Raw genomic sequence first — 56,284 nt, forward strand, 5'->3', positions numbered from 1 at the left:
GAAGCGACAGTCTGGTCGGCGCGCTCGACCCAGATCGCGACATAGGGCTTGTGGTACTCGGCCACGTTCAGCTGGGGCAGGTCGAACTTGACGGTCAGGTCGGCAGCCATGGCGCCGCCGGAGACGAGCGGCAGGGTCAGGGCGAGCGTGCGGGACAGTTTCATGGATCGCTTTCTCGGTAAGTGTATTTATATTAGTGAACGAACAGCAGGGCCAGCACGATCGGCAGCACGATGCCGAAGCCGATCACGGGCCAGGTCGACGGCCGGTTGGCCGCGTGGTATTTCATGATCAGGAAACCGGTGATGCAGAACACCAGGCAGGCGATCGCGAAGATGTCGATGAACCAGCTCCACACGGTGCCGGCGTTGCGGCCCTTGTGCATGTCGTTCAGCCAGGAAATCCAGCCGCGGTCGGTCTTTTCGTATTCGGCCTGGCCATCCGCGCCGATGCGTAGCCAGGCGTCGCCGCCGGGGCGGGGCAGGGCCACGTAGGCGTCTTCCTCGCTCCATTCGGCGCGCACGCCGCGCACCTCGACCGGGAAGGAGCGTTCGGCCCAGTCGGCCAGAGCGGCCGGCAGCGGCAGCTTGGCGTCCGCATGTTCGGTGGCGAAGGCTTCGAGTTCTTTCTGCAGCGCCGGCGGCAAGGCCGCCTTCAGGCGCGTCACGCTCGGCTTGGCTTCGATCTGTGCCGCATGGTTCAGCGTGAAGCCGGTCACGCTGAACAGCAGCATGGCCATCAGGCAGATGGCGGAACTGATCCAGTGCCACTGGTGCAGCTGGCGCAGGAAGACGGCACGGCGCGCGCCCGGCAAAGTCGGCGTATCCTGTTCGGGTGCGGCAGCGGATGCCTGCGTGGGCGTGGATGAGCTCATGGGTAAATGATAACGATTATCATTTAGATGGTCAACCGTCACATATGGCAACAAATTATGTGTCTGCGGTGTCTGCCTGACTTCACTGCTTGCGTTACAATACCGTGCGCAAAATGGGTAGCAGGCTGTTGATCCTTTCGCTGCTTTATTGCGTCGTAAAGTCCTTCCCCCACAACTTGAGTAGTAGTGCGATCCGCTAACCGGTCAGGCCGTGTCGCGGAAGGTTAGATAACCCGCCCTAAGTTCGCGAAACGCGAAGAAAGGTGAGCAAGAATGATGCAACAATATAACGCCAACTCCTACCTGTTCGGCGGTAACGCGCCGTATGTGGAAGAGTTGTACGAAGCGTACCTGAGCAATCCGGGTTCGGTTCCGGACAACTGGCGCGCTTACTTCGACGCCATGCAGCACATGCCTGCCGTCGACGGTTCCGCCAAGCCGGACGTGGATCACTCGTCCGTGATCGCCTCCTTCGCCGAGCGCGCCAAGCAGGGCCCGATCCGCACCGTGACCGCATCGCCCGACGCTGAACTCGGCCGCAAGCGCGTCGCCGTGACCCAGCTGATCGCCGCCTACCGCTACCTCGGTTCGCGCTGGGCCAACCTGGACCCGCTGCAGCGCCAGGAACGTCCGCCGATCCCGGAGCTGGACCCCGCCTTCTACGGCTTCACCGAAGCCGACCTCGACACCAAATTCAATATCAGCAACACTTATTTCGGCAAGGACGACGCATCGCTGCGCGACCTGCTGAACATGTTGCGCGATACCTACTGCCGTTCGATCGGCGCTGAATTCATGTACGTCAGCGACCCGACCGAAAAGCGCTGGCTGCAGGAAAAGCTGGAATCGATCCGCTCGACCCCGGCCTTCACCGCCGAAAAGAAAAAGCACATCCTCGAGCGCCTGACCGCGGCCGAAGGCCTGGAACGCTACCTCCACACCAAGTACGTCGGCGCCAAGCGCTTCTCGCTGGAAGGCGGCGAATCCTTCATCGCCTCGATGGACGAAGTGATCCAGCGCGCCGGTGAGCAGGGCGTGCAGGAAATCGTCATCGGCATGGCCCACCGCGGCCGCCTGAACGTGCTGGTCAACACCCTGGGCAAGGCCCCGGGCGACCTGTTCGAGGAATTCGAAGGCAAGCACGCCGACGACCTGCCGTCCGGCGACGTGAAATACCACCAAGGCTTCTCGAGCGACATCTCGACCCCGGGCGGCCCGGTCCACCTGTCGCTGGCGTTCAACCCGTCGCACCTGGAAATCGTCAACCCGGTCGTCGAAGGCTCGGTCAAGGCGCGCATGGAGCGTCGCGGCGACCGCCTGGGCAAGGAAGTGCTGCCGATCCTGGTGCACGGCGACGCCGCCTTCGCCGGCCAGGGCGTGGTCATGGAAACCCTGAACCTGGCCCAGACCCGCGGCTACGGCACCGGCGGTACCGTCCACCTGGTCATCAACAACCAGATCGGCTTCACCACCTCCGACCCGCGCGATGCGCGCTCGACCCTGTATTGCACCGACGTCGTCAAGATGATCGAGGCACCGGTGCTGCACGTGAACGCCGACGATCCGGAAGCCGTCGTGCTGGCCACCCAGATCGCGATGGACTACCGCACCGAGTTCCACAAGGACGTGGTGGTCGACATCATCTGCTACCGCAAGCTGGGCCACAACGAGCAGGATACCCCGGCCCTGACCCAGCCGCTGATGTACAAGAAGATCGCCAAGCACCCGGGCACCCGCAAGATGTACGCGGACAAGCTGGCTGCGCAGAACACCATCGCCGCCGACGGCGGTGACCAGCTGGTCGCCGAATACCGCGCCGCGATGGACGCCGGCAAGCACACCACCGACCCGGTGCTGACCGACTTCAAGAACAAGTACGCCGTCGACTGGGCGCCGTTCCTGAACAAGAAGTGGACCGACGCCGCCGACACCGCAGTGCCGCTGACCGAGCTGAAACGCCTGGCCCAGCGCATCACCACCGTGCCGGAAAACTTCAAGCTGCACTCGCTGGTCGAGAAGGTGCTGGGCGACCGCGCGAAGATGGGCCAGGGCGAGATGAACCTCGACTGGGGCATGGGCGAACACCTGGCCTACGCATCGCTGCTGGCCTCGGGCTACGCCGTGCGCCTGTCGGGCCAGGATGCCGGCCGCGGCACCTTCGTGCACCGCCACGCCGTACTGCACGACCAGAACCGCGAGCGCTGGGACCAGGGCATCTACCTGCCGCTGGCCAACGTCCAGGAAAACCAGGCCAACTTCACCGTGATCGACTCGGTGCTGTCGGAAGAAGCGGTGCTGGGCTTCGAATACGGCTACTCGACCGCCGAACCGAACACCCTGACCATCTGGGAAGGCCAGTTCGGCGACTTCGTCAACGGTGCCCAGGTCGTGATCGACCAGTTCATCGCCTCCGGCGAAGTGAAGTGGGGCCGCGCTTCGGGCCTGGTGCTGATGCTGCCGCACGGCTACGAAGGCCAGGGTCCGGAGCACTCGTCGGCACGTATCGAGCGCTTCCTGCAGCTGTGCGCCGACCACAACATGCAAGTCGTGCAGCCGACCACCGCCGCCCAGATCTTCCACCTGCTGCGCCGCCAGATGGTGCGCCAGTTCCGCAAGCCGCTGGTGATCTTCACGCCGAAGTCGCTGCTGCGTAACAAGGACGCCGGCTCGGCCCTGACCGACCTGGCCAAGGGTGGTTTCCAGACCGTGATTCCGGAACTGGACGACAAGATCGACGCCAACAAGGTCAAGCGCGTGATCGCCTGCTCGGGCAAGGTCTACTACGACCTGGTCAATGCACGCAAGACGCGCGGCGTCAGCGACACCGCCATCATCCGTATCGAGCAGCTGTACCCGTTCCCGCACAAGGCATTCGGCGCCGAACTGAAGCGCTACCCGAACGCCACCGAAGTGGTGTGGGCGCAGGACGAGCCGCAAAACCAGGGTCCGTGGTTCCAGATCCAGCACAACCTGTTCGAAAGCATGGAAGCAGGCCAGCGCCTGGCCTATGCCGGCCGTCCGGCTTCCGCAGCGCCTGCCGTCGGTTACGCCGACAAGCACATCGCGCAGCAGAAGGAACTGCTGGATACCGCGTTCTCGAAACTCAAGGGTTTCATCCTGACCAAGTAATTTACGGCTCGTCCGAATGACCCCGTGCTGCATGTGGAGCACATACGGCACGGGGTTTTTACCGCACAAATATTGGAGTTTTCTAAATGGCACAAATCGAAGTCAAGGTCCCCCAGCTGTCGGAATCGGTCGCAGAAGCGACCCTGCTGTCGTGGCACAAGAAGGTCGGCGAATCCGTTTCGCGCGACGAGAACATGATCGACATCGAGACCGACAAGGTGGTCCTGGAACTGCCGGCACCGTCCGCCGGCGTGATCGTGCAGCTGATCAAGGCCGACGGCGCCACCGTCGTTGCCGGTGAAACCATCGCGATCATCGATACCGAAGCCTCGGCCCAGACCAGCCCGATCTCGATCACCGCCGCGCCGGTCGCCAATGCCCCGGCTGCCGCTGCCGCACCGCATTCGACCCCGGCCGCTACCGGCGGTTCCAAGTCCGACGTCGCCATGCCGGCCGCCGCCAAGATCCTGGCCGACAACAACCTGAGCACTTCGGATGCCAGCGGCACCGGTCGTGACGGCCGCGTGACCAAGGGCGACGCCCTGGCCGCCGTCGCCAACAAGCCTGCCGGCGCCGCTGCGCCTGCACCGGCCGCACCGGCACCGCTGCAGCAGCAGGCACCGAAGGCAGCGTTGCCGCAAGTCGCTGCCCAGGCTGCAAGCCCGGCCAACCTGGGCGACCGTCCGGAAGAGCGCGTGCCGATGAGCCGCCTGCGCGCCCGTATCGCCGAGCGCCTGCTGCAGTCGCAATCGACCAACGCCATCCTGACCACCTTCAATGAAGTCAACATGAAGCCGGTCATGGACTTGCGCGCCAAGTACAAGGACAAGTTCGAGAAAGAGCACGGCGTCAAGCTGGGCTTCATGTCCTTCTTCGTCAAGGCCGCCGTTGCCGCACTGAAGAAGTACCCGATCGTCAACGCGTCGGTCGACGGTAACGACATCATCTACCACGGCTACTTCGACATCGGTATCGCCGTCGGCTCGCCGCGTGGCCTGGTGGTGCCGATCCTGCGCAACGCCGACCAGATGTCGATCGCCGACATCGAGAAGAAGATCGGCGAATTCGGCCAGAAAGCCAAGGACGGCAAGCTGACTCTGGAAGACCTGACCGGCGGCACCTTCTCGATCTCGAACGGCGGCACCTTCGGTTCGATGCTGTCGACCCCGATCATCAACCCGCCGCAGTCGGCGATCCTGGGCGTGCACGCGACCAAGGACCGTGCCGTGGTCGAGAACGGCGAGATCGTGATCCGTCCGATGAACTACCTGGCCATGTCCTATGACCACCGCATCATCGACGGCCGCGAAGCCGTGCTGGCCCTGGTGGCGATGAAGGACGCGCTGGAAGATCCGTCGCGCCTGCTGCTCGACCTGTAATCACCGGGAGATCGGGCCGAAGGCCCGGTCAATCCCCGTCGGCCAGGGCGTTGCAACCTGGTCGGTTCGTTCGCTGTTCGATGGAGGGAGTCACCATGATTGCCGATGAAATCAAGCGTTTGCACGAACTGCACCAGGCCGGCGCCCTGACCGATGCCGAATTCGAACAGGCCAAGGCGAAGATCCTGTCGTCGGCCAACGTCCGCCTGGACAAGGCCAGCAGCACGGCGGGCGCCGGCAGCTTCGGCGCCGAACTGAATGCCCTGCGCCGCTCGCGCACCGACCGCTGGCTGAGCGGCGTGTGCGGCGGCCTGGCGCGGGCCTCGGGTGTCGATGCGTGGGTGTGGCGGCTGGTATTCGTGCTGTTCACCCTCACATTCGGATTTGGCGCGGTGATTTATGTGTTGTTGTGGATTTTCGTTCCAGAAGAATAATTTCCCGCTAGATCGGGAACACAAGGAAACAATTGATGAGCACCGAAAAACAATTTGACGTCGTCGTGATCGGCGGCGGCCCCGGCGGATATGTGGCTGCCATCCGTGCAGCGCAGCTGGGCTTCAAGGTCGCCTGTATCGACGAGGCGCAGAATGCCAAGGGCGGTCCGGCCCTGGGCGGCACCTGCACCAACGTCGGCTGCATCCCGTCGAAGGCGCTGCTGCAGTCGTCCGAGCACTTCGAGCACGCCGGCCATGCGTTCAAGGAGCACGGCATCAACGTGCAGGGCCTGCAACTCGACCTGGGCCAGATGCTCAAGCGTAAGGACGGCGTGGTCAAGGCCAACAACGACGGCATCGTCTACCTGTTCAAGAAGAACAAGGTCACCTTCTTCCACGGCCGCGGCACCCTGGCCGGCAAGGCTGGCGAAGGCTTCACCGTCAACGTCACCGGTCCGGCCACCGACACCCTGACCGCGAAGAACGTGATCGTCGCCACCGGCTCGAACCCGCGCGAACTGCCGGGCGCACCGTTCGACGAGAAGATCATCCTGTCGAACACCGGCGCGCTGGCCATCGATGCCGTCCCGGGCAAGCTGGGCGTGATCGGCGCCGGCGTGATCGGCCTGGAAATGGGTTCGGTCTGGCGCCGCCTGGGCGCCGACGTCACCGTGCTGGAAGGCCTGCCGGCCTTCCTGGGCGCGGTCGACCAGCAGATCGCCAAGGAAGCGCAGAAGGCCTTCACCAAGCAGGGCCTGGCGATCCACCTGGGCGTCAAGATCGGCGCGATCACCAATCGCGGCAATGACGTCACCGTCGAGTACAGCGACGCTGCCGGCACCGCGCAGACCGCCACCTTCGACCGCCTGATCGTCTCGATCGGCCGCGTGCCGAATACCAACGGCCTGGGCTTCGAGTCGGTCGGCCTGCAGCTCGACGAGCGCGGCTTCATCGCCGTCGACGACGAGTGCCGTACCGGCGTGCCGGGCATCTGGGCAGTGGGCGACGTCGTGCGCGGCCCGATGCTGGCGCACAAGGCGGAAGAAGAGGGCGTCGCGGTTGCCGAGCGCATCGCCGGCCAGCATGGCCACGTCAACTTCAACACCATTCCGTGGGTGATCTACACCTCGCCGGAAATCGCCTGGGTTGGCCGCACCGAAGAGCAGCTCAAGAAGGATGGCGTGGCCTATAAAGCCGGCACCTTCCCGTTCATGGCCAACGGCCGTGCGCGCGCGCTGGGCGACACCACCGGCATGGTGAAAGTCATCGCCGATGCCGCGACCGACGAGATCCTGGGCGTGCACATCGTCGGCCCGGTCGCTTCCGAGCTGATCTCGGAAGCCGTGGTCGCGATGGAGTTCAAGGCTTCGGCCGAAGACATCGCCCGCATCTGCCACGCGCACCCGACCCTGTCGGAAGCCACCAAGGAAGCCGCGCTGGCCGTCGACAAGCGTTCGCTGAACTTCTAAGCAACAGGACGGCATCTGCCGTTGTAGGGTGGGCACCCGGTGCCCACGCGGAAGCTTGCGCCATGGCCGGCGTCCGCGTGGGCACGGGTGCCCACCCTACGTTTTGATAGAACATCCCATGAATGTCCAAGAGTATTACCAGCACGCGCTGACCGAACGCGGCTTCAAGTCCGATGCTGCCCAGCAGCGCGCAGTGGATCGCCTGCAGCAGGCGTACGACGACTGGGTAAATTACAAGGCCCAGCGGTCGTCCGCTTTCAAGCGCCTGATCAACCGTCCCGACGTCCCGCAGGGCGTCTACATGTGGGGCGGGGTGGGGCGCGGCAAGTCCTTCCTGATGGACAGCTTCTATTCGGTGGTGCCAGTGGTGCGCAAGACGCGCCTGCACTTCCACGAATTCATGCGCGCCGTGCACCGTCAACTGGACGAGCTGAAGGGCGTGGAGGATCCGCTGGTCGAAGTCGCCAAGCGCATCGCCAAGAAATACCGTCTGATCTGCTTCGACGAATTCCACGTCAACGACGTCGCCGACGCGATGATCATGTACAACCTGCTGTCCAAGCTGTTCGAGTACGGCGTCTCCTTCGTGATGACCTCGAACTACGACCCGGACAAGCTGTACCCGGATGGCTTGCACCGCGACCGCATGCTGCCGACCATCGCGCTGCTGAAGGACAAGCTGGACGTGATGAACGTCGATGCCGGCATCGACTACCGCCACCGCGCGCTGGAACAGGTCGAGGCCTATTACACGCCGCTCAACGCCGCCAGCGACCACGCCCTGCGCGACGCCTATGCCAAGGTGGCCGACACCGCCGACGAAGACCCGCGCATGCGCATCGAGCAGCGCGAGATCCGCGCGCTGCGCCGTGCCGGCGGCGTGATCTGGTTCGACTTCCAGACCCTGTGCGGCGGTCCGCGCTCGCAGAACGACTACCTGGAACTGGCCAGCCGCTTCCACACCGTGATCCTGTCCGGCATCCCGCGCATGTCGGCCTCGATGTCGTCGGAAGCGCGCCGCTTCACCTGGCTGATCGACGTGTTCTACGACCACAAGGTCAAGCTCCTGATGTCGGCAGAGGTGCCGCCGGACCAGCTGTACACCCAGGGTTCGATGGCGAACGAGTTCCACCGTACCGTGTCGCGTATCATTGAGATGCAGTCGCGCGAATACATGCTGGCCGAGCGCCGCGGCGCCGCCGACGCACTGGCGTGACCGATTAACCAGGGCCCAACAAGAGGAACCGATGAAACCCGAACCGATACTGCGCAGCGCCCTCCTGGCTGCCCAGACCCTGACCTTGAGCCTGGCCCTGGCGGCCTGCGCCGGTCCCGAGCCGGTCGCGCGCGAGACGCCGCCGCCGCCGGTGACCTCGGTCGCCCAGGCCGACCAGCAGCTGGCGTCCGTGGCGCGCGAACGCGCCGCGATCGAAGCCCGCTATGCCGAGCGCGAGCGCGTCTGCTACAGCAAATTCTTCACTAACAATTGTCTCGACGAAGCCAAGGACACGCGCCGCCGCGCGCTGGCGGACCAGCGGGCGATCGAAGTCCAGGCCGCGCACTACAAGCGCCAGGCCGTGGTCGAGGAACGCGACCGCAACATGGCCGAAGCCGAGAAGCGCTTCCAGGCAGAGGAAGCACGCCTGGCCACCCAGCCGGCCAAGCCGGCACCCGCGGTGGCACCGCTGCCGGCGCCGCGCAAGTCGACCGTGCCGGCCAGGGTCGCCGAGCGCGATGCGCGCCTGCGCGAAGCCCAGCAGAAGGAAGCCGCCGGCGCCGCCAAACGCGCCGGCAACGTGCGCGCCTACGAGAAGCGCAAGGCCGAGTCGGAAGAGCGCCAGCGCCGCGTGGCCGAGCGCAAGGCGGAGAAGGCTGCCAAGGCAGCCAAAGAGGCAGAACAAAAAGCCAAGGTTGCGCAGCCGAAGTAGCAGGTAGTACCACCGCGTGGACGGGGAACCCGACTCGCCGTCCGCGTCCACCTACCCACGTGCTTGCGCGTGTCCGCCGTCGTCCAGCACCGGTTTGACCAGCTTGACGATGGCCATGCTGCAATTGCCCCACTTGCCTTGCGAGCGTTCGGCCGCCTTGTCGATCAGCATCTCGGAGGCCTGGCGCGGCGTCGCCCGCGCGGTCGCCGCGCCCAGCTCGGCATCAGTGAAGAAGTGCCACAAGCCATCCGAGCACAGCAGGAATACGTCGCCTGGCGCCAGCCCGGCATGGTGGCCGACGGTGACGAAGGGATCCTTGCGTCCATTGCCCAGTACATTCAGCAGCAGCTTGGATTTGCGATGGTTCCTGGCCGATTCGAGCGGCAGGCGGTCGCTCCCCACTAGGTGCTCGACGTAGGCGCCGTCGCCAGTGCGCGCTATGCACCTGGCGTCATGGAAGTGATACAGGCGCGAGTCGCCGACGTGCGCCCAGACCGCGTCGCCATGCGGACTCAGCACCAGGCCGACGAAGCTGGCGTGGGCCTCGGCCTGCGCCGCCACCGCGTTCATCTTGATGACGGTATGGGTCTCCTGCACGATGTCGCGCAGCACCTGCGCGAGGCGTTCGATGGACGGACGGTCGCCCGGCTTGAATTCGTCGAACACCTGTTTGGCGGTATGCAGGACCTGTTCCGAGCCGGCCGCGCCCGCCAGGCCATCGGACAGGACCGCCAGTACATAGCCCGGCGCGCGGGCGCCGCCCATCAGCGCCACCCGGTCGTTCTGCTGCGGGCGGTTGCCGAGGTGCTGCGCGGTTCCCGCTTCTATCTTGTATGAAGTCATAACGTGGCTTTCCGATACCGGCTTGCCGAACTTTGTTGGCGGCAACGCCGGGGTAGATTAAACTATGCACTGGTTTGCCCCAGTGTTGCAAGCCATTACGATATCGATGCGCGCGCTCCCCCATGCCGCGGCCCGCTGTCTTCCCACCCCTGTCTTTACTCAAACTGTCCGGAATTGCATACCATGATCGACGTCCAGGAGATCCAGCGCCGTATTATCGAACTCGACGTGGAACACCGCGATCTCGACGCCGTCATCGACATGCTGACCCGCGACGGGCATGCCGACCAGTTGCAGTTGCGTCGCCTGAAGAAGCGCAAGCTGCAACTCAAGGACCACATTACGCTGCTGAAGATGCAGTTAGTTCCGGACGTCCCTGCATAGTTTTTCTTACGTCCCTGTTTTCGTTCTAAAAAATTTTGACCGATCATCTCCCCGTGCCCGGCATCGCCGCAGGCGAACCCGTTCCTCCCGCGCCAGCGGCGCCATCGCCCGACCAGCTGCCCGAACTGATGGGCACGCAGGCGCCCGGCAAATACGACGAGGAAGTCGACCGCATCTTCGGTGCGGGCGGCCCGCTCGCGCCTGCCGTCGGGACCTTCCGTCCGCGCCAGTCGCAGACCGAAATGGCCAAGGCGATCGCCGACGCCATCGGCAAGCAGGGCACCCTGATCGCCGAGGCCGGCACCGGCACCGGCAAGACCTTCGCCTACCTGGTGCCGGCACTGTTGTGGGGCGGCAAGACCATCGTCTCGACCGGTACCAAGAACCTGCAGGACCAGTTGTTCTCGCGCGATATCCCGACCGTGCGCAACGCGCTGCGGGCGCCGGTCTCGGTCGCGCTGCTGAAGGGCCGCTCGAACTACGTTTGCCATTACAACCTGGAACGCACGCTGTCGAACGGACGCCTGACCTCGCGCGACGACGTCGGCCACCTGCGCGAAATCTCGCGCTTCATGAAGATGACCAATTCCGGCGACAAGGCGGAATTGACCAAGGTGCCGGAAACCGCATCGGTATGGAACCTGGTGACGTCGACGCGCGAGAACTGCGTCGGCCAGGAATGCCAGTACTACCAGGATTGCTTCGTGATGAAGGCGCGCCGCGAAGCCCAGCAGGCCGACGTGGTCGTGGTCAACCACCACGTGTTCTTTGCCGACGTCGCCCTGAAAGAGGGTGGCATGGGCGAGCTGCTGCCAGCCGCCAACACCATCATCTTCGACGAGGCGCACCAGCTTCCGGAAGTGGCGACCATGTTCTTCGGCACCTCGGTCTCGACCTCGCAGGTGCTGGAACTGTGCCGCGACGTGCTGGCCGAGGGCCTGGCGCATGCGCGCGGCGGCCCCGACTGGGCCAAGACCGTGATGGTGGTCGAAAAGGCGGCGCGCGACCTGCGCCTGACCTTCCCGGAAGGCAGCACCCGTCTGTCGCTGCCGCAATTGCCGCCGAGCTCGGATTTCTTCCCAGCACTGGCCAAGCTGAAGGAAGAGCTGGAAGGCCTGGTCGACGTGCTCGAGGAAAATGCCGAGCGCGCCGAGACGCTGGAGCAGTGCCGCGTGCGCGCGGTCGAGCTGCTGGAACAATATAAATCCTGGAAGAGCGAACCGAAGAAGGGCAAAGAGGTCGAGGGCGATGACGCCGTGCTGTGGGTCGAAGCCTTTGCTTCCGCGCTGCAGCTGCACAAGACCCCGCTGTCGATCGCGCCGATCTTTGCCGGCCAGCGTGCCGGCACGCCACGCAGCTGGATCTTCACCTCGGCCACGCTGGCGGTGAAGAACGACTTCAAGCATTTCAGCGCCCAGCTCGGCATGACCGGCGAGCCCGCGGTCAGCTGGCCCAGCCCCTTCGATTACCAGCAGCAGGGCATCCTGTATGTGCCGACCGGCCTGCCTGAACCGAACACCATGGGTTATACCGACGCCGTGGTCGACATGGCGCTGCCGGTCATCGAGGCCGCCGGCGGGCGCTGTTTCTTCCTGTGCACCACGCTGCGCGCGGTGAACCGGGTGGCCGAACGCCTGCGCACCGAGTTCGCCGAGCGCGGCCTCGAGTTCCCCCTGTTCGTGCAGGGCGAGCGCGGCCGCACCGAGCTGCTGAATTCCTTCCGCACCGCCGGCAACGCGGTGCTGGTCGGCAGCCAGAGTTTCTGGGAAGGCATCGACGTGCGCGGCGAGGCGCTGTCGCTGGTGATCATCGACAAGCTGCCGTTCGCGCCGCCGGACGACCCGGTGCTGGCCGCGCGCATCGAAGTGATGGAAAAGAAGGGCATGAACGGCTTCGTCCATCACACCTTGCCGGAAGCCATCATCAACCTGAAGCAGGGCGCCGGCCGCCTCATCCGCGACGTCGAGGACCGCGGCGTCCTGATGCTGTGCGATCCGCGCGTGATCAGCAAGCCGTATGGCCGCCGTATCTGGCAGAGCCTGCCGCCGTTCAGGCGGACCCGGGTGCAGTCCGACGTCATCGATTTCTTCAAGCAACCGCAGGGGTCAGAGCCCGGTTCTGACTCTCAGGGGCTCTGACCCCGGAGTTGTCGGCAGTTGCATACCGTGCGGCTGAGAACCCGGGTCAGAGCCCTTTGAAAGCAAAACCGGGCTCCGACCCCTAGTAACCTTTCCACTTGTGCCCCCACAAGATGCACCATGAATGACTTGCTAAAGTCAGCAGGTCCTGGCCTGCGGCTGACACCGGCAGGCAAAATTAAGGGGGTGCAATGGCAATTCGTTACGGCTGTTTTTTCAGCTATGCCCATGGCCGGCATGAGCTGATGCAGCGTTTCAAGGCCACGCTGGCGGATGCGCTGCGCTGCTATCTGGAACCGTATTTCGACAACGAAGACGAGCTCTTCGTCGATGTCGAGCAGCTCGGCGGCGGGGACGACCTCGACCGCAAGATCGCACGCGCAATGTGCGAGAGCGTCTGCATGGTGCTGATCTACACGCCCAAGTACGAAGCGCATGCCTACACGCGCCGCGAGTATGCGGCCATGCGCCGGCTCGAGGCCGAGCGCAGCAAGTGGTACACGCTGCCCAGCCGCCTGATCATCCCGGTCATCATGACCCAGCACCCGGATGGCCTGCCGCCCCAGATCACCGATTCGTTCTACGTCGATTTCTCGCGTTACACGATGGCGACCGCCGACCTCAAGTCGAATCCGGACTTCCTCCCGGATATCGACCGTATGGTCAAGCGTATCGTCACGCACTACCACTACCAGAAAAAAAGCATGCCCCCGGGGTACGACTGCAACCAATTCGTGCTTCCCGATGTCCCACCTCCCTGGCGCGAGAGTCCGGATCCAACCTTCCCAAAAAAATGAGGAGCCTTATGGAAACCAACCGCATCACCGGTATGTCGGCCGCCGGAGGGCCGGCCGCCGGGTCGCAGGCCATGAAGACCGGCGAGGTGACGACGTTCTATTCCTATGATAGCGCCGCCGTGCGCAGCCAGGCGCTCGCGCATGCCGGCTGGCTCCTGGCCGGCCGCAAGCACGCCCGGACGCCGGTGCTGATGATCGACTGGGACCTCGAGGGCCCCGGCCTGCACCATTATTTTCCGCGCACCCAGGACGCCGCCGCCCCCGGGCGCAGCGGCGTGCTCGAACTGTTCGAGGCCTGCCGCGACCGCCTGCGTGCGCCGGGGCGCGGCTTCGGCGACGACACCGAGGCGCTGGCCGCGCACGTGCTCGACAGCATCGACTGGGATGCCCACATCGAACGGGTAGACGATGGCCGCCCGCTGTACCTGATGCGCGCCGGCCGCTTCGACGACAGCTATGGCGAGCGCGCCGACCGGCTCGACTGGGACGCGCTGTTCTGCGCCTGCCCGGCGCTGTTCCGCAGCTTTGCCATGCACCTGAAACAGCGGTTCGTTCACGTGCTGATCGACTGCCGCAGCGGGCGCTCGGCCGCGACCAGCGTCTGCACCGCGCTGCTGGCGGACAAGATGGTCGGCCTGTTCACGCCCGACCCGCGCAGCCTCGACGGCCTGCAGGGCGTGGTCGCGCGTGCCCTCGACTACCGCTGCAGCCACGAGGACGAGCAGCGGCCGCTGCTGGTGTATCCGCTGCCGAGCCCGATCGACGCGGCCGGCGAGGCGCGCCTGCGCTGGCGCTACGGCGACGCCCATTGCCGCGACAGGGACCGGGACCGGGATGTCGGGCCAGCCGGACCCACCGGACCGGCCTACCAGCCGGCGCTGGAAAAGCTGCTGAGCGCCTGCTACGGTGTCTCCAGCGTGTCGCTCGACAGCTACCTCGACGAAGTGCAGCTGCCCCAGTCCGGCCTGGTCGGCATGGCCCTGCCGGCCGGACGCTCCCAGGTGTCCGGCGGGCGGCTCGGCCCGGTGCGCAGCATCGAGGCCCTGCTCGAATGGCTGGAGCCGGGGCACTTTCCTTGGCGTCCGCTGGCCGAGGTGCGCCTGGTTCAGGCGGTCGACGCGCTGCACGAGCGCGCCGCCGACCCCCAGGCCCCGGCCCTGGTGCGCGAGCTGGCCCGCCTGGGCCAATCCTACCTCGGGCAGCAGGGCGAACTGGAAGCGGCGCGCCGGATCGAACAGCACGTGGTCGCGTTGGAAGTAGGCTTGCATGCGATGGAGGAGGGAAAACGCGGCCATCCAGGCGTCCGCCGCGGCGCTGACGGCGTGCCCGGCAGCCAGGCCGGCGCGGCCGCAGCAGGCGCCGATGCCCTCGACGACAAGCTGTCGCGCCTGCAGGAACTGATCGACAACCGCAGTCCGCACGAGGCGCGGGCGCTGGCCGATAGCTTGCGCACCAGCATCCTGCGTCCGAGTGTGGCGCATCCGCTACGGCGGCGCGGGGCGGCCATGATCAAGCAGGTCTATTTGCAGGAAGGCGACAAGGACGCCTTGCTGGCATTCACCCAGGACGAGGTGCATTCGCTGGAAGGGGCCTTGATCCGGGCCGCCGGCGGACGGCCGCTGGTGCCCGGTTGAGCAATAAATGTGCAGCGGGGTAGATCGCTCCGAGCGTTGCTTCAGGTAAAATCGCTGCATGCGTATCCTTATCAGTAACGACGACGGCTATCTCGCCCCCGGCATCAACGCCCTGGCCGAAGCGCTCGCGGCGGTTGCCGACATTGTGGTGGTCGCTCCCGACAGCAACCGCTCGGGCGCGTCCAACTCCTTGTCGCTCGACCGTCCACTGTCGGTGTCGAAGGCTGCAAATGATTTTTATTTTGTCAATGGCACCCCGACCGACTGCGTGCACATCGCGTTGACCGGAATGCTCGACATGCGTCCCGACCTGGTCGTGTCCGGCATCAACAACGGCCAGAACATGGGCGACGACACCCTGTATTCGGGCACGGTCGCGGCCGCGACCGAAGCTTTCCTGTTCGGCATCCCGGCGATCGCGTTTTCCCAGGTCCATTCCGGCTGGGCCGAGGTGGAATCGGCGGCCAGGGTGGCGCGCGACATCGTGCTGCGCCGCTTCGACCAGGTCGAGGCGCCGTTCCTGCTCAACGTCAACATTCCCAACCTGCCGTACGAGCAGATGGGACCGCTTACCGCGACCCGCCTGGGCCGCCGCCACCAGTCGGAACCGGTGATCCGCGGCCAGGATCCGCGCGGCCGCGAAATCTTCTGGATCGGCGCGCCCGGCGCCTGCCGCGACGCCGGCGAGGGCACCGATTTCCACGCGACCGCCCAGGGCCGGGTCTCGGTCACCCCCCTGCAAGTCGACCTGACCCACCGCGAGCAGCTGGCGCTGCTGCGGAGCAGCCTGGGATGAGCCAACCATGAGCGAAAAGCGCAGCAATTTTCCCTTGCCGCTGTCGTCCGTGACCGGACCCGTCACGCGCAAACCGGTCGAGCGGGCGCCGATCGCGACCCCGCAGACCGCCACGCAAAACGCGCGCAGCAACAGCCAGGGCGCCGCCACGCGTGCCCCGGTGCAGCCCGCGCCCGGCCCGGCCGGACCGGCCAAGAGCCAGGTGCAGCCGCAAACCCAGACCGCGCTGCCGCGCTCCGACCTGATGGCGACCGAGGCGCCGCGCCGTGCCATGGCCCAGCGCGTGGCGCGCCAGGGCGTCAAGGACCCGCAGGTCCTGAGCGCGCTCGAAATGGTGCCGCGCCACCTGTTCCTGGAGCCGGCCATGTCGGCCCAGGCGTATGCCGACATCTCGCTGCCGATCGGCCACAACCAGACGATTTCGCAGCCCTACATCGTGGCGCGCATGATCGAATTGCTGCGCGGCAGGGGCCATCCGCTGCGCCGTGTGCTCGAGATCGGTACCGGCTGCGGCTACCAGGCGGCGGTGCTGTCCTGCGTGGCCCAGGAGGTGTATTCGATCGAGCGCATCAAGCCGCTGCACGAGCTGGCCAAGGCCAACCTGAGACCCTTGCGCATCGCCAATCTGCGTTTGCAGTACGGAGATGGTATGCTAGGGCTGCCGCAGGTGGCGCCCTTCGATGCCATCATCCTTGCTGCGGCCGGACTCGAGGTGCCACGCGCACTGCTCGAGCAGATGGCCATCGGTGCCCGACTGGTGGCGCCCCTCGGCGCCCATGTCCAGCACCTGCAGCGCATCATCCGCACCGGCACATCGGAATGGACCAGCGAAACGCTGGAGGCCTGCCATTTCGTTCCGTTGCGGCCAGGCACCGCCTGAGCATGCCAGAACGTTGTAACAGAAACAGAGAGAATGAAACCAACACCCCGCTTAGCCCTGCTGACCCTCTGCCTTGGCGTCCTGTCCGCCTGCAGCACCCCGACCCGCCAGGCGCCCGTCGTTGACCGTCCGACGGCTTCCGCGTCGAATTATCGCCCTTATCGCCCGGCGCCATCTCCCGCGCCGGCGCCCGCCAGCGAAGATCATGTCGATGCCAAGGGCAGCTATACCGTGCGCCGCGGCGACACCCTGTTGCGCATCGCCTTCGACCACGGCCAGAACTACCGCGACCTCGTAACCTGGAACAACCTGCGCGACCCGGACGACATCAAGGTCGGCCAGGTGCTGCGCGTGGTGCCGCCGAACGGCAATGGCAATGGCAGCGGCAACGGCAATGGCAATGCGGGCAGCACCGCGATGGTGACCTCGCCGATCACCATGCCCGGCGCCGAGAAGCCGGCCGCCATCCCCAGGAAGGCCGCACCGCGCGGCGACAAGAAGCCGTATTCCGAATCCAGCCTGGCGGAGGCCGACAAGGATGAGGCACCGGCGCCGAAGGCGGTCGAGCGGCCGGCCAGCGGCGCACTGGCGGCCGGCAGCACCGTGACCGCCAGCGACGACGAAAAGCTGAGCTGGATGTGGCCGTCAGATGGCCGCATCATCGCCACGTTTGACGAAGGCAAGAACAAGGGCATCGACATCGCGGGCAGGCCGGGACAGCAAGTGATGGCCGCCGGCGCCGGAAAGGTGATGTACGCCGGCAGTGGCATCCGCGGATATGGTAATCTCGTAATCGTCAAACACAGCAACAGTCTGCTGTCGGCTTACGCGCATAACCGCTCGATCCTGGTCAAGGAAGGTCAGAACGTGGCCAAGGGCCAGGCCATTGCGGAAATGGGCAATTCGGATGCCGACACGGTCAAACTCCATTTCGAGATACGCCAGCAGGGCAAGCCGGTCGATCCGTCGAAGTTCCTGCCCAGTCGCTAGAGAGGCCCAATGACGCAGCCGCCCGATCCGCTGGACGAAGATACGCCGGATGATGTTCCGGATGGGGCGCTGGACGACGGCGAACCCGGGGCGGATGGCGCCGGCCGCGCCGAGCTCCTGAACGAGGGCAGCGCCGAAGGCGTCGACGAGCTGAAAAGCGTGCTCCAGGCCGAGCTCTCGACCGACACCACCCAGCATTACCTGAACCGCATCGGCGCCAAGCCGCTGCTCGGGGCCGAGCAGGAAGTGCAGGTCGCGACGCTGGCCAAGGCCGGCGACTTCGCCGCGCGCCAGAAGATGATCGAGCACAACCTGCGGCTCGTGGTCTCGATCGCCAAGCATTACATCAACCGCGGCGTGGTCCTGCTCGACCTGATCGAAGAAGGCAACATCGGCCTGATGCGCGCCATCGACAAGTTCGAGCCGGAGCGCGGTTTCCGTTTTTCCACCTATGCCACCTGGTGGATCCGCCAGAGCATCGAGCGCGCGATCATGAACCAGGCGCGCACGGTGCGCCTGCCGGTGCACATGGTGCGCGAGCTGAACCAGATCCTGCGCGCCAAATACCACCTCGAAGCCCAGCACCACGACGGCAAGGAAGCCAGCGCCGAAGACATCGCCAGCCTGGTCGGGCGGCCGGTGGAAGAGGTGCAGGACATCCTGGCGCTATCTGAACACGCCACCTCGCTCGACGCCCCGCTCGACAACGACCCGCAGAGCAGCCTGATGGACATGCTGCCGGACGACGGCGACGTCAGCCCGGATGCGCAGGCCGAGCAGCACGAAATGACGCTGCTGGTGCGCGACTGGCTGCAGAAGCTGCCCGACAAGCAGCGCGTGGTGGTCATGCGCCGCTTCGGCCTCGACAACGACGACCCGGCCACGCTCGAGACCCTGGCCGAAGAGATGGGCGTAACGCGCGAGCGGGTGCGCCAGATCCAGCAGGAAGCCCTGGTCAAGCTGAAACGGGCCATGGCTGCCCGTGGCGTCTTGCGCGATTCCTTGCTATGATGTTTGGCTGGCCGGAATGGCCAGTTTTCTTTTGAACACGCGTCAGAGTCGTCGCCCCTGCGAAGGCAGGGGCCCAAGTTTCGCAAAGCAGTGCTGACAATTGCCTCGGCTACGCACCGAACTTGGGTCCCTGCCTCCGCAGGGACGACGTTGCTTGATGGTGCGGTTCATCGGCTTTCGTCTTCCTGTTTTGCTTTCTTCTATCCCATGCAAGAAACCTTCATCAACATCAAATCCCTCGACATGGACGCGCGCGGCGTCGGCCACCTGGAGAACGAAGACGGCTCGCCGGGCAAGGTGATCTTCGTCGAAGGCGCGCTGCCGGGCGAGCGCGTCAGTTTCGAGACCACGCGCAAGAAGAAGAACTGGGAAGCGGGCCGCATGGTGACCCTGCAAAAGGCGTCGTCGATGCGCGTCGAGCCGAAGTGCGAGCATTTCTGGCATTGCGGCGGCTGCTCGATGCAGCACCTGGAGCCGTCGGCCCAGGTCGCGATGAAGCAGCGCGTGCTCGAAGATAACCTGTGGCATATCGGCAAGACCAAGGCCGAGAACGTGATGCGCCCGATGTACGGCCCGACCTGGGGCTACCGCTACCGCGCGCGCCTGTCGGTGCGCCACGTGGCCAAGAAGGGCGGCATGCTGGTCGGCTTCCACGAGCGCCATTCCAGCTACGTGGCCGACATGACCAACTGCTACATCGTGCCGCCGCACGTGGCGAAGATGCTGGTGCCGCTGCGCGAACTGGTGGCGTCGTTGTCGATCTACCAGCAGATGCCGCAGATCGAGCTGGCGGTGGGCGAGGAAAGCACGGTGCTGGTGCTGCGCATCATGGCGCCCTTGAGCTCGGCCGATGAAACGCTGGTCAAGGCCTTCGCCGACCAGTGGAACGTCGAATGGTGGCTGCAGCCGAAGGGGCCTGACACGGCCCATCCGTACTACCCGAACAAGAAGGAACTGTATTACACGCTGCCGGAATTCGGCATCCGCATGCCGTTCAAGCCGACCGACTTTACCCAGGTTAACCACCAGATCAACCGCCTGCTGGTGGCCAAGGCGCTGCGCCTGCTGGAAGTGCAGCCGGAAGACCGCGTGGCCGACCTGTTCTGCGGCCTCGGCAATTTCACGCTGCCGCTGGCGACCCAGGCGCGCGAAGTGGTCGGCATCGAAGGCAGCACCGCGCTGACCACGCGCGCGCTGGAAAACGCCCGTGCCAACGGCCTGTCGGATAAAACCAGCTTCTCGACGCGCAACCTGTTCGAGATCACCAAGGACGACCTGATCGCCCTCGGCAAGTTCGACCGCATGCTGGTCGACCCGCCGCGCGACGGCGCCGTGGCCCTCGCCGGGGCGCTGGCCGAACTGCGCCTGTCGAACCCGGAACTGCTGCCCAAGCGCATCGTGTACGTGTCGTGCAGCCCGGCGACGCTGGCACGCGACACCGGCATCCTGACGCACCGCGCGGGGTACAAGCTGAGCAAGGCGGGGATCGCGAACATGTTCCCGCATACCTCGCACGTGGAGTCGATCGGGGTGTTCGATCTGGTGGAGGATTTCCAGCCGCGGGAGTTCCTGGCGCCGGAGGTGAGGGAGCAGGGTGGGCAGGAGGCTTGACGCAGCTTCGTACGCAACCACAATACGCAGCATAAGCACGTCGCCCCCGCGCAGGCGGGGGCCCAAGTTGCGCGCGTTTCGACAGCGCATGCAAAACTTGGGCCCCCGCCTTCGCGGGGGCGACGTTCATGGGGTAATGGGAGAAGAGACGGTAGCTCGGCTCACGCCGTACGGCCCACCCGCGCCCGCGCCGCCAGCACCTCGAACAAGCCCGCCGGATCCACCGGCTTCACGAAGTAGTGATCGAACCCGGCTCCATCGGCGCCGCCCTGGTCCGATTGCCGTCCATACCCCGTGATCGCCACCAGCAGCGCCTCGTGCGCGCCCGCCTTGCGCAGGCGGCGTGCCAGTTCGTAGCCGCTCATGCCGGGCAGGCCGATGTCGAGCAGGAAGCCGTCGAAGGACTGGCGCGCGGCGCGGGCCAGGGCGTCGCGCGGGTCGTGCACCACGGTGACCGTGTGGCCGCCGGATTCCAGCAGCAGGCCCAGGGTCAGGGCGGCATCGACGTTGTCGTCCACCAGCATCAGGTTCAGGTGGCTGCCGGCGGCCGGCGCCGCAGTCGTCGGCGGCGCTTCCTCGACGCTGTCGCCGCCCTGCCGGCGCGGCAGGCGCAGCGTGAATTCGCTGCCCTGGTGGCGGCCGGCGCTGGCGACGGTCACCATGCCGCCATGCAGCTCGACCAGGCTCTTGACGAGGGCCAGGCCCAGCCCGAGTCCGCCCTGGGCACGGTCCGGCGTGCGCTCGGCCTGGGAGAACAGGTCGAACACGGTCGGCAGCAGGTCGGCCGAGATGCCGATGCCGCTGTCCGCGACGCTGAGCAGCACCTGGTCGCGGGTCAGGTCGAGGCCGATCGCCAGGCGGCCGTTTTCCGGCGTGTACTTGGCGGCGTTGTTGAGCATGTTGGCCAGCACCTGCACCAGGCGCTTGTAGTCGCCCTGGACGAAGGCGGCGTCGCCCTCCGGCGGCATGCGCAGCGTCAGCTGGTGGTGGCGTGCCTCGATCAGCGGACGCACCTGCTCGACCGCGTCGGCGATCACGCGGCGCAGGTCGATCTCGTCGCGCGCCAGCACCACCAGTCCGCGCGTGACGCGCGAGACGTCCAGCAGGTCGTCGATCAGGCCGGTCATGTGGGTCACCTGGCGCGCGATGATGGCGCTGGTGCGCTCGATGCGCGCGCTATCGGGCGTGCCCATGTTCAGCAGCTGGGCCGCGGCCGAGATCGGGGCCAGCGGGTTGCGCAATTCGTGGGCCAGCATGGCGAGGAACTCGTCCTTGCGGCGGTCGGCCAGGCGCAGCGCTTCCTCGGCGCGCACGCGTTCGACCGCGCTCCAGGAGCGTTCGGCCACGTCTTCGATCAGGCGCACGATGTCGGCGCTCCACACGCGCGGCAGATTGTCCTGGATGAGCAGGCAGGCGGTGAGGGCGCCGTTGCGGGTGATCGGCACGGTCACGCCGGAGCGCACCTGCAGCGCCGCATAGTTGGCCCAGATATCGGGACCGTTGGTACGGGTGTCGCGCTGCAGGTCGCTCGAGACCCAGGTGCCGTGCGCCAGCGCGGTGTAGTTGCCATTGCCGAACAGCGAGGTCGGGAAGGTGCCGGTGAGCTCGGCAACGATGCCGTCGGTGTAGTTCGAGTGGAAGGTGACCAGGCCCTTGTCGGCGTCGTAGTCGCCGTACAGCACCCGGCTGACCTGCAGGAAGCGGCCCAGCATGGCGCCGGTCTCGGCGAAGATGCGCGCGGGGTCGTCGAGGCGGCGCAGCACGTCGGACAGCTCGAGGCGGAACTCGTTCATGTCGAGCAGCGTGGTCTGGCGCGCCACGGCGTCGCGCAGCGCCTGCTCGGCACGCACGCGGTCCAGCGCTTCCCAGCTGCGCTCGGCGATGTCGGCGGCCACGCGCTGGGCTTCCTCGTCCCATTCGCGCGGCGTGTTCGAATAGCCGACCAGCGCGGCCTTGAGTTCGTTGCGGCGCACCCGCGGCAGCGCCAGCATCGCGCGCACGCCGGCGGCGGCATAGCGCGGCCCGCGTTCCGGCAGGCGGCCGTCGCCTTCGGTGTCGTGCACCGCGAGCGGTGCGCCGGTGCGCAGCAGTGCCAGCGTCGACACGCCGAAGTCGTCCAGGCGTGCCAGCCGGCCGGTCATCGAGGGCGCGACCTGCGCAGTGCGGTGCCAGTCGTGCACCACCTCGAAGCTGCCGCTCTCTTCGTCGGCCTCGACGTAGCAGGCATTGTCGAGCTGCAGGTATTTGCCGATCAGCGCGCAGGCGGTTTCGATGATGTCGGACGGATGGTGCAGGCGCCGCAGCGTGTCGACCACCTGCAGCTGCAGCGCGTTGCGGCGCTCGAGCTGCACGCGCTGGGTGGTTTCGCTGGTCACGCACAGCACGCCGCGTACGAAACCCTTTTCGTCGCGCAGCGGCGAGTAGGCCAGCGTGAACCAGCCGGTGGCCGGCCGGCCGTCGCGGTACACCGGGCAGGGGACGTCTTCGCCGTAGGTCGGATGGCCGCCCAGCGCGCGTTCGATCAGCGGCTTCACGCCCGGCCACAGGTCGGGCAGCACCTCGGCCAGCGGTTGCCCGAGCGCCTGGGGATGGCGGCTGTCGAGCAGGGCGGCGAAGGCGGCGTTGTACAGGAAAGTCAGTTGCGGACCCCACACCACGTACATCGGGAATTCCGATTCGAGGATCAGGCTGGCCGCGTTGGACAGCGTGGGACTCCAGCAGGCAGGCGGACCGATGGCGCAGCCAGCCCAGTCATGGGTGTGGTAGCCGGCACGGATCGCACCGGTGCTGCCGAGGAAGTGAAAAGCGCGGGTTGCAGCTTCCATGTCGGGTGCTCCATGGGCTGAAAACAGTCATTTTATTCTTAAAAGCACGATTCGGAACGCGCTCGGCAAAAATATACATTTGCCACGCAAGAATTGCCGATGCCGCCCGAGGAATACAACATGCCTCGGGCGAATAGGCGGTCATGACGATGTTCTGGTGTTTAAGACAGCACGATTAGCAATTCGACATGCCGATCATGCCACAGTTTTAGAACTTTGCGCGTACGCCGAACACGAAATTCCGGCCCGGCAGCGGCGAAATATCCTTGAGCAGCGAGGTCGACAGGCGGATGTCCTGGTTCAGCAGGTTTTTCGCCAGCAGGAACCAGGTCAGGTCGGTCTGCGCCAGGTGCTGGGTGTACGACAGGTTGGCGTCGACCAGGTTGTAGGCCGGCGTCGGCGTGCTCTCGAAGGCGGCCAGGCGCTCCTGGCCGCGCGCGTGGGTCCAGCTGAGGCCGGCGCGCCAGTCGGCCTGGCGGTAGCCGGCGGCGGCGCCGATGCGGTCGGCCGGCTGCAGCGGCAGGCTGCCGCCCTCGTCGAGCTGGCCGCGTGAGGTGTCGGCGAACAGGCGGCCGTTCCAGCCCATGCCCGTTTCGTTATACGTCAGCTCGGCTTCGCCGCCCTGCACGTGGGCCTTGGCCTGTTCGAAAATACGCTGGCGGAATTCGCCGCCGGCGTTGCCATCCTCGTCCAGCAAGGCGTCGGTGACATGGCCGTAGATGAAGTTGGTGACGTTGTTGCGGAACAGGTTGGCCTTCCAGCGCACCAGGCCGGTCGTCTTCTGCATCGACAGTTCGATGTTGCGCGAGACTTCCTTCTTGAGATCGGGGTCGCCGATGTCGAAGGTGAGGGTGGCGTCGTGCGGGCCGCCCGAGTACAGCTCGTCGGTGGCCGGGGCGCGCTGGGCGTAGGACAGGGTCGCGCCCACGCTGTAGCCCGGCATGAACGGCCACAGCGCGCCGACCGAACCGGAGCCCAGGTCGAAGCTGCGCTCGCGGTTGCCGACCGGTTCGCGCTTGACGTTTTCGTAGCGCGCGCCGGCATTCAGGCGCACCGGCCCGATGGCGCTTTCTTCGACCAGGAAGGCCGCCTGCGAGGTCGAGTGGGTGACCGGCACCGTGTCCGGTCCGCCTTCCGGGCTGAGGGCCGAGAAGTTGGTATTCTCGGTCTGCACGCCGAAGGTGCCGTGCAGGTTCATTGCGCCGAGGCTGAACGGCTTGTGGGTCAGTTCCAGGCGCGATTCGAACGAGCGGTTGGTGAAGATGACTGCCGGGGTGCCGTCGCTCTCCAGCTCTGCATGGCGGTAATCGGTGAAGCCGGCCTTGAAGCGCGCGCTTTCCAGGCCCTGCAGCGGAGTATGCACCAGGGTGTCGAAGTCGTAGCGATTCTGGCGCTGGTCGATGCGCGAGCCTTCCTCGGTCGGGATGCCGTACAGGTTCGACAGGTGCGAGGCCGAGAAGCCGGCATAGCCCCAGTCGTCGATCCAGGAGGCGCCGGCGCCGATGCTGCGGTTGCGGGTCGCGGAATTCGGCAGGCGGTCCACGCTGGTTGCCGGGTCGTCCAGCACGCGGTTGCCGGGGATTTGATAGTCGTTGGTCTCGCGCCAGTTGCCGTCGACGTGCAGGCCCAGCTTGCCGACCGCGCCGTCCATCGAGCCGGACAGGTTGCGGCCGTTGTCGACCGTGCTGTAGCGGCTTTCGACCTGGCCGATCGGCTTGGCTTCCAGCTCGGTCGGGATGCGCTCGTTGACGACGTTGACCAGGCCGCCGATGGCGCCCGAGCCGTACAGCAGGGCGGCCGGGCCGCGCAGGATCTCGATCTGGCGCGCCACCGCGCCTTCGGAGGCGACCGCGTGGTCGTTCGACAGGCCGGACACGTCCGAGGTCGCCATGCCGTTTTCCAGCATCTTGACGCGCGAGCCTTCCATGCCGCGGATGATCGGACGCGAGGCGCCGGCGCCGAAGGCCGAGGCCGAGACCCCGAGTTCGCCCTGCAGGGTTTCGCCGAGCGAGCTGCCGACCTTGTCGCGCAGCTCGTCGCCGGCCAGCACCTTGGCCGGGGTCAGGATCTGGTCGCCTTCACCGCTGCGCAGCGGATTGGCGGTGACGATGACCTGCTGGATCTTGCCTTCGCTAACGGTCTGCGTCTGCGGATCGGCGTCATCGGCCGGGTTGGCGGCGAAAGCCAGCGGTTGGAAGGCGAGCAGGATCGCGCTGGCGAGCAGCGTGCGTTGAATCTTCATGTTGATAAACCTCGAGCAAATGGATAACGTTCCGCGCCGCCCGCGTCTTGCGGGCAGCGTGGAGGAGCAAACTGTTAAAAGGGATGCAGGGTTATCAGGCTCGGGGCGGGCCGCGCGGCTGGAAGGCGCACTCGGTCTGCAGGCAGACGCCGGCGGTAGGCGGCAGCGAGGGCGCGGCATACGCCAGCTCGGCGGGAATGAAACGGCGCACCGTGGTCGGCAGCGCGAACGCGACCTGGGCACTGGCGGCGCACTGGCCGCACAGGTCGTGCAGGCCGGGTTTCTGCGGCTTGCCGTCGCGCTGGCCATCGTCGAGCGACTGGGCCAGCGTATCGCGGAATTCCGACCAGTGCGTATAGCCGTGACCGACCGACAACTGCTGCGAAACGAGCAGCAGCAGCGACAGCAACAGGTGGACAAGGCTACGCGGCATTCAGGTCGGGAGGATGGAGCAAGCGGCTATTCTACGCACGGCGGTTGGATTCTGACAATAAAATAAAAAAAGCCGGCTCGAAAGCCGGCTTCATCATCAGCATCGGAATGCCCCGTCGCGCTTAGCCGCGCTTAGTCACGGTTACCGAAACCGATACCCAGCAACTGCAGCAGGGCGGTGAAGATGTTGTAGATGTCGAGGTAGATCGACAGCGTGGCGGTGATGTAGTTGGTCTCGCCGCCATTCACCACGCGCTGCACGTCGAACAGCAGCCAGGCCGAGAAGATGCCCACCACCATCACCAGCAGGGCCAGGTGCAGGGCCGGGATCTGCAGGAACACGTTGGCGACAATGGCCAGCAGCACCACGATGGTGCCGGCGAACAGCCAGCTGCCCATGCCCGAAAAATCGCGCTTGGACACGGTGGCGATCGTTGCCATCACGGCGAACACCGCCGAGGTGCCGGCAAAGGCGCCCATGATCAGCGCCGGACCATTGGCGAAGCCGAGCGTATGGCGCAGCAACGGGGCCAGCATCAGGCCCATGAAGAAGGTGAAGCCGAGCAGTACCGGTATGCCGGCGGCCGAGTTCTTGGTCTTTTCGATCGCGAACATGAAGCCGAACGCGATGGCGAAGAACAGCAGCATGCCCATGATACCGCGCGGCATGAACAGCCCGGTGGTCACGCCGAGATAGGCGCCGAACACGGTCGGTATCATCGACAGTGCCAGCAGCCAATAGGTGTTGCGGACGACACGGTTGCGCGCGGCCTGGGTGGCTACGCCGCCGTACGGTTTTTGCAGGCTAGGAATCATTGATACCTCCGTTGGAAGATTCGCTTTGCACCCCATATGGGGACTGACCCCGCCGTCAACAGTGCATGGGCAAACGATTAAGTCTGGCCTAAGCATCGGCAGGCGGGGTATTTACCGATGCCACTCTAACATCTTGGATAGAAGCAGCGCAATATCGGTCAAGCAGTCGAACTATGCTAAAATAGAAGGTTGATTGAGTCCTCAATTCAAGATTTAAACCTTTCTTTTTATTGGAGTTTTTACATGGCAATCGAACGCACCCTGTCGATCATCAAACCTGACGCCGTCGCAAAGAACGTGATCGGTCAAATCTACAGCCGCTTCGAAGGCGCCGGCCTGAAGATCGTTGCTGCCCGCATGGCCCAGCTGTCGCAAGCCGAAGCCGAAGGCTTCTACGCTGTGCACTCGGCACGTCCGTTCTTCAAAGACCTGGTCAACTTCATGATCTCGGGTCCGGTCATGATCCAGGTGCTGGAAGGCGAAAACGCGATTGCCGCTCACCGCGACCTGATGGGCGCGACCGATCCGAAGAAAGCCGAGCCGGGCACCATCCGCGCCGATTTCGCCGACTCCATCGATGCCAACGCCGTGCACGGTTCGGACGCTGCTGAAACCGCAGCCGTCGAAATCGCCTACTACTTCCCGGCACTGAACGTCTACTCGCGTTAATCTGGTAACAAACTTTTTTTGTTTGGCTGGCCCCGGCTGGCTTAACATCGCACTATCCCGCTCGCCCATGCTCGCAGAGCCCGGCGGGCGGAACTTATTTTGAAGATACAGGATTCGAAAATGGCAACTCTCACCAACTTGCTGGACTTCGATCCCGCGCAGCTCGTCGCCTATTGCGCCGAGTTGGGGGAGAAGCCTTTCCGTGCCAAACAGCTGCAGCGCTGGATCCACCAGTTCGGCGTCGCGAATTTCGACGACATGACCGACCTGGCCAAGTCGCTGCGCGAAAAACTGAAAACCCGCGCCGAAGTGCGCGGGCCGAGCATCATCAGCGACAACACCTCGAGCGACGGCACCCGCAAGTGGCTGGTCGACGTCGGCAACGGCAACGCCGTCGAAACCGTGTTCATCCCGGAAGAGACGCGCGGCACGCTGTGCATCAGCACCCAGGCCGGCTGCGCCGTCAACTGCCGCTTCTGTTCGACCGGCAAGCAGGGCTTCAACCGCAACCTGACCGTGGCCGAGATCATCGGCCAGCTGTGGATGGCCGAGTTCGAACTGCGCCGTACCAAGGGCATCGAGCCGGGCCCGAAGGGCGAGCGCCAGATCACCAACGTGGTCATGATGGGCATGGGCGAGCCGCTGCTGAACTTCGATCCGACCGTCACCGCGCTCAAGCTGATGCTGGACGATAACGCCTATGGCCTGTCGCGCCGCCGCGTGACCGTCTCGACCTCGGGCGTGGTGCCGATGATGGACAAGCTGAGCCAGGAATGCCCGGTGGCGCTGGCGGTCTCGGTGCACGCATCGAACGATCCGCTGCGCGACGGCCTGGTGCCGCTGAACAAGAAGTACCCGCTGCGCGAGTTGATGGCGGCGTGCAAGCGCTACCTGGAATTCGCGCCGCGCGACTTCATCACCTTCGAGTACTGCATGCTGGACGGCGTCAACGACACCGACGAGCATGCGCGCGAACTGATCGCGCTGGTCAACGATCCGGTGGTCGGCTTGAACTGCAAGTTCAACCTGATTCCGTTCAACCCGTTCCCGGAATCGGGCCTGCTGCGCTCCAAGAACCCGCGCATCAAGGCCTTTGCCCAGATCCTGATGGATGCCGGCCTGGTCACCACCATCCGCAAGACGCGCGGCGACGACATCGACGCCGCCTGCGGCCAGCTGGCCGGCGAAGTGCAGGACCGCACCCGCGTCGCCGAGCGCATGAGCAAGATGGCCGAGTACCAGCAAAAGTTCGGTGCCAACTTCGGCAAGATCGTGGAGATCACTTCCTGATGGCGGCGTCGGCCGGACGTGTCGCTTCCGCAGCGCTGGCCGCGCTGGCCCTGACCCTGCTGTCGGCCTGCGCCGGCGGTCCGGCGGGCGAGTCGCCACGCGAGCTGAGGACGGCGTCCGACCAGACCGCCACCGAAAAGCGCGCCCAGATCCGGCTGCAGCTCGCGGTCGGCTACTACCAGGACCGCAAATACGAGATCGCGCTGGACGAGGTCAAGCAGGCGCTTGCCGCCGACCCGAACTATGCCGACGCCTACGGCTTCCGCGCACTGATCTATGCCGCCATGGGCGAGAACGCCCTGGCCGATGAAAACTACCGGCACGCGCTGCGCCTGGCGCCGCGCAATCCGGACCTGTCCAACAACTACGGGCTGTTCCTGTGCGAAGCCGGCGGCAAGCCGGCCCAGGCCATGACCTATTTCGAGACCGCGCTGAAGCATCCGGCGTACGGCTCGCCGGTCAAGGCCATGGTGAATGCCGGTAACTGCAGCCTGAAGATGAAGAATGTCGACGCCGCCGAGCGCTACCTGCTCGATGCGCTGCGTTACGAACCCGACCTGGCGGCCACCAACGCCGGCCTGGCCCGGGTCTATTTCGAGCGGCGCGACCGCAATCGCGCCGGGTTTTTCATCAACCGCCTGACGGAGACAGCCAAGCTCGACACGCTGTCGGCCGACGAACTGTGGCTGGCCATCCGAGTCAAGCGCATGGTGGGCGAGCGGGATTCGGAAGCGTCGCTGGCGGCCCAGCTGCGCAAGCGCTTCCCCGGTTCGCCTGAGTACGCGGCGTTCGAGCGCGGTGCATTTAATGAGTGAGACAACGACAATGAGTTCCGAGCGTGCAGAACAGCCAACGACGCCCGACAACCAGCATGGCATCCCGGGCAAGACCCTGGCCGCGCATCGCGAAGCGATGGGCTGGTCGGTGGAGCAGGTCGCCGATCAACTGAAACTGGCCGTGCGCCAGGTGGTGGCGCTGGAAGCCGGCGACTACGGGTCGCTGCCGAGTCCGGCCGTGACGCGCGGTTTCGTGCGTGCCTACGCCAAGCTGATGAAGCTGGATCCGGTGCCGCTGGTGGCCCAGATCGAGATGGACGTCCCGGCGGCGGCCGATCTCAGCGCCACTACAGCGGCGACACGCCGTCCGGCCCCGGCCTCGTTCTCCGAATCGCGCTTCCCGCTGCACGGCAAGCGTTCCTCGCTGCCGCTGGGCTGGATCGCTGGCGCGGTCGTGGTGGTGGCCGCCGCCGCCGCGGCCTGGCATTTCGGCGTGGTGCCGATGCGCAGCAGCGAGCAGGCGGCGCCGGCAGCCAATGGCACCAATGGCGCCAGCGCAACGGTCGCCACCAGCGTCGCCACTGACAGCGCCAACGGCAGCACTGTCGAAACCCTGCAGAACCCGTCGGTGCCGCTGATTTCGGTGCCGTCGCCGAACAGCGCTGCACCGGCTGCGGCGCCGGTCGCCGCGGCATCCGCCCCCGGTCCTGTCGTCAACGTGCCGAACACCAGCGCGACCGGCGCGCCGCCGACCACGGTGCCGGCCGCGCCTGCGACCCCGGCGGCCACCCAGGCACCGGCTGCAGCGGCCGTGGCCGCCCCGGCAGCCGCCGGCGCCAACGCGCTGGTATTGAACGTACGCGAGGATTCGTGGATCGAAGTACGGCCGGCGAAAGGCGGCGCGCCGCTGTTTTCGCGCCTGGTCAAGGGCGGCAGCACGGAAACCGTCAATGTAGCCGGTCCGGTGCGCTTGACCGTCGGCAATCCTAGCGGCGTGTCGGCAACCCTGCGCGGCACTGCGGTATCGCTGCCGGCGGTGCCGGGCAAGACCCTGGCCCGTGTGAACCTGCAATAACGAGCAAACAAGCGGAATACGTACTATGAATTCTTCCAACACGCCCATCCCCTCGGGTCCGCTGCTGCGCCGCGAAAGCCGCGGCGTGCTGGTCCAGCACGGCGCGCGCAAGGTCTGGGTCGGCGGCAATGCCCCGGTCGTCGTGCAATCGATGACGAATACCGACACCGCCGACGCGATCGGCACCGCGATCCAGGTCAAGGAGCTGGCGCGCGCCGGTTCCGAGATCGTGCGCATCACGGTCGATACCCCGGCCGCGGCCGCCGCCGTGCCCCACATCCGCGAACAGCTCGACCGCATGGAGGTCGATGTGCCGCTGGTCGGCGACTTCCATTACAACGGCCACCTGCTACTGCGCGACTATCCGGAGTGCGCCCAGGCGCTGTCGAAATACCGCATCAACCCGGGCAACGTGGGGCAGGGCGCCAAGCGCGACACCCAGTTCGCCCAGATGATCGAGACCGCGATCCGCTACGACAAGCCGGTGCGCATCGGCGTCAACTGGGGCAGCCTGGACCAGTCGCTGCTGGCGCGCATCATGGACGAGAACGCCGCGCGCGCCCAGCCGTGGACCGCCCAGGCCGTCATGTACGAAGCGCTGATCACCTCGGCCATCGAGAACGCCCAGCGCGCCGAGGAAATCGGCATGCGGCGCGACCAGATCGTCCTGTCGTGCAAGGTCTCCGGCGTGCAGGACCTGATCGCCGTCTACCGCGAACTGGCCAAGCGCTGCGACTACGCGCTGCACCTGGGCCTGACCGAGGCCGGCATGGGCAGCAAGGGCATCGTCGCCTCGACCGCGGCGCTGTCGGTGCTGCTGCAGGAAGGCATCGGCGACACCATCCGCATCTCGCTGACCCCGGAACCGGGCGGCGACCGTACCAAGGAAGTCGTGGTCGGCCAGGAAATCCTGCAGACCATGGGCCTGCGCAAGTTCACGCCGATGGTGATCGCCTGCCCGGGCTGCGGCCGCACCACCTCGACCGTGTTCCAGGAACTGGCCGACAACATCCAGACCTTCCTGCGCGAGCAGATGCCGGAATGGAAGAAGACCTATCCGGGCGTGGAAGCGATGAACGTGGCCGTGATGGGCTGTATCGTCAACGGTCCGGGCGAATCGAAGCACGCCAACATCGGCATTTCGCTGCCGGGTACCGGCGAGTCGCCGGCGGCTCCGGTCTTTGTGGATGGGCAAAAGGTCGCTACACTGCGGGGCGAGCGGATCGTGGATGAGTTCCAGGCGATCGTGCTGAACTACGTGCAGAAGAATTACGGGAAGCAGCCCGAGACCGTTTAAACGGCTACGTGCAGTGGATACGTCGTTCCCGCGAAGGCGGGAACCCAAGTTCGATGATCTGCCGAAATGCGTACAAACTTGGATTCCCGCCTTCGCGGGAATGACGGTTTTTAGGCTACGAGTGCGAAAAGCACCAGCGGCCAGAAGGAATAAATAGAATGTCCGACAAAAAAGAAAAAATCACCGCCATCAAAGGCATGAACGACATCCTGCCGGCCGATGCGCCGCTGTGGGAACTGTTCGAGAACACCGCGGAATCGGTCCTGAAGAGCTACGGCTACCAGAAGATCGTCACCCCGATCGTCGAGGAAACCGGCCTGTTCGCGCGCGCCATCGGTGCCGTCACCGACATCGTCGAGAAGGAAATGTATTCCTTCGAAGACTCGATGAACGGCGACCAGCTGACCCTGCGCCCGGAAGGCACGGCCGGTGTGGTGCGTGCCGTGATCGAGCATAACATGGCCTATGACGGTCCGAAGCGCCTGTGGTACAAGGGCCCGATGTTCCGCCACGAGCGCCCGCAGCGCGGCCGCTACCGCCAATTCTTCCAGTTCGGCGCCGAAGCGATCGGCTTCTCGGGTCCGGACATCGACGCCGAACTGATCATGCTGTGCCGCCGCCTGTGGGACGACCTCGGCCTGGACGGCATCCGCCTCGAACTGAACTCCATCGGCAACGCCGAAGAGCGCCAGCGCCACCGTGCCGACCTGATCGCCTATTTCGAAGCCAACGCCGGCGTTCTGGATGCCGAAGCCCAGCGCCGCCTGCACGCAAATCCGCTGCGCATCCTGGACACCAAGAATCCGGCGATGCAGGACCTGGTCAACGCCGCACCGAAGCTGCTGGACTACCTCGGCGAGGAGTCGCTGGCCCACTTCGAAGGCCTCAAGAAGATCCTGGACGCCAACAATGTCCAGTACACGGTCAACCCGCGCCTGGTGCGCGGCCTCGACTACTACAACCGCACCGTGTTCGAGTGGGTCACCGATTCGCTCGGCTCGCAGGGCACCGTGTGCGCCGGCGGCCGCTACGACCCGCTGATCGAAACCTTCGGCGGCAAGCCGACCCCGGGTATCGGCTTCGCGATGGGCATCGAACGCCTGGTCGAGCTGATGAAGGAGCAGGGCGAGCCGGCCGCGCCGAGCCAGTGCGACGTGTACATGGTGCACCAGGGCGAAGGCGCCCAGATGCAGGCTTTCGTGCTGGCCGAACGCATCCGCGACGCCGGCCTGGACGTGGTCCTGCACTGCGCCACCCCGGCCGGCGCCGGCAGCTTCAAGAGCCAGATGAAGAAGGCCGACGGCGCCGGCGCCGCCTTTGCCGTGATCATCGGCGAGAACGAAGTGAGCAACAACGTGGTGGCCATCAAGGCGATGCGCGATTCGGATGCTGCCCAGCAGCAGGCCAGCGTGCCCTTCGACGACGCGGTCGACTACCTGGTCGACCAGATCACCGGCGCCCACGATCATGATCACAACCACGATCACGTGCACTACCACCCGTAATCCCCATCAACACTCATAACTAGAACTGACGTCCATGGCATACGATCTCGAAGAACAGGAACAGATAGCCAATTTCAAAGCTTTCTGGGACCGCTTTGGCAACCCGATCATGTGGGTGCTGATCATCGCGCTGCTCGGCTACGCCGGCTACAACTACTGGAACTCGCAGCAGCGCGGCAAGGCAGTCGAAGCCTCCGGCCTGTACGACGAACTCGTGAATTCGGCCCAGGCCAAGGACCAGGCCAAGGTCAAGCGCATCGCCGCCGATCTCGAAAGCAAGTTCGACGCGACCCTGTACGCCCAGATGGCCGCCCTGACCGCCGCCAAGGCCGCCTTCGACGCCAACGACCTGGCCACTGCCAAGGCGCAGCTGCAGTGGGCGATCGACCACGGCAACGACGAGTACAAGTCGGTGGCGCGCCTGCGCCTGGCCGGCGTGCTGCTCGACGAAAAGGCCTACGACAAGGCGCTCGCCCTGCTGAACGGCGATTTCCCGGCCCAGTTTGCCGCCGAAGTCGCCGACCGCAAGGGCGACGTGCTGGTCGCGCAGAACAAGCTGCCGGACGCGCGCACCGCTTACCAGGCCGCGCTGGACAAGATGGACAAGAAGCATCCGGGCCGCCAGATCGTGCAGATCAAGCTGGATGCGATCGGCGGGGCGCCGGTGACGGCGCAGGTGGCGGTCAAGCCGGCTGCTTAATATTACGCGCGATCACCCGCGATTATCCGCGGCAGCGAAATAACCACGACGTCGTCCCTGCGAAGGCAGGGACCCAAGTTGCACGAGCTGCCGTGATGCATGCAGAACTTGGACCCCTGCCTTCGCAGGGGCGACGGTGCAAGAAGCTGATCTTCAGAACAAGGTAAAAAAGAACATGCGTATTTCCCGGAAGCTGGTTGGTGTCGGTATCCTCGCCCTGATGACGGGCTGCTCGACGATTAGTTCGCTCAACCCGTTCGCATCGAAATCCAAGGGCAACCAGCCCGCGCCGCTGGTCGAGCTGAAAGCCTCGATGGCGGTGCGCACCGCGTGGAAGGTCGAAGTCGGCAAGTCGCAGAACGCCATGTTCTCGCCGGCGCTGGCCGGCAACACCGTGGTCGCGGCCGGCGCCGACGGCACCCTGGTGCGCATCGACGCCGCCAGCGGCCGCCAGATGTGGCGCGTCAAGGCCGGTACCGACCTGACCGCCGGCGTCGGCACCGACGGCGAGCTGATCGTGGTCGGCGGCGCCAAGGGCCAGCTGCTGGCCTTCGACATGGACGGCAAGCAGCTGTGGAAAGCCCAGCTGTCGAGCGAGATCCTGTCGGCCCCGGCGATCGCCCAGGGCATCGTGGTGGCGCGCAGCATCGACAACCGCATCGTCGGCTTCGACGCTAAGACCGGCCAGAAGAAATGGACCGTGCAGCGCACCGCGCCGCCGCTGACCCTGCGCCTGGCACCGGGCATGGTGGTGCACGGCACCGACGTGATCGTCGCCCAGCCGGGCGGCAAGCTGCTGGCGCTGATCGCGGCCACCGGCGCGCCGCGCTGGGAAATCGAAGTCGGCATCGCCCGCGGCGCCACCGAACTGGAGCGCGTGACCGATATCGGCGGCGTGCCGGTGATCTTCGAGAACGACGTCTGCGCGGTGACCTACCAGGGCCGTGTCGGCTGCTTCGACATCGCCACCGGCAGCGCCCGCTGGACGCGCGACCTGTCGTCGGAAGCCGGCGTCGCGGTCGACCAGCGCTTCGTGTTCGCCCCGGACGACAAGGGCGCGCTGTACGCCTTCAATCGCGAAGGCGGCGCCAGCGCCTGGAAGAACGACAAGCTGTCCTACCGCCGCCTGTCGACCCCGGTGTCCTACGGCCGCACGGTGGCGGTCGGCGACTACCAGGGCTACGTGCACTTCCTGTCGCGCGAGGACGGCGCCTTCCTGGCGCGCGCCGCCACCGACGGCAGCGCCATCGCTTCGACCCCGCTGGTGGTGGGTTCGAACCTGATTTTTCAAACACAAAATGGAACTGTGACCGCCATCGCGGTCGAATAGAATAACTACATGAAGCCGGTAATCGCACTCGTTGGTCGCCCGAACGTCGGGAAGTCGACCCTTTTCAACCGCATGACCCGCTCGCGCGACGCGCTGGTGGCGGACTTGCCCGGCCTCACGCGCGACCGCCACTACGGTGAAGGCCGCATGGGCGAGCGCCCCTTCCTGGTCATCGACACCGGCGGTTTCGAGCCGGTCGCCAAGGAAGGCATCATGCATGAAATGGCGCTGCAGACGAAGCAGGCCGTGGCCGAAGCCGACGTCGTGATGTTCATCGTCGACGGCCGCCAGGGCCTGACGCCCCACGACAAGACCATCACCGACTTCCTGCGCAAGTCCGGCCGCAAGGTCATGCTGGTGGTGAACAAGTCCGAGGGCATGAAGTACACCTCGGTCACTGCCGAGTTCTACGAGCTCGGCATGGGCGACCCCTACGTCATTTCCGCCGCCCACGGCGACGGCGTGCTCGACCTGGTCAACGAAGCGATCGACCAGGCCGCGACCCTGCGTCCGCACGAGGAGCCGGAATTCGATCCGGCCGACTTCGGCGTCAAGATCGCGCTGATCGGCCGTCCTAACGTCGGCAAGTCGACCCTGATCAACACCCTGGTCGGCGAGCAACGCGTGATCGCCTTCGACATGCCGGGTACCACCCGCGACTCGATCGAGGTGCCGTTCGAGAAGGGCGGCAAGAACTACACCCTGATCGACACCGCCGGTATCCGCCGCCGCGGCAAGATCTTCGAAGCCGTCGAGAAATTCTCGGTGGTGAAGACGTTGCAGTCGATCTCGGAAGCCAACGTGGTCGTGCTGATGCTCGATGCCCAGGAAAACATTGCCGAGTCGGATGCCCACATCGCCGGCTTCATCCTGGAAAGCGGGCGCGCACTGGTGGTGGCGGTCAACAAGTGGGATGGCCTGACCAGCGACCAGCGCGACCAGATCAAGAACGACATCGACCGCAAGCTCGACTTCCTGAGCTTCGCCGAAACCAAGTTCATCTCGGCGCTGAAGGGCACCGGCATCAACCACCTGATGAAGGCGGTCGATACCGCCTATGCCGCGGCCACCGCCAAGCTCTCCACGCCGCGCCTGACCCGGGCGCTGCAGGAAGCCGTGGAGAAGCAGGAGCCGAAGCGCAAGGGCAGCACCCGTCCGAAGATGCGCTACGCCCACCAGGGCGGCCAGAACCCGCCGATCATCGTCATCCACGGCAACGCGCTGGACGGCATCACCGAGCCGTACAAGCGCTACCTCGAAAAGCATTTCCGCGATACCTTCGACCTGATCGGCACCCCGCTGCGGATCGAACTGCGCAGCGGCAAGAATCCGTTCGCCAAAGGCGAAGCGTGACGCACGCGTTACGCTTCTCCCGTAGGGTGGGCACCCCCGTGCCCACGCGTAACGTGTGAACAGCCAACTGCCTGCTGACTTCGCACGTGGGCACAGGGTGCCCACCCTATGATGCACGCGGTTCTGGCGAGTAGCAGTACGACAAAAATCGTCGAAACAGGTTACAGTAGGCTTGGGAGATCATTCACAACTTGAGAATGTTCTCCCAGACACACTTGAAAACCGGCATAGCGCCTCAATTTAAAAACAACACTACATATCGGAGCTGTTATGAGCAATAAAGGGCAACTGTTACAAGACCCATTCCTGAATGCCTTGCGCAAGGAACATGTCCCCGTCTCGATTTACCTGGTCAACGGCATCAAGCTGCAGGGGCATATCGAGTCGTTCGACCAATACGTGGTTTTGCTGCGCAACACAGTGACCCAGATGGTTTACAAGCATGCAATCTCGACCGTGGTACCGGCCCGTGCGGTCAATCTCAATCTCGAGCAAGACGCCGAGTGAGGTCGATGGCTGACGCTCAAGGCACCCCCACCATGCGCGCGGCATTGGTCGGTATCGACTTCGGGGCTGGCGACTTTTCCGCCAGCCTGGAAGAACTGGCGCTGCTGGCGCGTTCCGCCGGCGCCGAGCCGGTCACCACCATCACCGCCAAACGCAACAGTCCCGATCCGGCCCATTTCGTCGGCAGCGGCAAGGCCGACGAAATCGCTCAGGCTTGCCTGGCCGACAAGATCGACATCGTCATCTTTAACCACGCCCTGTCGCCCGCCCAGCAGCGCAACCTGGAAAAGCGCCTCAACGTGCGCGTGGTCGACCGTACCAGCCTGATCCTCGACATCTTCGCCCAGCGTGCCCAAAGCCACGAGGGCAAGCTGCAGGTCGAACTGGCGCAGTTGCAGCACCTGGCCACCCGCCTGATCCGCGGCTGGACCCACCTGGAACGTCAAAAGGGTGGTATCGGCCTGCGTGGTCCCGGCGAAACCCAGCTCGAGACCGACCGCCGCCTGATCGGCGAGCGCGTCAAGATGCTGCGCACCCGCCTCGCCAAGCTGCGCAAGCAGCATGAAACCCAGCGCCGTGCACGCGGCCGGAACAAGACATTCTCGGTGTCGCTGGTCGGCTATACCAATGCCGGCAAGTCGACCCTGTTCAACACCCTGACCAAGGCCGGCGTGTATGTCGCGAACCAGCTGTTCGCGACCCTGGACACCACCAGCCGCCGGCTCTACCTCGGCGAGGAAGCCGGCAGCGTGGTGATGTCCGATACCGTCGGCTTCGTGCGCGAACTGCCGCACCAGCTGGTCGCCGCCTTCCGCGCGACCCTCGAGGAAACCATCCATGCCGACCTGCTGCTGCACGTCGTCGACGGCTCGTCGCCGGTAAGGATGGAGCAGATCGAGCAGGTCAACGAGGTGCTGCGCGAAATCGGCGCCGACCATATTCCGCAAATTTTGGTATGGAACAAAATCGATGCGGCCGGGCTGGAGCCCGGAGTGGAACGTGATGAATATGATAAAATCAGCCGCGTTTTTATCAGCGCCCACAGTGGCGCCGGCCTGGACCTGCTGCGCGACGCCATCGTCGAAGCAGCCCGGACCTTGCCTGGACTGACGTCGGCTGACGGGCAAGACGACGACGTGCGCGGTATTGCGCACGACGTGGCGTCGACGGCGGCCGATGGTATTCCCATAACCACCCCAGCCGGCCCACACTAAGCCATCTATGCCCGTTTCATTCATCAAGCGTCTCGGCGTGAAGCTCTCGCTGAACGATCCCCGTTGGGGCCACGATCCCAACGCTGGACGCAAGGCCCAGGAGAACAAGCGTCCGGGCAATAACGACGGCCCGCCCGATCTCGATCAATTGTGGCGTGACTTCAACCAGCGCCTGAACCGCATCTTCAACAAGCGCAACGACGGCGGCGGTGGCGGTCCTTATCGCCCCGACGCCCGCGGCGTCGGCATCACCGCCGGCGTGGTCGGCGGCATCGCCGCGCTGATCTGGCTGGCCAGCGGCGCCTTCGTCGTGCCGGACGGGCAGGTCGGGGTGGTCACCACCTTCGGCCAGCTGTCGCACACCGTGTCGCCGGGCGTCAGCTGGCGCTGGCCGGCACCGATCCAGGCGGTCGAGACCGTCAACACCTCCCAGGTGCAGACCGCCGAGATCGGCTATCGCGCCAACATCCGCAACAAGCAGCCGGCCGAAGCCTTGATGCTGACCGGCGACCAGAACATCGTCGACGTCCAGTTTTCGGTGCAGTACAAGATCAAGCAACCGATCGCCTGGCTGTTCAATAACCGCGACCAGGTCGAGACGGTGCGCGACGCCGCCGAGACCGTGGTGCGCGAACTGGTCGGCCAGAACAAGATGGACACGCTGCTGTCGCCCAACCGCGACCAGGTGGCGCTCGAAGCGCGCAACCGCATCCAGCAGCTGGCCGAGCGCTACCGCCTGGGCGCCGAGATCGTCGGCGTGACGGTGCAGCAGATCGCGCCGCCGGACGCGGTCGCGGCCGCGTTCGAGGATGCCGCCCGCGCCCAGGAAGACCGCAACCGCGCCCGCGGCGAAGCCCAGGCGTACGCAGACGACATCCTGCCCCAGGCCAAGGCCCGGGCCGACCGCCTGCGCCAGGACGCCGAAGGCTACCGCGCCGAGACCGAGAGCAAGGCCACCGGCATCGCCGCGCGCTTCGACAAGGTCGTGGCCGAGTACGCCAAGGCGCCCGGCGTCACCCGCGACCGCATGTATTTCGACACCATGCAGCAGGTATTTTCCAGCACCAGTAAAGTCATGATCGACGCCAAGACCGGCACCAACCAGGTCGTGCTGCCGCTCGACCAGATGCTGTCGCGCTCGGTGGCCAACGACGCCGCCATCGGCAGCCGCTCGGGGCCGGTGATGGCGCCGCCGCAGCAGAATGGGCAGCAAGGCGGCCAGCAGAACCCCGCCCAGGCCCCGGCCCAGCAGCAGGCGCCGGCCCAGGCGCAAGCCGGGCAGGCCGATGCGGCTGCCCCGGCAAGCGCAGCGGCGACGGCGCCGGCCGCCACGGCGGAGCAGGGCGACCCGCACCGCCGCGACCTGCGCAGCCGCGAGCACTCGCGTGAACGGGAGAGCCGCTGATGAACCGCCTGATTGCCTATTTCGTCGCCACGGTCGCCGTGGTGGCGCTCGCCAAATCGAGCACCTTCGTGGTCGACCAGCACCGCTTCGGCGTGCTGGACGGCGTCGGCGGGCCGCGCCAGGTCGTCACCGAGCCGGGCCTGCATGTCAAGCTGCCGTCGCCCTTGCAGGACGTGGTCTACCTCGACAAGCGCCTGCAGACGCTGGACACCGCCGACCGCGAGCGTTTCGCCACCCGCGAGAAGCGCGAGCTGGCGGTCGATGCCTTCGTCAAATGGAGGATCGTCGATGCGCGCCAGTACCTGATCGCACTGGCCGGCGCGAATGCCGACCGCGGCAGCGAAAAGATGGCGCAGCTGGTGCGCCTGGCTTTGACCGCCGAAATCGCCAGGCATGAGGCGGCCGACCTGATCGGCGGCCAGCGCGGCGCGGTGGCCGATGCCGTGCGCCAGCGCGTCGCCGGCGATGCGCGCCAGCTCGGCATCGAGGTCGCCGATGTGCGCCTGAAGCGCATCGGTTTCCCCGATGGGGCAAATACCGCCGTGATCGACCGCATGAAGGCAGAGCGCGTGCGCATGGCCGCCGCCACCCGCGCCACCGGCACCGTCGAAGCCGAGCAGATCCGCGGCGACGCCGAGCGCCAGCGCAGCGAATTGCTGGCCGAAGCCCAGCGCGACGCCGAATCGATCCGCGGCGACGGCGACGCCAAGGCGGCGCAGATCTATGCGCAGTCGTTCGGCAAGAACCCGGAGTTCTACCGTTTCTACCGCTCGATGGAAGCCTACAAGGCGACCTTCAAGGGGCGTAACGATATCCTGGTGCTGGATTCGAATTCGGAATTCTTCAAGTACTTCAAGAATCCCGGCAGCGGCAAATAACAATCGCCGGCTTCGCAAGAACGCGTTGCGCATCCGATGCGCAACGCGTTTTTTCCATGGATTGCCGCATCTTAGCTGCCAAACCGTCCACGTTTTCGGTTAAAATCGTCGATTCGGCGCAAGGAATGCGTGCAAAGCCGCGTCCAAGTCCCTAGACTGTTGCCCGATTTTTAATAACTCCCGATTCGCTTTGCCCATGCCTACCTGGCTCCTGCCCGAGAATATCGCCGACGTCCTGCCGTCCGAAGCGCGCAAGATCGAAGAGTTGCGCCGCCTGATGCTCGACACCTTCCGCACCTATGGTTACGAACTGGTGATGCCGCCGCTGCTCGAATACACCGAGTCGCTGCTCGCCGGCGCAGGGCAGGACACCGATTCCCGCACTTTCAAGCTGATCGACGTGATGAGCGGCCGCCTGCTCGGCCTGCGCGCCGACATGACGACCCAGGTCGCGCGCATCGATGCGCACCTGCTGAACCGCGACACCGTCACCCGCCTGTGCTACGCCGGCAGCGTGCTGCATACCCAGCCGTCCGGCCTGCACGCCACCCGCGAGCCGCTGCAGATCGGCGCCGAGATCTACGGCCACGCCGGCCTCGAAGCCGACGCCGAGATCCAGGAACTGGCGCTGGCCTCGCTGGCACTGGCCGGCTTCGAGCAGCCGCGCCTGGACCTGTCGCACGTCGGCGTGCTGCGCGCCATCCTGGCCGAAGACCCGCTGGCGAAGCGCGACGAGCAGGCGTTGTACGCGCTGCTGCGCTCGAAGGACGTCCCGGGCCTGGAAGAAATCACCGCCGGCTACGCCGCGGGCACCCGCGCCGCGCTGCTGGCGCTGCCCAACCTGTACGGCGACATCGAGGTGCTGGCGCAGGCAAAACAGATCCTGCCGCCGCTGCCGGGCATCACCCGTGCGCTGGCCGAGCTGGCCGCGCTGGCCGGTTCCACCCTCGGCCGTGCGCAGGTCGCGATCGACCTGGCCGACCTGCGCGGCTACCAGTACGAGAGCGGCGCCATGTTCGCGCTGTACGTGCCGGGCCTGCCGAACGCGGTGGCCCGCGGCGGCCGCTACGACCACGTCGGCGAAGCCTTCGGACGCGCGCGTCCGGCCACCGGCTTCTCGCTCGACTTGCGCGAACTGGCCCGGCTGCTGCCGACCGCCGAGCGCAAACACGCCATTCGTGCGCCGTGGGGCAATGCGCCCGAACTGCGCGAGAAAATCGCCGAACTGCGCAAGAGCGGCGAAGTGGTGATCCAGTCCATGCCGGGTCACGACAATGTACAGGATGAGTTCGAGTGCGACCGCGTGCTCGTCCTCGAACAAGGAAATTGGATTCTCAAAAACTTAGGTTAAGTGATGTCAAATACTGCTAAGAACGTCGTTGTCATCGGTACCCAGTGGGGCGATGAAGGCAAGGGTAAGATCGTCGACTGGCTGACCGACCACGCCGCAGGCGTGGTGCGTTTCCAGGGCGGCCACAACGCCGGCCACACGCTGGTGATCAAGGGCCAGAAGACCGCGCTGCAACTGATCCCGTCGGGCATCATGCGCGAAGGCGTGGCCTGCTACATCGGCAACGGCGTCGTGGTGTCGGTGCCCGACGTGATGCGCGAAATCGACAAGCTGCAGGCTGCCGGCGTCGAAGTCGCCTCGCGCCTGAAGATCTCGGAAGCCTGCCCGGTCATCCTGCCGTACCACGTCGCCATCGACAAGGCCCGTGAAGCCAAGCGCGGCGAGAACAAGATCGGCACCACCGGCAAGGGCATCGGCCCGGCCTACGAAGACAAGGTCGCGCGCCGCGCGATCCGCATCGCCGACATGCTCAACGAAGAGCGTTTCGCCGAGAAGCTGCGCGAAAACCTGGAATACCACAACTTCGTGCTGACCGGCTACCTGGGCGCCGAAGCGATCGACTTCCAGCAGACCTTCGACGATGCGATGGCCCTGGTGCCGCGCCTGCGCCCGATGGTCGGCGACGTGTCCTCGGCCCTGTACGCCGCCCACAAGGCCGGCGGCAACCTGCTGTTCGAAGGCGCCCAAGGCTCGCTGCTGGACGTCGACCACGGCACCTACCCGTTCGTCACCTCGTCGAACTGCGTGGCCGGCAACGCCGCCGCCGGTTCGGGCGTGGGCCCGGGCATGCTGCATTACATCATGGGCATCACCAAGGCCTACACCACCCGCGTCGGTTCGGGTCCGTTCCCGTCGGAACTGACGACCGCCGAAGGTGTCGGCGAGCACCTGTCGCGCGTGGGCCACGAGTTCGGTACCGTGACCGGCCGTGCCCGCCGCTGCGGCTGGTTCGACGCCGCGCTGCTGCGCCGCTCGGTCCAGATCAACGGCGTGTCGGGCATGTGCCTGACCAAGCTGGACGTGCTGGACGGCATCGAGTCGCTGAAGCTGTGCACCGGCTACAAGATCGACGGCCGTGACGTCGACATCTTCCCGGTCGGCGCCGAAGAAGCCGCCGCCTGCGTGCCGGTCTACGAAGAGATGCCGGGCTGGACTGAATCGACCGTCGGCGCCAAGTCGATGGACGAGCTGCCGGCCAACGCCCGCGCCTACATCAAGCGCATCGAAGAACTGGTCGGCATCCCGGTCGACATGGTCTCGACCGGTCCGGACCGCGAAGAAACGATCGTGCTGCGCCACCCGTTCGCCGCCTGATCACTATTTAAAAGCAATACAGCAAGCAGCCCGCGCCGCCCCATCCACTGGCCGCGCGGGCTTCAGCCATAAGCAGAAGAAGGAAAACCTGAACATGAATACCCCTGCATCGACCGACAAGGACCTGTGGGTCTCCTGGGACGATTACAACCGCCTGGTCGAGCGCCTCGCGCTGAAAGTGTACGAATCGAACTGGAAGTTCGACATGGTCCTGTGCCTGGCGCGAGGCGGCGTGCGTCCGGGCGACGTGATCTCGCGCATCTTCGACGTGCCGCTGGCGATCCTGTCGACCAGCTCGTACCGCGAAGAAGCCGGCAAGAAGCAGGGCGACCTCGACATCGCCAAGTACATGACCATGACCAAGGGCCCGCTGGCCGGCAAGATCCTGCTGGTCGACGACCTGGCCGACTCCGGCGTGACCCTGGCGCGCGTGGGCGAGCACCTGCGCACCAACTACCCGGACGTCACCGAAGTGCGTTCGGCCGTGATCTGGGTGAAGGGCACCTCGTCGCTGGTGCCGGATTACCACCTGGAAGACCTGCCGCACAATCCGTGGATCCACCAGCCGTTCGAGGACTATGACGGCCTGCGTCCGCACCAGCTGTCGGCGTGGTTGAAGAAGTTCGACAAGAACTGATTCAGTTAGCTGTCGATTCGTCGCCCCTGCGCAGGCAGGGGTCCAAGTTTTGCGTGCGCTATCGGTATGCGTGCAACTTGGGCCCCTGCCTTTGCAGGGGCGACGTTTTTGCGTAATCGATCAGGTTTATCTGGCTTGGCTGCTCTCGACCGCCTGCAAATCCTGCACCGCCTGCCTGTACGCCTTCGACTTCTTCAAGCGCTCCACATACCGGATCTCGCTCCGCGCCTCGCGCCCGATCTCGTAATCCAGGTCCCCACGCGCCCCGCAATACGCGCGGCAGGTCGCCTCCGCATCCGGCGTCTCCCTGTCCGTCAGCACCAGCTTCTTGTCCGTCACGTGCAGCCGCAGCGCGCAGGCGCGTTCGCGCGGCTGCGGCGGTGTCGGGTCGTGGTAGACGAAGGCGCCATGCTCGTAGCCGGCCATGCCGGCGATGTCGCAGGTGTGGCCGTTGGCGAATTCCAGGTGGGCGCGCAGGTACAGGTGTTTATCGTCGTAGGGCAGGACTTCGACGATGTCTTCGGACTCGTAGGTTTGGTCGGCCTGGCCCGGCACGGCCATCGTGTTCTTGAAGCGATGCTTGTAGACGCCGTCGATCTCGTGCATGAGTTCGGTCGGCTGCTTTTTTTCCGCTGCGTGCGCCGGTAGCAAGCACAGCATGGCGGCGCCCAGCAGGGCCAGGAAATTCGTTTTCATGCAAAAATTCTAACGCATCGCCGGCCTGTCCAGCAAACAGCCTGATGCCGGCAGCGTGACCTACACGCGCTGTGGCCCCGATTGCGCTGCGAAGTGCTAAACAACAGCCAGATTCATCAAATTTCTTGTGTCGGGTATTTACTGAAGGCAATATCGCGGGCTTCCAGTGCGCGCCGGCGCCCGCGCACATCCTCCCAGAGCGCCCAGTCTCTACCCACACGACATCACATGAATGCCACCCGTTATAGCATCAAGGCCCGCCTGCGCCTTGGCTTTGCCGTCATCCTGACTCTCCTGCTGGTCGTCGCCTTCAGCGGCTTGTACCAGATGAAGCGGGCCGATACCGCCAATGAGAACATCGTCGAGGTCAATCTCAAGAAGATCGAATTGCTCGAAGAGATGTCCGATTCTGTGCACGTGGTGGCGCGCGTGCTGCGCTCGATCGCGCTGCTGAGCGACAAGGAACGAGCGGCGCAGGAAGCCACCAAGATCGCCGCCGCGCGCGCGAAATACGACCGCGCCTTCAGCGCCCTGCGCGCCATGCCGCTGGACGCGGCAGGGCAGCAGTTCGTGCAGCATATCACCCGCATGCAGACCGAGGTACGGCCGCTGAACAATCGCTTCGCCGAGTTGAGCGCCGCGGGCGACCCGGGCGCCATCCACTTCCTGCTGGACAAGGCCGGTCCCGCGACCGCCGCCTGGCAGGAGGCGCTGCGCGACTTCATGACGCTGCAGAAAAAGAAAAGCCAGGAGGCTGCCGACGATGCGCGCGATGCCTATGAACAGGCGCGCTACCTGATGCTCGGCCTGACCCTGTTCGCCGTCGTGGCCGGCATCGTGACCGCTGTCCAGATCACGCGTTCGATCACCGTGCCGCTGACCCGTGCGGTCGACCTGGCGCGCAGCGTGGCGGCCGGCGACCTCAGCGCCTCGATCACGGTGCATGCGGACGACCGCACCGAAACCGGCGCCCTGCTGCGCGCGTTGAACGAGATGAATGCCGGCCTGAACCGGATCGTGGCCCAGGTGCGCCAAGGCGCGCGGGCGCTGTCCAGCGGCGCCACCGAGATTGCCAACGGCAACGTCGACCTGTCGGGGCGTACCGAGCAGCAGGCCTCGGCGCTCGAGGAGACAGCCGCGTCAATGGAAGAGCTGACGGTCACGGTCAAGCACAATGCCGACAATGCCGACGCGGTGAGTGCGATGGCCAGCCGGACCGCCGCCACCGCGGCGCGCGGCGGCCAGGCGGTGGACCAGGTGGTTGACGTCATGGGGCGCATCGAAGCCTCGTCCAGCCGCATCGTCGAGATCATCGACGTGATCGACGGCATCGCCTTCCAGACCAATATCCTGGCCTTGAACGCGGCGGTGGAAGCGGCCCGTGCCGGCGAGCAGGGCCGTGGCTTTGCCGTGGTCGCCAGCGAAGTGCGCACACTGGCGCAGCGATCGGCCACGGCGGCGCGCGAGATCAAGGAACTTATCAACAGCTCGGCGGCCCAGGTCGCGGAAGGCGGCAGCCTGGCGCGCCAGGCCGGCAGCACGGTACAGGAGATCGTCGGCGGCATCGACAAGGTGTCCGGCATCGTCGCCGAGATCGCCGCCGCCAGCCGCGAGCAGTCGACCGGCATCGAACAGACCCACCAGGCCGTCAGCGAGATGGACCAGATCACCCAGCACAATGCGGCGCTGGTCGAGGAGGTGGCGGCAACGGCGGCCTCGCTGAAGGATCAGGCCGCGGCGCTGGAGGGAGTGGTCAGCCGTTTCCGCTTGCAGGGAGAAGCCGGCAGCAGCGCCGGTGTCGAGCCTGCCGGCGCGGCATCCGGCCGGCGCATGGCCGCGCGTCCGATTGCGGCCCTGGCCGCCTGATGCGGCATGCCAGCCCGATCGGGTAAGATGGCGGGACCTTGTCATATCGACAGGGCCTGCCTACGATTACGTCCATGACACAAAGTTTCTTCCAGACCTTCATCCTGCTGCTGCTCGTCACCGACCCCTTCGGCAACGTGCCCCTGTTCGTGACCGCCCTCAAGGACGTGCCGCAGGCGCGGCGCGGGCGCATCGTGGTGCGCGAGTGTGCGATCGCGTTCGGGCTGCTGCTGCTGTTCATGTTCTTCGGGCGGCACTTCCTGACCGCGCTGCAGCTGACCGATATTTCGCTGCGCATCGGCGGCAGCGTGATCCTCCTGATCATCGCGATCCGCATGATCTTCCCGCATCCGGACGGCGTACTGGGCAAGAGCGAGCATGGCGAACCCTTCATCGTGCCGCTGGCGATCCCGGCGCTGGCCGGGCCGTCGGCGCTGGCCACGGTACTGCTGTTCAGCTCGCAAACCACGGAAGAGGTGATGGTCCACGTGGCGGCGCTGGCCTCGGTCTTCGTGATCTGGCTGGCCGTGTTCCTCGGCGCCGAGCGCCTGCAGCAGGTGCTGGGGGCCCAGGTGATGACAGCCTTCGAGCGCCTGATGGGCCTGATCCTGACCGCGATGTCGATCGAGATGCTGCTGAGCGGGATACGCGCGTTCGTCAAGACTCTGTGACGGCATGTATACTGCGGCCTCTGATCACTTATCGTTTGGATATTTCATGACAAGCAAACTCATTGGCCGCACACTCGGCTACGGCTTCTGCATCGCCGCCATCGTGCCGCTGCTGGTGCTGGGCGGCTGCAACCGCAACAAGCCATCGACCGACACCGGATCGACCGCCGCACCGGCCGCCTCGTCGGCTGGTGTCGCTGCCGCCAAGACCGAAGCCGACACGTCGGCGCAGGAATTCCAGAAGATCGATACCGTCGTCGGCACCGGCGCGGAAGCGACTGCCGGCAAGACCGTTACCGTCAACTACACCGGCTGGCTGCTGGCGCCGAACGCCGCGGACAAGCACGGTACCCAGTTCGACAGCTCGGTCGGCCGTGAACCGTTCAGCTTCCGCCTTGGCTCCGGCGGCGTGATCCCGGGCTGGGACCAGGGCGTGGCCGGCATGAAGGTGGGCGGCAAGCGCACCCTGATCATCCCGGCGAGCCTGGGTTATGGCGCGGATGGCGCCGGTCCGATTCCGCCGAATGCGAATTTGATTTTTGACGTCGAGCTGCTGGACGTGAAATAAGTTAAACGTCGTCCCCGCCTGCGCGGGGACGACGCTTATGCGGGCGCGACGATTACATCGTCGGCTCGTAATTGCTCTGCCAGCGGTGCCCCGGCTGCTGGCGGCTGCAAGGCGTCATCTTGAGGCCGGTCTGCACCGCTTCCAGGCAGCGCGTGGCACCGGTCGCGCGGTTGGTGAGCGGCAGGACGAACGGACCGGTCTTCACCCGCTCGACACGCCATTGCTGGTTGTCGGCATTGCCGCAGCTGTCCATTGCCAGCACGTTCTTGCCATTCTCCGGATGCACGGTCAGGCACATGGCTGTGCCGCCCGCGACCGTATGCACCTTGCTGAACCCCGGAATATCCCCCTGGCTGACCACCCACTGCTGATCGGCCGACCTGGCGCAGGCGCCCATGGCCACCTTGCCGTCGGCCGCCGTCAGGCAGTGGCCACGACCATCGAGGCCGTTCTGCAGGTAATTCGCGTCGGGGCCGGCAGCGAAGGCCGGCATGGTCGCCAGGTGCAGGATGGCGAGCGCGGCAGCCGCAAGGCAACGAACTTGCATGATCATTCCTTCAGAATAATGTTGAACAAACATTACCATACGCAATAAACAAAAAAGCAAGAAATTACTTGCCCAGCACTGATGACACAGCAAGCATCGCTCCCGCGGGGCCGCGCTGTGGACACCACCGATCATCTCCTTTCTCTTCTCCTGCGTGCCGCGAAAAAGCTGACGCTCCTGTCGTGATAGGGCAATCAAAAATGTTAGCCCAATGTTGCATGTTGAACCTCAAGAAATTCCTGTCACGCTCCCTGCTGGCCGTGGCGCTGGGTGCATGCGCCGGCGTGTTCGCCGCCCCGGTCTACCACGTGACCATCGACACCAGCACGCTGGGCAACAGCAGCGCGGTACTCGACCTCGAGCTGGGCGCCCTGACGGGGAACGCCGCCCCGGTGACGGCAACGCTGAACCACTTCATGGGCGCGTATGGCGCGTCGGACTTCAGCGGCAGTGCCAGCGGCGCGATCGGCAGCAGCGTGCGCCTGGTGAACGACGCCGGCTACAGCGGCCTGCTGCAGAGCATCATACTGGGCGGGCTGTTCAGCTTCGACCTCAGCTTCGACGTCGGTACCGGCGGCCTCGACGGCTCCAGCTTCACCGCGATGCTGTACAACGCGGACTCCAGCGCCACGCTGGGCATGGACACGCCCCTGGTCCAGATCGACCTGATGCCGGGCCAGGCCGACGTCGTCGCGCCGGCCAATGCCTTTGCCAGCGCCACCGCCGTCCCGGAACCCTCGACCCTGCTGAGCATGGTTACCGGCCTGGCCTGCTGGGCTTCGGTCTGCGTCGCCGCGCACGCTGATCCGGCATCGCCGCGTGAAAAAGCCGCCTGTCCCGGCCGGGGCAGGCGGCTTTTTTAAGCCCTGAAACGAATCGAAGCTCCGCGCCTGCGGAGCCTCAAGGTGGGCGTGCATCGAAAAGCTTATTTGCCCAGTATCGACACCACGTTGTCCGCCCCCGGCGCCCCGAACGCCTGCTGCTTGAGCACATGCAGCTGGTCGCGCACCTGCGCCGCCTTCTCGAACTCGAGGTTCTTGGCGTGGTCGACCATGAGCTTCTCGAGGCGCTTGATCTCTTTCGAAATCTGCTTCTCGCTCATGCCCTCGACTTTGGCCGCATCTTCCGCCATGCCGAAGTCGGTCAGCATGGCTTTCTGCGCAGCCGCGCTGTAGACACCGTCGATCATGTCCTTGATCTTCTTGTTCACGCCCTTCGGCACGATGCCGTTCGCTTCGTTGAAGGCGATCTGCTTGGCGCGGCGGCGTTCGGTCTCGTCGATCGCCTTCTTCATCGAGTCGGTCATCTGGTCGGCGTAGAGCAAGGCGACGCCGTTCAGGTTACGCGCCGCGCGGCCGATGGTCTGGATCAGCGAGCGTTCCGAACGCAGGAAGCCTTCCTTGTCCGCGTCGAGCACGGCCACCAGCGACACTTCCGGCAAGTCCAGGCCTTCGCGCAGCAGGTTGATGCCGACCAGCACATCGAAGGTGCCCAGGCGCAGGTCGCGCAGGATTTCCACGCGCTCGACGGTATCGATGTCGCTGTGCAGGTAGCGCACCTTGATGCCGTGGTCGCCCAGGTATTCCGTCAACTGCTCCGCCATGCGCTTGGTCAGCGTGGTCACCAGCACGCGCTCGTCCTTGGCGATGCGGATGTTGATCTCGCCCATCAGGTCGTCCACCTGCGAACGGGCAGGGCGCACGATGATCTGCGGGTCGACCAGGCCGGTCGGGCGCACCACCTGCTCGACCACGTTGTCGGCATGCTCCTTCTCGTACTCGGCCGGGGTCGCCGAGACGAAGATACACTGGCGCATCTTGTTCTCGAACTCCGTGAACTTCAGCGGCCGGTTGTCGAGCGCCGACGGCAAACGGAAACCGTAGTCGACCAGGTTGACCTTGCGCGAGCGGTCGCCGTTGTACATGGCGTTCAGCTGCCCGATCATCACGTGCGACTCGTCCATGAACATGATCGCATCCTTCGGCAGGTAGTCGATCAGGGTCGGCGGCGGTTCGCCCGGCATCGAGCCGGACAGGTGGCGCGAGTAGTTCTCGATGCCTTTCGTGAAGCCGACTTCGGCCAGCATCTCGAGGTCGAAGCGGGTGCGCTGTTCGAGGCGCTGCTCTTCCAGCAGCTTGCCCTGTTCGCGGAATTCTTCCAGGCGGTGGCTCAGCTCGGCCTTGATCGAATCGACGGCTTTCAGCACCGTGGCGCGGCCGGTCACGTAGTGCGAACCCGGGTACACGGTGAAGCGCGGGATCTTCTGGCGCACCTTGCCGGTCAGCGGGTCGAACAGCTGCAGCGACTCGATCTCGTCGTCGAACATCTCGACGCGGATCGCCAGCTCTGCGTGCTCGGCAGGGAAGATGTCGATGGTGTCGCCGCGCACGCGGAAGGTACCGCGCGCGAAGTCCATCTCGTTGCGCGTGTACTGCATCTGGATCAGGCGCGCGATGACGTCGCGCTGTGCGACTTTATCGCCGGTGCGCAGCGTCAGGATCATTTTATGGTATTCGTTCGGATTACCGATACCGTAGATGGCCGACACGGTTGCCACGATGATAACGTCGCGCCGCTCCATCAGCGACTTGGTGCACGACAGGCGCATCTGCTCGATGTGCTCGTTGATCGACGAGTCCTTTTCGATGAACAGGTCGCGCTGCGGCACGTAGGCTTCCGGCTGGTAGTAATCGTAGTACGAGACGAAGTACTCGACCGCGTTCTGCGGGAAGAATTCGCGGAACTCCGCGTACAGCTGGGCCGCCAGAGTTTTGTTCGGGGCGAACACGATCGCCGGGCGGCCGGCCCGGGCGATGGTGTTGGCCATCGTGTAGGTCTTGCCGGAGCCGGTCACGCCGAGCAGCGTCTGGTACATCAGGCCGTCGTCGATGCCCTGGACCAGGCCTTCGATCGCGGTCGGCTGGTCGCCGGCGGGCGGGAAGGGCTGGTGCAGCTTGAACGGTGAATTCGGGAAGGTGATGACTTCGGGTGCCGGGGTTTCTACGACCGATAAATCTGCCATGTGTTCAGACCTTTGCTAGAATGAGAATCCGCCTGCGGCCAAACATTGTTTTAAGCCGCTGTCTATACAACTGCTGCGAACCCAGCGACAAACCCAGTTTATCACGATGAATTCCACAGCTCCTGCCAGCATCTTCGGCGCCATCGCCATGGCCCCGCGCGACCCCATCCTCGGTATTACCGAAGCCTTCAATGCAGATACCAACCCGTCCAAGATCAACCTGGGCGTCGGTGTCTATTATGATGACAATGGTAAAGTGCCGCTGCTGGAATGCGTGCGCAAGGCGGAGTCGCTGTTGATGGAACAGCCCGCACCGCGTACCTACCTGCCGATCGAGGGCCTGGGTGCGTATGACAAGGCTGTGCAAGAATTGGTATTTGGTGCCGACAGCCCGGTAATTCAAGAGAAACGTGCGATCACCGTGCAAGCCCTGGGCGGCACCGGCGCACTCAAGATCGGCGCCGACTTCCTGAAGCGCTTTGCGCCGGGTTCGAGCGTCTACATCAGCGATCCGAGCTGGGAAAACCATCGCGCGCTGTTCGAAAGCGCCGGCTTCACTGTCAACAATTACAAGTACTACGACCCGGCCACGCACGGCGTCGACTTCGGCGGCATGCTGGCCGACCTGAAGGCGATGCCGGAAGGCGCCATCGTCGTCCTGCATGCCTGCTGCCACAACCCGACCGGCGCCGACCTGACGTCCGAACAGTGGGGCCAGGTGATCGAGGCGGTGCAGGCCGGCGGCCTGATCCCGTTCCTGGACATGGCCTACCAGGGCTTCGGTTCGGGCATCGCGGAAGACGGCGCCGTGGTGCGCCGTTTCGTCGAGGCCGGCGGCCCGCTGCTGGTGTCGAACTCGTTCTCGAAGTCGTTCTCGCTGTACGGCGAGCGCGTCGGCGCGCTGTCGGTGGTTGCTTCCTCGGCCGAAGAAGCGGCGCGCCTGCTGTCGCAGCTGAAGCGCATCGTGCGCACCAACTACTCGAACCCGCCGACCCATGGCGGCAAGGTGGTCGCCACCGTCCTGTCCACGCCGGCACTGCGCCAGCTGTGGGAAGAGGAACTGGCCGGCATGCGCGTGCGTATCAAGGAAATGCGTGAAGAGCTGGTCAAGAAGCTGGCCGAAAAGGCGCCGGGCAAGGACTTCGCCTTCGTGCGCGAGCAGGTCGGCATGTTCTCGTATTCGGGCCTGACCAAGCAGCAGGTCGAGCAGCTGCGCGCCGAATCGATCTACGCCGTGGACACTGGCCGTATCTGCGTCGCAGCGATGAATTCGAAGAACATCGATCGGATCGTTGACGCCATCGCAAAAGTTCTCTAAACTCTTGGCTCTTCCGATTCGGCACTGTCTGTATCGGAAGAATGATCCCTGATAGCTCAGTCGGTAGAGCGACGGACTGTTAATCCGCAGGTCCCTGGTTCGAGTCCAGGTCGGGGAGCCAGAATTCACACCTCTGGCAAGGCAATGCACGGTTGGCAGCTTGTCCTGTGCAATGTCCTGGCGAGAGGTTATAATAGCAACATCCATTCCCTGATAGCTCAGTCGGTAGAGCGACGGACTGTTAATCCGCAGGTCCCTGGTTCGAGTCCAGGTCGGGGAGCCAGAATTCAGCAGCAAAAATTGCGCAGTAATATGAAAAGCCCGCTTCCTTGAAGTGGGCTTTTTTGTTTTTGCTTCCTTTATTCCTGGCCTGTCTTGGCGGCGCTTGCTTGCATTCCCTGCTCATTTGATCTACGCTGACTACTCAAAGGAGCAAATCATGACGACAACTGCAAAGCGAGCACAGGCGGCAAGCGGTCACAATCAGGACCGGCCCGCACCGGCGTCATATAAAGTTTCTGAAAAAATAGAGCCATATGGGCAAGCGGCGGAGGGTGATGCCAGCATGAACCAGTGGCTCAATTTCCGTGAAGTGTTCCAGTCCACGCCGGTCAAGCGGATCGACCTGATCCGCAAAGGCGTGAATGCCGCCGACTTCAAACTCTTCGTCAGCCGTCTCGACATCCAGCAGGAAAAAATCTTCCTGATGCTGGACATCGCCACCGCCACCGTCAACCGCAAGGCCAGCCGCAACGAAGCGCTGTCGCAGGAAGACAGCGAAAAAGTGGTCGGCATGGCAAAGCTGATCGGCCAGGTCGAAACCCTGCTCGAGGAATCCGGCGACCCCGACGCCATGCAGGGCTTCGATGCCGCCAAATGGCTCGCCCACTGGATGGAAGAGCCGATCCCGGCGCTGGGCGGCGCCGCCCCCGCCGACTACATGGACACCATCGAAGGCCAGGAAATGATCTCGCGGGTGCTCGCCACCATGCAGACCGGGGCCTACGCGTGATCCGCGCCTGGCGGATCGCGACCGATACGCCCGGCTACACCGCCGACGACCTGACCGGGGCCGGCGCCAAGATCTCCGGCGGCCGCTGGAACCGCCCGGGGAGTCCGCTGCTCTACTGCGCCAGCAACATCTCGCTGGCTGTACTCGAAACCTTCATCCATCTCGGCGCCGGCGGGCTGCCGCTCAACCGCTACCTGGTCGAGCTGGCCATCCCCGATGGCGTGTGGCAGCGTGCCATCACCCTGGATGTGCCGCCGGTCGGCTGGGATGCGATCCCGACCGGCAAGGTCAGCCTTGACGAAGGCGACCGCTGGCTCAAGGCGAATCGCAGCGCGCTGCTGCTCGTCCCGTCGGTCATCGTGCAGGAAGAGTGGAACGTGCTGGTCAATCCGATGCACGCGGACGCCGCCGCGATCATGGCGCGCAAGGTCCGCAAGTGGACTTACGATCCGCGCCTCACGCGCCGCTAGTTGCGGGCGGTGGGTGCGCCCGCGGCCAGGCAGGCCGTCAGCGCCGCGATCTCGGCCGGCTTGGTCAGGTGGGCGTCGAAGCCGCAGGCGCGCGAGCGCTCGCGGTCGGCGCGCTGTCCCCAGCCGGTCAGCGCTACCAGCAGCATGCCGCGATAGCGCAGGTCGGCGCGCAGCATGCCGGCCAGCTGGCAGCCGTCGATGCCCGGCATGCCGAGATCGATGATGGCGGCGTCTGGCGCCCAGCCGGCGATCGCCGCCAGCGCTTCTTCGCCGCCGTAGCCGACCCGTACCTCGGCGCCGCTGCTCGACAGCAGCAGCGCCAGGCTGTCGGCGGCGTCGCGGTTGTCGTCGACGACCAGCAGGCGCCGGCCGGATAGCGGGGCGCTGGCCGTATCCGGTGCCGGTGCATCGGCAGGCGTGTGCAGCAGCAGCGGCAGGCGCACCACGAATTCGCTGCCGAGCCCGGGCCCATCGCTGCGCGCCTCGATGCGGCCCGCGTGCAGCTCGACCAGGCTGCGCGCCATCGTCAGCCCGATCCCGAGTCCGCCATTGCTGCCATTCCCGCCGTTGCTGCCGTCGCCGTTTCGATCGCCCTGCACGAAGATGTCGAATACGCGCCCGAGCATGGCGGCCGGGATGCCGATGCCGTTGTCGCGCACGCTGACCTCGACTTCGGGGCCGACGCGCCGCGCGGCCAGCGCGATGTCGCCGCCGGGCGGCGTGTACTTGGCTGCGTTGTTGAGCAGGTTCGAGAACACCTGGGTCAGGCGCACGCTGTCGGCATCCAGCACCAGCGGTTCGTCCGGCAGATCCGCACGCAGGCGGTGGCCGGCCTGCTCGATGAGCGGACGGGTGGTCTCGAGCGCGGCATGCAGGATGTCGGCCAGTACCGCCGGCGTGCGCCGCAGCTCGATCTTGCCGCGCGTGATGCGCGAAACTTCGAGCAGGTCGTCGACCAGGCGCACGATATGGCGCACCTGGCGCTGCACCATCCCGATCAGGTGATCGGCGCGGCGCCGGTGGTCGCCGTTCGGCCTGAGCAGGATCATCGCATTGCTGATCGGCGCCAGCGGGTTGCGCAACTCGTGCGCCAGGGTGGCGAGGAATTCGTCCTTGCGGCGGTCGGCGTCGCGCAGGGCCTGTTCGGTGCGCAGGCGGTCGATCAGGTCCACCGCCTGGCGCCCGTACAATTCCAGCACGCGCAGCTGATGCGCCGAAGCGCGGTGCGGCGCGCGGAAGTGGGCCGACAGCATGCCGAGCACCTCGCCGCCCGGAACCCGCAGCGGAATCGACAGCACCGCGCGGTAGCCGGACTGGGCCGCGATGGCGCGGAAGGCGGCATAAGGCGGGTCGAGCAGCACGTCCTCGACGATCACCGCTTCGCCACTGCGCAGCGCCCGCGCGCAGGCGCTGTCGTCGTCGATGCGGACCAGCCTGAAGGTGTCGAGGAAGGCTTGCGGAAAGCCGCGCTGCACCACGATTTCCAGGCCATTCTTTTGCGGATTGTAGAGCTGGATATTGCCGAAGTCGGCGCCGAGCAGTGTAATGGCGGCATCCAGCACTTCGTCGAGCGCGCTGGAGAGGTCGCGCGTGGCCAGCAGCCGGCTGCTGAGCTGGTGCAGGCGCGTCATTTCCTCGAGTTCGGCCGCGAACCGGCTCTCGGTGGCGTGCAGCTGGCTCAGCATCGCCTTGCGTTCCGAGATGTCGCGCACCAGTATCTGCAGCGCCGGACGGCCATGCCAGACGAAGGGGCCGCAGCTGAGTTCGGCGTCGAAGCAGCGCCCGTCGACGCCGCACAAGCCGATTTCCTCCGGCGCCAGGAAGGCGCCCGCCGCGGCCTGGGCCCAGCGTTCGCGCACGCGCGCGTGGTGCGCCGGCAAGACCAGGCTCAGGGGTGCGCGTCCGAGCAGGCTGCCGGGCGCGGCGGGAGACAGGATGGTATCGGCGGCGGGGCAGGCATAGACGATGCCGTCGTCGACAATGACGAGCACGCCATCGAGACACAGCCTGGCCAGCAATTCGAAGCTGTCGGCGGCAAGCGTGCACGGCTCGTCGTCGATGTGGCTCATGGCAACCTCCTCGACGCTGGGTGTCAACGTTTGACCTTAGCAGCTTCGCGGCGGGAGTGCAAATGGCCGGCGTGCGCGGCGCCGGCCCGGTTTCCGTCCTGCGTCCAGGCCCGCGTTCAGCCCTGGCGCGAG

The 56,284-nt window shown here is 65.4% G+C and carries 50 protein-coding genes and 2 tRNA genes (2 of these 52 cut by a window edge); 40 read left to right on the forward strand and 12 right to left on the reverse strand.

What is annotated here, in order from left to right; all coding sequences use genetic code 11:
* A protein-coding gene (locus U1H99_RS06095; protein ID WP_323140836.1) for a DUF2271 domain-containing protein crosses the window boundary here: on the reverse strand, positions 1-164 show its start. Its footprint begins 349 nt before the window's first position; only the first 164 of its 513 coding nucleotides appear in the window; its start codon is at positions 162-164; the stop codon falls past the left edge of the window.
* A gap of 29 nt (positions 165-193) precedes the next feature.
* Positions 194-874, reverse strand: a complete 681-nt coding sequence (locus U1H99_RS06100) for a PepSY-associated TM helix domain-containing protein (RefSeq protein ID WP_323140837.1) — start codon at positions 872-874, stop codon at positions 194-196.
* Positions 875-1,147: 273 nt separating this feature from the next.
* Between U1H99_RS06100 and U1H99_RS06105 the strand changes: the two genes are divergently transcribed.
* From U1H99_RS06105 to U1H99_RS06130, 6 genes are all read left to right on the forward strand, one after another.
* Positions 1,148-4,003: a 2-oxoglutarate dehydrogenase E1 component gene (locus tag U1H99_RS06105; protein ID WP_323140838.1), complete on the forward strand. Its 2,856-nt coding sequence runs from the start codon at positions 1,148-1,150 to the stop codon at positions 4,001-4,003.
* 86 nt (positions 4,004-4,089) lie between these two features.
* Positions 4,090-5,382: a 2-oxoglutarate dehydrogenase complex dihydrolipoyllysine-residue succinyltransferase gene (gene odhB, locus U1H99_RS06110; protein WP_323140839.1), complete on the forward strand. Its 1,293-nt coding sequence runs from the start codon at positions 4,090-4,092 to the stop codon at positions 5,380-5,382.
* 95 nt (positions 5,383-5,477) lie between these two features.
* On the forward strand, positions 5,478-5,816 hold the full coding sequence (locus U1H99_RS06115; RefSeq protein ID WP_323140840.1) for a PspC domain-containing protein: 339 nt from the start codon (positions 5,478-5,480) through the stop codon (positions 5,814-5,816).
* Between the two features lie 35 nt (positions 5,817-5,851).
* The gene (gene lpdA / locus U1H99_RS06120; protein ID WP_323140841.1) at positions 5,852-7,285 is read left to right on the forward strand and encodes a dihydrolipoyl dehydrogenase; all 1,434 of its coding nucleotides are present in this window, start codon (positions 5,852-5,854) and stop codon (positions 7,283-7,285) included.
* Between the two features lie 118 nt (positions 7,286-7,403).
* Positions 7,404-8,501: a cell division protein ZapE gene (gene zapE / locus U1H99_RS06125; RefSeq protein ID WP_323140842.1), complete on the forward strand. Its 1,098-nt coding sequence runs from the start codon at positions 7,404-7,406 to the stop codon at positions 8,499-8,501.
* Positions 8,502-8,532: 31 nt separating this feature from the next.
* Positions 8,533-9,213, forward strand: a complete 681-nt coding sequence (locus U1H99_RS06130) for a hypothetical protein (protein ID WP_323140843.1) — start codon at positions 8,533-8,535, stop codon at positions 9,211-9,213.
* 51 nt (positions 9,214-9,264) lie between these two features.
* Here U1H99_RS06130 and U1H99_RS06135 read toward each other — a convergent pair whose 3' ends face one another.
* Positions 9,265-10,056 carry a PP2C family protein-serine/threonine phosphatase gene (locus U1H99_RS06135; RefSeq protein WP_323140844.1) on the reverse strand — a complete coding sequence of 264 codons (792 nt, stop codon included), beginning with the start codon at positions 10,054-10,056 and terminating at the stop codon, positions 9,265-9,267.
* Between the two features lie 183 nt (positions 10,057-10,239).
* On the opposite strand from U1H99_RS06135, the gene U1H99_RS06140 reads away from it, so the two are divergent.
* From U1H99_RS06140 to rlmD, 9 genes are all read left to right on the forward strand, one after another.
* A complete protein-coding gene (locus U1H99_RS06140) occupies positions 10,240-10,440 on the forward strand; it encodes a YdcH family protein (protein WP_036239942.1) in 201 nt (66 codons plus the stop codon).
* A 128-nt stretch (positions 10,441-10,568) separates the two neighbouring features.
* A complete protein-coding gene (yoaA, locus tag U1H99_RS06145; RefSeq protein ID WP_323141219.1) occupies positions 10,569-12,578 on the forward strand; it encodes a DNA repair helicase YoaA in 2,010 nt (669 codons plus the stop codon).
* 191 nt (positions 12,579-12,769) lie between these two features.
* Complete coding sequence (locus tag U1H99_RS06150; RefSeq protein ID WP_141833272.1) at positions 12,770-13,375, forward strand: toll/interleukin-1 receptor domain-containing protein; 606 nt, start codon at positions 12,770-12,772, stop codon at positions 13,373-13,375.
* A gap of 8 nt (positions 13,376-13,383) precedes the next feature.
* Positions 13,384-15,009 (forward strand): hypothetical protein, encoded by a 1,626-nt coding sequence (locus U1H99_RS06155; RefSeq protein ID WP_323140845.1) that lies wholly within the window; start codon positions 13,384-13,386, stop codon positions 15,007-15,009.
* 58 nt (positions 15,010-15,067) lie between these two features.
* Positions 15,068-15,805: a 5'/3'-nucleotidase SurE gene (surE, locus tag U1H99_RS06160; RefSeq protein ID WP_323140846.1), complete on the forward strand. Its 738-nt coding sequence runs from the start codon at positions 15,068-15,070 to the stop codon at positions 15,803-15,805.
* A 7-nt stretch (positions 15,806-15,812) separates the two neighbouring features.
* Positions 15,813-16,685, forward strand: coding sequence for a protein-L-isoaspartate(D-aspartate) O-methyltransferase (locus tag U1H99_RS06165; RefSeq protein WP_323140847.1), 873 nt, complete (start codon positions 15,813-15,815; stop codon positions 16,683-16,685).
* 33 nt (positions 16,686-16,718) lie between these two features.
* Positions 16,719-17,675, forward strand: a complete 957-nt coding sequence (locus tag U1H99_RS06170) for a peptidoglycan DD-metalloendopeptidase family protein (RefSeq protein ID WP_323140848.1) — start codon at positions 16,719-16,721, stop codon at positions 17,673-17,675.
* 9 nt (positions 17,676-17,684) lie between these two features.
* Positions 17,685-18,686 carry an RNA polymerase sigma factor RpoS gene (rpoS, locus tag U1H99_RS06175; RefSeq protein WP_323140849.1) on the forward strand — a complete coding sequence of 334 codons (1,002 nt, stop codon included), beginning with the start codon at positions 17,685-17,687 and terminating at the stop codon, positions 18,684-18,686.
* Positions 18,687-18,893: 207 nt separating this feature from the next.
* On the forward strand, positions 18,894-20,297 hold the full coding sequence (rlmD, locus tag U1H99_RS06180; RefSeq protein ID WP_323140850.1) for a 23S rRNA (uracil(1939)-C(5))-methyltransferase RlmD: 1,404 nt from the start codon (positions 18,894-18,896) through the stop codon (positions 20,295-20,297).
* Positions 20,298-20,458: 161 nt separating this feature from the next.
* On the opposite strand, the gene U1H99_RS06185 is transcribed toward rlmD, so the two are convergent.
* The 4 genes from U1H99_RS06185 to U1H99_RS06200 all read right to left on the reverse strand — a co-directional run bounded on the left by U1H99_RS06185 (position 20,459) and on the right by U1H99_RS06200 (position 26,612).
* Positions 20,459-23,122 carry a hybrid sensor histidine kinase/response regulator gene (locus U1H99_RS06185; RefSeq protein ID WP_323140851.1) on the reverse strand — a complete coding sequence of 888 codons (2,664 nt, stop codon included), beginning with the start codon at positions 23,120-23,122 and terminating at the stop codon, positions 20,459-20,461.
* A 208-nt stretch (positions 23,123-23,330) separates the two neighbouring features.
* Positions 23,331-25,364: a TonB-dependent receptor gene (locus U1H99_RS06190; RefSeq protein WP_323140852.1), complete on the reverse strand. Its 2,034-nt coding sequence runs from the start codon at positions 25,362-25,364 to the stop codon at positions 23,331-23,333.
* A 94-nt stretch (positions 25,365-25,458) separates the two neighbouring features.
* A complete protein-coding gene (locus U1H99_RS06195) occupies positions 25,459-25,797 on the reverse strand; it encodes a hypothetical protein (protein WP_323140853.1) in 339 nt (112 codons plus the stop codon).
* A gap of 131 nt (positions 25,798-25,928) precedes the next feature.
* Positions 25,929-26,612, reverse strand: coding sequence for a Bax inhibitor-1/YccA family protein (locus U1H99_RS06200; protein WP_323140854.1), 684 nt, complete (start codon positions 26,610-26,612; stop codon positions 25,929-25,931).
* A gap of 243 nt (positions 26,613-26,855) precedes the next feature.
* Here U1H99_RS06200 and ndk point away from each other — a divergent pair, with 243 nt between their 5' ends.
* The 16 genes from ndk to U1H99_RS06280 all read left to right on the forward strand — a co-directional run bounded on the left by ndk (position 26,856) and on the right by U1H99_RS06280 (position 43,913).
* Positions 26,856-27,281, forward strand: coding sequence for a nucleoside-diphosphate kinase (gene ndk / locus U1H99_RS06205; RefSeq protein WP_323140855.1), 426 nt, complete (start codon positions 26,856-26,858; stop codon positions 27,279-27,281).
* 120 nt (positions 27,282-27,401) lie between these two features.
* Positions 27,402-28,571, forward strand: coding sequence for a dual-specificity RNA methyltransferase RlmN (gene rlmN / locus U1H99_RS06210; protein WP_141833293.1), 1,170 nt, complete (start codon positions 27,402-27,404; stop codon positions 28,569-28,571).
* Positions 28,571-29,386 (forward strand): type IV pilus biogenesis/stability protein PilW, encoded by an 816-nt coding sequence (gene pilW, locus U1H99_RS06215; protein WP_323140856.1) that lies wholly within the window; start codon positions 28,571-28,573, stop codon positions 29,384-29,386. The genes rlmN and pilW overlap by 1 nt, the downstream gene beginning before the upstream one ends.
* A gap of 10 nt (positions 29,387-29,396) precedes the next feature.
* On the forward strand, positions 29,397-30,422 hold the full coding sequence (locus U1H99_RS06220) for a RodZ domain-containing protein (protein WP_323140857.1): 1,026 nt from the start codon (positions 29,397-29,399) through the stop codon (positions 30,420-30,422).
* A gap of 25 nt (positions 30,423-30,447) precedes the next feature.
* The gene (gene ispG / locus U1H99_RS06225; protein WP_323140858.1) at positions 30,448-31,719 is read left to right on the forward strand and encodes a flavodoxin-dependent (E)-4-hydroxy-3-methylbut-2-enyl-diphosphate synthase; all 1,272 of its coding nucleotides are present in this window, start codon (positions 30,448-30,450) and stop codon (positions 31,717-31,719) included.
* A 158-nt stretch (positions 31,720-31,877) separates the two neighbouring features.
* Positions 31,878-33,224, forward strand: a complete 1,347-nt coding sequence (gene hisS, locus U1H99_RS06230) for a histidine--tRNA ligase (protein ID WP_323140859.1) — start codon at positions 31,878-31,880, stop codon at positions 33,222-33,224.
* Between the two features lie 34 nt (positions 33,225-33,258).
* Positions 33,259-33,924 carry a YfgM family protein gene (locus U1H99_RS06235; RefSeq protein WP_323140860.1) on the forward strand — a complete coding sequence of 222 codons (666 nt, stop codon included), beginning with the start codon at positions 33,259-33,261 and terminating at the stop codon, positions 33,922-33,924.
* A gap of 175 nt (positions 33,925-34,099) precedes the next feature.
* Positions 34,100-35,254: an outer membrane protein assembly factor BamB gene (gene bamB, locus U1H99_RS06240; RefSeq protein WP_323140861.1), complete on the forward strand. Its 1,155-nt coding sequence runs from the start codon at positions 34,100-34,102 to the stop codon at positions 35,252-35,254.
* Between the two features lie 9 nt (positions 35,255-35,263).
* Entirely contained in the window at positions 35,264-36,607 is a 1,344-nt protein-coding gene (der, locus tag U1H99_RS06245) for a ribosome biogenesis GTPase Der (RefSeq protein ID WP_323140862.1), read from the forward strand.
* Between the two features lie 270 nt (positions 36,608-36,877).
* A complete protein-coding gene (gene hfq, locus U1H99_RS06250) occupies positions 36,878-37,114 on the forward strand; it encodes an RNA chaperone Hfq (protein WP_036168820.1) in 237 nt (78 codons plus the stop codon).
* Between the two features lie 32 nt (positions 37,115-37,146).
* On the forward strand, positions 37,147-38,328 hold the full coding sequence (gene hflX / locus U1H99_RS06255) for a GTPase HflX (protein WP_323141220.1): 1,182 nt from the start codon (positions 37,147-37,149) through the stop codon (positions 38,326-38,328).
* Between the two features lie 7 nt (positions 38,329-38,335).
* A complete protein-coding gene (hflK, locus tag U1H99_RS06260) occupies positions 38,336-39,733 on the forward strand; it encodes an FtsH protease activity modulator HflK (RefSeq protein WP_323140863.1) in 1,398 nt (465 codons plus the stop codon).
* The gene (gene hflC, locus U1H99_RS06265) at positions 39,733-40,611 is read left to right on the forward strand and encodes a protease modulator HflC (protein WP_323140864.1); all 879 of its coding nucleotides are present in this window, start codon (positions 39,733-39,735) and stop codon (positions 40,609-40,611) included. Before hflK ends, hflC begins: the two co-directional genes overlap by 1 nt.
* Before the next feature lie 196 nt (positions 40,612-40,807).
* Positions 40,808-41,962 (forward strand): ATP phosphoribosyltransferase regulatory subunit, encoded by a 1,155-nt coding sequence (locus tag U1H99_RS06270; RefSeq protein WP_323140865.1) that lies wholly within the window; start codon positions 40,808-40,810, stop codon positions 41,960-41,962.
* A 3-nt stretch (positions 41,963-41,965) separates the two neighbouring features.
* Positions 41,966-43,276: an adenylosuccinate synthase gene (locus U1H99_RS06275; RefSeq protein WP_323140866.1), complete on the forward strand. Its 1,311-nt coding sequence runs from the start codon at positions 41,966-41,968 to the stop codon at positions 43,274-43,276.
* 94 nt (positions 43,277-43,370) lie between these two features.
* Entirely contained in the window at positions 43,371-43,913 is a 543-nt protein-coding gene (locus tag U1H99_RS06280; protein ID WP_141833317.1) for a phosphoribosyltransferase, read from the forward strand.
* Positions 43,914-44,039: 126 nt separating this feature from the next.
* Here the strand turns inward: U1H99_RS06280 and U1H99_RS06285 are convergent, their stop codons facing one another.
* On the reverse strand, positions 44,040-44,609 hold the full coding sequence (locus U1H99_RS06285; protein ID WP_323140867.1) for a hypothetical protein: 570 nt from the start codon (positions 44,607-44,609) through the stop codon (positions 44,040-44,042).
* 228 nt (positions 44,610-44,837) lie between these two features.
* Here U1H99_RS06285 and U1H99_RS06290 point away from each other — a divergent pair, with 228 nt between their 5' ends.
* From U1H99_RS06290 to U1H99_RS06300, 3 genes are all read left to right on the forward strand, one after another.
* Entirely contained in the window at positions 44,838-46,475 is a 1,638-nt protein-coding gene (locus U1H99_RS06290; protein WP_323140868.1) for a methyl-accepting chemotaxis protein, read from the forward strand.
* A 74-nt stretch (positions 46,476-46,549) separates the two neighbouring features.
* Complete coding sequence (locus tag U1H99_RS06295) at positions 46,550-47,146, forward strand: MarC family protein (protein ID WP_141833321.1); 597 nt, start codon at positions 46,550-46,552, stop codon at positions 47,144-47,146.
* Between the two features lie 46 nt (positions 47,147-47,192).
* A complete protein-coding gene (locus U1H99_RS06300; RefSeq protein WP_323140869.1) occupies positions 47,193-47,714 on the forward strand; it encodes an FKBP-type peptidyl-prolyl cis-trans isomerase in 522 nt (173 codons plus the stop codon).
* A 52-nt stretch (positions 47,715-47,766) separates the two neighbouring features.
* On the opposite strand, the gene U1H99_RS06305 is transcribed toward U1H99_RS06300, so the two are convergent.
* Positions 47,767-48,261 (reverse strand): ricin-type beta-trefoil lectin domain protein, encoded by a 495-nt coding sequence (locus tag U1H99_RS06305; RefSeq protein WP_323140870.1) that lies wholly within the window; start codon positions 48,259-48,261, stop codon positions 47,767-47,769.
* 218 nt (positions 48,262-48,479) lie between these two features.
* Here U1H99_RS06305 and U1H99_RS06310 point away from each other — a divergent pair, with 218 nt between their 5' ends.
* The gene (locus U1H99_RS06310) at positions 48,480-49,124 is read left to right on the forward strand and encodes an NF038129 family PEP-CTERM protein (RefSeq protein WP_323140871.1); all 645 of its coding nucleotides are present in this window, start codon (positions 48,480-48,482) and stop codon (positions 49,122-49,124) included.
* A 62-nt stretch (positions 49,125-49,186) separates the two neighbouring features.
* Here U1H99_RS06310 and uvrB read toward each other — a convergent pair whose 3' ends face one another.
* Positions 49,187-51,283, reverse strand: coding sequence for an excinuclease ABC subunit UvrB (uvrB, locus tag U1H99_RS06315; protein ID WP_323140872.1), 2,097 nt, complete (start codon positions 51,281-51,283; stop codon positions 49,187-49,189).
* A gap of 106 nt (positions 51,284-51,389) precedes the next feature.
* On the opposite strand from uvrB, the gene U1H99_RS06320 reads away from it, so the two are divergent.
* From U1H99_RS06320 to U1H99_RS06340, 5 genes are all read left to right on the forward strand, one after another.
* Positions 51,390-52,601: an amino acid aminotransferase gene (locus U1H99_RS06320; protein WP_323140873.1), complete on the forward strand. Its 1,212-nt coding sequence runs from the start codon at positions 51,390-51,392 to the stop codon at positions 52,599-52,601.
* A gap of 45 nt (positions 52,602-52,646) precedes the next feature.
* Positions 52,647-52,722 (forward strand) — tRNA-Asn (locus U1H99_RS06325).
* Between the two features lie 86 nt (positions 52,723-52,808).
* Positions 52,809-52,884 (forward strand) — tRNA-Asn (locus U1H99_RS06330).
* 282 nt (positions 52,885-53,166) lie between these two features.
* Entirely contained in the window at positions 53,167-53,613 is a 447-nt protein-coding gene (locus U1H99_RS06335) for an Xre family toxin-antitoxin system antitoxin (protein WP_323140874.1), read from the forward strand.
* On the forward strand, positions 53,610-54,083 hold the full coding sequence (locus U1H99_RS06340; protein ID WP_323140875.1) for an RES family NAD+ phosphorylase: 474 nt from the start codon (positions 53,610-53,612) through the stop codon (positions 54,081-54,083). Before U1H99_RS06335 ends, U1H99_RS06340 begins: the two co-directional genes overlap by 4 nt.
* Here the strand turns inward: U1H99_RS06340 and U1H99_RS06345 are convergent.
* Positions 54,080-56,152, reverse strand: a complete 2,073-nt coding sequence (locus U1H99_RS06345; RefSeq protein WP_323140876.1) for a PAS domain-containing hybrid sensor histidine kinase/response regulator — start codon at positions 56,150-56,152, stop codon at positions 54,080-54,082. The genes U1H99_RS06340 and U1H99_RS06345 overlap by 4 nt on opposite strands.
* Before the next feature lie 116 nt (positions 56,153-56,268).
* Positions 56,269-56,284, reverse strand: partial view of a formate-dependent phosphoribosylglycinamide formyltransferase gene (purT, locus tag U1H99_RS06350; protein ID WP_323140877.1) — the 3' end only. Its footprint extends 1,199 nt past the window's final position; the window shows 16 of its 1,215 coding nt (coding positions 1,200-1,215); its start codon lies beyond the right edge, outside the window — the gene reads right to left on this strand; the stop codon is at positions 56,269-56,271.

The organism is Massilia phyllosphaerae (assembly GCF_034659755.1).
GTDB lineage: Bacteria > Pseudomonadota > Gammaproteobacteria > Burkholderiales > Burkholderiaceae_D > Telluria > Telluria phyllosphaerae.

What these genes read in the sequence shown, in the direction of transcription:
- U1H99_RS06345 (WP_323140876.1), bottom strand. Translation starts at nt 56,152, where the DNA reads ATGAGCCACATCGACGACGAGCCGTGCACGCTTGCCGCCGACAGCTTC.
- U1H99_RS06105 (WP_323140838.1), top strand. Translation starts at nt 1,148, where the DNA reads ATGATGCAACAATATAACGCCAACTCCTACCTGTTCGGCGGTAACGCG.
- U1H99_RS06115 (WP_323140840.1), top strand. Translation starts at nt 5,478, where the DNA reads ATGATTGCCGATGAAATCAAGCGTTTGCACGAACTGCACCAGGCCGGC.
- U1H99_RS06195 (WP_323140853.1), bottom strand. Translation starts at nt 25,797, where the DNA reads ATGCCGCGTAGCCTTGTCCACCTGTTGCTGTCGCTGCTGCTGCTCGTT.
- U1H99_RS06275 (WP_323140866.1), top strand. Translation starts at nt 41,966, where the DNA reads ATGTCAAATACTGCTAAGAACGTCGTTGTCATCGGTACCCAGTGGGGC.
- U1H99_RS06300 (WP_323140869.1), top strand. Translation starts at nt 47,193, where the DNA reads ATGACAAGCAAACTCATTGGCCGCACACTCGGCTACGGCTTCTGCATC.
- lpdA (WP_323140841.1), top strand. Translation starts at nt 5,852, where the DNA reads ATGAGCACCGAAAAACAATTTGACGTCGTCGTGATCGGCGGCGGCCCC.
- U1H99_RS06270 (WP_323140865.1), top strand. Translation starts at nt 40,808, where the DNA reads ATGCCTACCTGGCTCCTGCCCGAGAATATCGCCGACGTCCTGCCGTCC.
- rlmD (WP_323140850.1), top strand. Translation starts at nt 18,894, where the DNA reads ATGCAAGAAACCTTCATCAACATCAAATCCCTCGACATGGACGCGCGC.
- der (WP_323140862.1), top strand. Translation starts at nt 35,264, where the DNA reads ATGAAGCCGGTAATCGCACTCGTTGGTCGCCCGAACGTCGGGAAGTCG.
- U1H99_RS06140 (WP_036239942.1), top strand. Translation starts at nt 10,240, where the DNA reads ATGATCGACGTCCAGGAGATCCAGCGCCGTATTATCGAACTCGACGTG.
- hflX (WP_323141220.1), top strand. Translation starts at nt 37,147, where the DNA reads ATGCGCGCGGCATTGGTCGGTATCGACTTCGGGGCTGGCGACTTTTCC.
- U1H99_RS06130 (WP_323140843.1), top strand. Translation starts at nt 8,533, where the DNA reads ATGAAACCCGAACCGATACTGCGCAGCGCCCTCCTGGCTGCCCAGACC.
- U1H99_RS06295 (WP_141833321.1), top strand. Translation starts at nt 46,550, where the DNA reads ATGACACAAAGTTTCTTCCAGACCTTCATCCTGCTGCTGCTCGTCACC.
- U1H99_RS06305 (WP_323140870.1), bottom strand. Translation starts at nt 48,261, where the DNA reads ATGCAAGTTCGTTGCCTTGCGGCTGCCGCGCTCGCCATCCTGCACCTG.
- odhB (WP_323140839.1), top strand. Translation starts at nt 4,090, where the DNA reads ATGGCACAAATCGAAGTCAAGGTCCCCCAGCTGTCGGAATCGGTCGCA.
- U1H99_RS06280 (WP_141833317.1), top strand. Translation starts at nt 43,371, where the DNA reads ATGAATACCCCTGCATCGACCGACAAGGACCTGTGGGTCTCCTGGGAC.
- U1H99_RS06185 (WP_323140851.1), bottom strand. Translation starts at nt 23,122, where the DNA reads ATGGAAGCTGCAACCCGCGCTTTTCACTTCCTCGGCAGCACCGGTGCG.
- U1H99_RS06285 (WP_323140867.1), bottom strand. Translation starts at nt 44,609, where the DNA reads ATGAAAACGAATTTCCTGGCCCTGCTGGGCGCCGCCATGCTGTGCTTG.
- U1H99_RS06220 (WP_323140857.1), top strand. Translation starts at nt 29,397, where the DNA reads ATGAGTTCCGAGCGTGCAGAACAGCCAACGACGCCCGACAACCAGCAT.
- zapE (WP_323140842.1), top strand. Translation starts at nt 7,404, where the DNA reads ATGAATGTCCAAGAGTATTACCAGCACGCGCTGACCGAACGCGGCTTC.
- U1H99_RS06135 (WP_323140844.1), bottom strand. Translation starts at nt 10,056, where the DNA reads ATGACTTCATACAAGATAGAAGCGGGAACCGCGCAGCACCTCGGCAAC.
- surE (WP_323140846.1), top strand. Translation starts at nt 15,068, where the DNA reads ATGCGTATCCTTATCAGTAACGACGACGGCTATCTCGCCCCCGGCATC.
- U1H99_RS06150 (WP_141833272.1), top strand. Translation starts at nt 12,770, where the DNA reads ATGGCAATTCGTTACGGCTGTTTTTTCAGCTATGCCCATGGCCGGCAT.
- U1H99_RS06335 (WP_323140874.1), top strand. Translation starts at nt 53,167, where the DNA reads ATGAACCAGTGGCTCAATTTCCGTGAAGTGTTCCAGTCCACGCCGGTC.
- U1H99_RS06290 (WP_323140868.1), top strand. Translation starts at nt 44,838, where the DNA reads ATGAATGCCACCCGTTATAGCATCAAGGCCCGCCTGCGCCTTGGCTTT.
- yoaA (WP_323141219.1), top strand. Translation starts at nt 10,569, where the DNA reads ATGGGCACGCAGGCGCCCGGCAAATACGACGAGGAAGTCGACCGCATC.
- rpoS (WP_323140849.1), top strand. Translation starts at nt 17,685, where the DNA reads ATGACGCAGCCGCCCGATCCGCTGGACGAAGATACGCCGGATGATGTT.
- hflK (WP_323140863.1), top strand. Translation starts at nt 38,336, where the DNA reads ATGCCCGTTTCATTCATCAAGCGTCTCGGCGTGAAGCTCTCGCTGAAC.
- hflC (WP_323140864.1), top strand. Translation starts at nt 39,733, where the DNA reads ATGAACCGCCTGATTGCCTATTTCGTCGCCACGGTCGCCGTGGTGGCG.
- rlmN (WP_141833293.1), top strand. Translation starts at nt 27,402, where the DNA reads ATGGCAACTCTCACCAACTTGCTGGACTTCGATCCCGCGCAGCTCGTC.
- U1H99_RS06200 (WP_323140854.1), bottom strand. Translation starts at nt 26,612, where the DNA reads ATGATTCCTAGCCTGCAAAAACCGTACGGCGGCGTAGCCACCCAGGCC.
- ispG (WP_323140858.1), top strand. Translation starts at nt 30,448, where the DNA reads ATGAATTCTTCCAACACGCCCATCCCCTCGGGTCCGCTGCTGCGCCGC.
- U1H99_RS06235 (WP_323140860.1), top strand. Translation starts at nt 33,259, where the DNA reads ATGGCATACGATCTCGAAGAACAGGAACAGATAGCCAATTTCAAAGCT.
- uvrB (WP_323140872.1), bottom strand. Translation starts at nt 51,283, where the DNA reads ATGGCAGATTTATCGGTCGTAGAAACCCCGGCACCCGAAGTCATCACC.
- U1H99_RS06155 (WP_323140845.1), top strand. Translation starts at nt 13,384, where the DNA reads ATGGAAACCAACCGCATCACCGGTATGTCGGCCGCCGGAGGGCCGGCC.
- hfq (WP_036168820.1), top strand. Translation starts at nt 36,878, where the DNA reads ATGAGCAATAAAGGGCAACTGTTACAAGACCCATTCCTGAATGCCTTG.
- U1H99_RS06170 (WP_323140848.1), top strand. Translation starts at nt 16,719, where the DNA reads ATGAAACCAACACCCCGCTTAGCCCTGCTGACCCTCTGCCTTGGCGTC.
- U1H99_RS06320 (WP_323140873.1), top strand. Translation starts at nt 51,390, where the DNA reads ATGAATTCCACAGCTCCTGCCAGCATCTTCGGCGCCATCGCCATGGCC.
- ndk (WP_323140855.1), top strand. Translation starts at nt 26,856, where the DNA reads ATGGCAATCGAACGCACCCTGTCGATCATCAAACCTGACGCCGTCGCA.
- pilW (WP_323140856.1), top strand. Translation starts at nt 28,571, where the DNA reads ATGGCGGCGTCGGCCGGACGTGTCGCTTCCGCAGCGCTGGCCGCGCTG.
- bamB (WP_323140861.1), top strand. Translation starts at nt 34,100, where the DNA reads ATGCGTATTTCCCGGAAGCTGGTTGGTGTCGGTATCCTCGCCCTGATG.
- hisS (WP_323140859.1), top strand. Translation starts at nt 31,878, where the DNA reads ATGTCCGACAAAAAAGAAAAAATCACCGCCATCAAAGGCATGAACGAC.
- U1H99_RS06310 (WP_323140871.1), top strand. Translation starts at nt 48,480, where the DNA reads ATGTTGAACCTCAAGAAATTCCTGTCACGCTCCCTGCTGGCCGTGGCG.
- U1H99_RS06100 (WP_323140837.1), bottom strand. Translation starts at nt 874, where the DNA reads ATGAGCTCATCCACGCCCACGCAGGCATCCGCTGCCGCACCCGAACAG.
- U1H99_RS06190 (WP_323140852.1), bottom strand. Translation starts at nt 25,364, where the DNA reads ATGAAGATTCAACGCACGCTGCTCGCCAGCGCGATCCTGCTCGCCTTC.
- U1H99_RS06165 (WP_323140847.1), top strand. Translation starts at nt 15,813, where the DNA reads ATGAGCGAAAAGCGCAGCAATTTTCCCTTGCCGCTGTCGTCCGTGACC.